Source organism: Streptococcus ovis DSM 16829 (assembly GCF_000380125.1).
In the GTDB taxonomy this organism is placed as follows: Bacteria; Bacillota; Bacilli; order Lactobacillales; family Streptococcaceae; genus Streptococcus; species Streptococcus ovis.
This window is the reverse complement of sequence record NZ_KB904567.1, coordinates 1-41,559: the sequence shown is the minus strand read 5'-3', so window position 1 is coordinate 41,559 and position 41,559 is coordinate 1. Positions and strand designations below refer to the sequence as shown.

The window sequence follows — 41,559 nt, the reverse complement described above, 5'->3', positions numbered from 1 at the left end:
GTTACCTACGCGTTACTCACCCGTTCGCGACTCAGTCAATTCGGTGGAGCAAGCTCCGGTGAATTAACTGCGTTCCACTTGCATGTATTAGGCACGCCGCCAGCGTTCGTCCTGAGCCAGGATCAAACTCTCATTTAAAATAATTGTTTGTCCGGCTAAGCACTCTGGCTTATCCGTTTATTGTTTTTTTTGTTCATTGACGATTTATATTCCTATAAATCACCCTGCACGTTTGGTTCGTCTTCTTTAATTTTCAAAGGTCTTGTTCGGATTATTATTTTATCAGATTTCATCGACGTCGTCAACTACTTTTTTGATTTTTTTGTAACCCGTTGTCTCATTCGACAACTTTTACAGTTTAACATCTTTCTGTTTTGTTGTCAACAGTTTTTTTGAATTTTTTTTAAAAATTCTTTTCGATGTTTTTGTGTTGTCTATGTTTCTCACCAGACAACTGTAATAGTTTATCAAACTTATTTTGAGTTGTCAACAACTTTTTCTTATTTTTTTCATTATTTTTTCACCACAAACAAATAAGACCCCAATTTCTTCCAGGGTCTTATTTGTTTCATACTGTTTTATCCTTTATTGACGAACTTCTAATAGACCTAAATCGCCTTCTTCACGTTTGTAAAGAACATTTGTTGTTCCATCTTTTGCATCGGTATAAATAAAGAAATCATGACCGAGTAATTCTAATTGTAAGACTGCTTCTTCAAGATCCATTGGTTTCAAATCTACTTGTTTTGTGCGAACTACTTTTACTTCTTCTTCTGTTTCTTCAACTAGTTCTTCAGTAAAGATTTGGCTAGTTGGAACTTTTTGGCGATTTTTCTTTTCAATCTTTGTCTTGTTGCGACGGATTTGACGCTCAATCTTATCTACCACTAAGTCAATTGATCCGTACATATCTTGCGAAACATCTTCTGCACGTAGCGTAATGGAACCGAGTGGAATAGTTACTTCCACTTTTGCAGTTTTTTCGCGATAAACCTTGAGATTTACTTTGGCATTTAACTCTTGATCTGCATTAAAATATTTTTCAATTTTTGCTACTTTTTCTTCAACATATGAACGGAGAGCATCTGTTACTTCGAGATTTTCTCCACGAATACTAAATTTAATCATATAAGTACCTCTTTCTTGGCTTTCGCCTTTGTTCACTCTTATTATATCATTTCAAGAATATTTTGCAAGCGTTTTCTCACCTTGCTAGTGAAAAAGTTTTGACAATTTTCTCGTCGTTTTTCACAAATAGTTCTCTAGCAAGCTTCAATGTTGCCCCTGTTGTATAAATATCATCAACTAATAAAATTTTGTCTCGAATTTTCTCCCCTTCATCAATATAAAATGATTGTTTTGTTGCAAGACGTTCTTGCCTTGTTTTTTCTGATTGTTTTTCCGAATGTTCTTTTTTCAATATACTTTTATAAGGAACTCCAGCTCCTTCCAATAGTCCAATTACCTGATTAAATCCTCGGTCTTTATACCGTTTATCACTGAGTGGAATAGGAACGATGGTGTAATCTGGCCATTTTTTTAAAGCTTTGCGTAGTTCTGTTGCAAATACCATTCTCAAGTAATAGTCTCCATGAAATTTATAGCGGCTAATATACTCCATCATCTGTTGATTGTAGCTATATAAGGAATGATGGTCTACGATATACCCCTCTTTTTCCCATCTCAAGCAGTCCTTACAGATTTTTTCTGTTCCTCTTTTGCAGCATCTTTGGCAGCTTTTCTCACTGTTGCTTACCTTTTCAAATTTTGTCATGCATTCTGTACAGATTGTATTGGTTTTATTCTTCAAAAAAATCAAGTCTGTGAAACTTCTTCGTTTGTTTACATTTTCTTGACAAAGCATGCATTTATCCAAATCCTGCCTCCTGATTCATTCTTTTAATTTCTTTAATGGCTTTTTCAATCGATCGTGTCGTACCCTCAGAATAAAATATCAATTCGCCTGTTGGCCGCTTCATGCTTCTACCAACTCTTCCAGCAATCTGCACCAGTGAGGAAGAAGTGAATAGAAAGTGATGCGCTTCAACTACCATTACGTCCACACACGGAAAAGTGACTCCTCGTTCTAAAATAGTAGTGGATATTAAAATTGTGATTTCCCCTTCTCTAAAACCACAAATCAGTTCGTGACGGTCTCTTGTCTGGCTGGAAACAAAGGCAATTTTTTCTTCTGAAAAGATTTTTTGCATCACATTAGCCAATTGTTCTCCCATCTCGATTTCTGGAGCAAAAAGCAGCAAAGGATACTGGGTCTTGCGTTGCTTGGCAATTTGGTTTTTTAGCTTGCTCGGAAGCTTCTGTTGCTTTAGTTTACTGGCCAATTTACTGAGCCAAACCTTTTTCGGTACAACCAAGGGATTTCCATGAAACCGACGAGGCAGACTTAGACGTTGCAATTCTCTACGTTTGACTTTTTTATCTAGTGCATCTGTAGAGGTAGCCGTCAGAAACAGAGTTAGCCCATCTGATTTGACAGACTGTGCAACTGCACGATAAAGCATTGGATTATCTACATATGGAAAGGCATCCACTTCATCAATAATCAAAAGGTCGAACGCTTGATAAAACTTTAGGAGTTGGTGAGTCGTTGCCACTACAAGAGGTGTACGAAAATACGGCTCTGATTCACCGTGCAAAAGTGCAACCGCGCATGTAAAATCACTAGACAAACGTTTCTGTAGTTCGATACAGACATCCACTCGCGGGCTGGCAATACAGACAGCACCGCCCTTGTCAATAACTTTCGCGACAGCTCTATACATCATTTCTGTTTTACCTGCTCCTGTCACCGCATGCACGAGGCTGCTTGTCTTATTGTCAACAGCTTGACACAGTCCGTCAGAAATCTGCGCCTGCCACTCTGTCAGTTTCCCCTCCCATCTTAACGAACATTGAGAAGGAAAACTTTTCTGAGGGAAATAATAGAGGGATTCGTCTGATCGGACTCGTCCCAGCAACAGACACTCTCTGCAATAATAGGCACCATTGGGTAGGCGATTTTCTTCTAAAAATGGGGTTGCACAACGTGGGCAGGTATTATCAGATGTTGAAGGGAATTCTTTTGCCTGTTTTCGCTCTTCTTTGGACAATTGGTATTTAGTAAATAATCTTCCGTAATAGTCTTGTAAATCTTTCATCACTTATTTAATTCGCAGAAAACTTGCTATCTGAGTTGAAAATTAGTAAAATCATGCTATGAAAGAATTTAAGACGATTAAAAAAGATGGCCTTGTAGAAGAAGAAATTAAAAAATCGCGTTTTATTTGCCACGTAAAGCGAGTTAAAACTGAAGAAGAAGCACGTGAGTTTATCACCAGGATTAAAAAAGAGCATTATAAAGCAAATCACAACTGCTCTTGCTTTATTATAGGAGAAAACTCAGACATTAAACGTTCCTCTGATGATGGGGAACCGTCTGGTACAGCTGGCGTTCCTATGTTGACAGTGTTGGAAAATAATGAATTGACCAATGTTGTTGCGGTCGTCACTCGCTATTTCGGTGGTGTCAAATTAGGAGCTGGAGGTTTGATACGTGCTTATACAGAAGCCGTTGCTAAGGCCATCCGTGAAATTGGGCAAGTTATTGTCAAAGAACAAGTGGGGATTACAGTCACTATGTCCTATGCCCAATACCAAGAATTTGCAAACTGGCGTGGAAACCATCAATTAGAAGAATTTGAACCACAATTTTTAACAGAAGTAGAAGCAACAGTCTATTCTGACAGAGATAAAGTCAACGAGTTACTGGCAGACCTAGAAGAATTTTACAGAGGCAAAGTCTCAACCAGAAAAACAGAATCTAGGATTGTTGAATTGGATTTGCATTAAAAAAGCCTATCACACCGATAGGTTTTTTATATTTTACAAAGGAGGGGCTATCAGAGTATACTGGTACCATTAGAAAATGGAGGTGCCAAATGGCTATTTATAAGAATATTACTGAATTAGTAGGAAAAACACCCATTGTTAAATTAAATAATATTGTCCCTGAAGGAGCTGCGGACGTCTATGTAAAACTAGAAGCTTTCAATCCAGGTTCATCTGTAAAGGACCGGATTGCTCTTGCAATGATTGAAGCTGCAGAAGCTGCTGGAACAATAAAACCTGGCGATACAATTGTTGAACCAACCAGTGGAAATACCGGGATTGGTTTAGCTTGGGTTGGAAGCGCAAAAGGATACAAGGTCATTATTGTAATGCCTGAGACAATGTCTATTGAACGTCGCAAAATCATTCAAGCATACGGTGCTGAATTAGTATTGACTCCTGGCTCTGAAGGGATGAAGGGAGCGATTGCTAAGGCTCAAGAAATTGCAGAAGAAAAAGGAGGGTGGGTGCCACTTCAATTTAACAACCCCGCCAACCCTGCCATCCACGAGGCGACTACTGGTGTTGAAATCATAGAAGCCTTCGGGGAAACTGGTCTGGATGCCTTTGTATCTGGTGTTGGGACAGGAGGTACTATTTCAGGTGTGTCTCATGCCCTAAAAAAAGCCAATCCAAATGTAAAAATTTACGCTGTAGAAGCGGATGAATCTGCCATTCTTTCTGGTGAAAAACCTGGTCCACATAAAATCCAAGGAATCTCAGCAGGATTTATCCCTGAAACATTGGATACAGAAGCTTACGATGGAATCGTTCGTGTAACCAGTGACAGCGCTATTTTAACAGGACGTAGTGTTGGTGCTAAAGAAGGATTCCTTGTAGGTATTTCATCTGGTGCAGCAATTCATGCAGCTATTGAAGTTGCTAAAGAATTAGGCACCGGAAAAAAAGTATTGGCTATTTTACCTGATAACGGAGAACGTTACCTTTCAACAGCCTTGTATGATTTTGAATAAGAATAAGAAGAAGAAAAGAGAGCTATTGCAAATTAGCTCTCTTTTTGACGTTCTTGTAGAAATTCTTTGGATTCTTTTATCCAAACTGGTAATTGTTTCCCTAGGGGAGCAAATCCAAATTTATGACGGTCACTAGTAAAGCGATGGCGTCTTGGCAAAGTTTGTTTTTCCTCTTCAAGCGTCCGAAGTGACAGACTGATTTTTCCTGTATACTCATCCAAATCTACAATCTGAACCGCTACCTGTTCTCCAATTTTTAGCGTATCATGGATGTTTTCAACATAGCCCGTTTTAATTTCTGAAATATGAATGAGCCCTGTTGTTCCATTTTCCAAGTCGATAAAGGCGCCATAAGGTTGAATCCCTGTAATCGTTCCTTGTAACTTATCTCCAATTTTCATTCTAATCCTCAATTGTAATAGTTTCAATGATAACATCTTCTACTGGCTTATCTTGAAAACCTGTTTCAACAGTTGCAATAGCATCCAAAACATCATAGGAAGAATCGTCCATTAATTGACCAAAGACTGTATGGCGTTGATCCAAATGAGGGGTCCCACCATTTTCTGAATAGTAGGCTGCAATCGGTGCTGGCCAGCCACCACGTTCCAATTCTTTGGCTGCATAAGGCAGGTTAGTATTTTGCACGATAAAGAATTGGCTACCGTTTGTATTTGGACCAGCGTTTGCCATTGATAGCGCGCCACGAATATTGAACACTTCCATTGAAAACTCATCTTCAAAACGGTCTCCATAAATAGAGCTTCCACCCATACCAGTACCTGTTGGGTCGCCACCTTGAATCATAAAATCTTTGATAATTCGATGGAAAATAACGCCATCGTAGTAGCCATCTTTTGAAAGAGCTACAAAATTAGCAACTGTTTTAGGCGCTTGCTCTGGAAAGAGTTTGATTTTCAAAGCTCCATGATTTGTCTGAATAGTAGCCACTGGCCCTTCTGTTGCTTCCACATCCAATTGTGGAAAATGTAATTGTTTTTCTACCAAACCTAATTCCTCCAAGGCATATAAGATGCCGTCTTCTTCTACTGTTTTTGTGACAAAGTCTGCTTTTTTCTGTAATTCTGGATCTGAAACTCCCATCGCTACAGCCAATCCTGCATAATCAAACAGTTCCATATCATTTGGACCATCTCCAAACACTAGGATATTTTCAGGTTTTAGACCGAGAGAATCCACCACTTGTGCGACACCAGCTGCTTTTGATGTATCATTTAAAATAATATCTACTGCTTGTTTTTCCCAACGAACTGCTCGTAAATGGCGTTGTAACTCGTCTGATAAGACGAGTTCGGTCCCCTGCGGTTCAAAGCCCCACAATTGATAAATATCATTTTCTTTGAAAAAATCTGGGAGAACTTCCAAACCAGGATAAATAATATCAATCGCATCATTGACATAATCTACTCGTTCAGACAAGGCTGCCTTGCTTGTGCCCATCATACCATATGGATAGCCTTTTGCACGACTCCATTGTACATATTCTGCGACCAATTCTTTAGGAATTGGACGACTATAAATCACATTGCCTTTCTTATCTTCAACATGGCTACCATTGATTGTAGCAAAATAATCTGGCTCAAGAGCCATGATTTCAGGAACAACTCCATAAGTTGCTCGGCCGGACGCAATTCCTGTCTTTATCCCTTTCGCACGCAAGGACTCAAATACATAGCATAAGCTATCTGGCACATAACCCGTATCTTTTGTCCGTAAGGTATCATCGATATCAAAAAAAACTATCTTAATTTTCTTGGCTTTATACTTCGTTTTAGCGTCCATTTTACTCCCCTATTCCTTTTTCAATAGCCCCATTATACCACTATTCATCATCCTGCGCTACCAGACCGTGCTGGAAGGCATAGACGACCGCCTGTGTTCGGTCACTGACTTGTAATTTTGCTAAAATATTCGAAACATGTGTTTTGACAGTTTTGAGTGAGATAAAGGACTCATCAGCAATGCGTTGATTATCATACCCCTTCGCCAACAAGGCTAAGATGTCGCGTTCACGTGCTGTCAAATCTTCATGTAAGGCCGGATGATTCCTGTGGTCAGCGACTTTCTTTTCCACCTCAGTTTCAATTGCCAACTCGCCCTTAGCTACCTTACGAATTGCAGCAACAATTTCATCGGCACTAGAGGTTTTTAGCATATACCCTCTAGCACCCGCTTCTAATACTGGATAAATTTTTTCATTATCTAAATATGAGGTTAAGATAACAATTTTCGCATCTGGCCACTCTTTCAGCAATGCCAGTGTTGCTTCTACTCCTGTCATCTTTGGCATCACCAAATCCATCACAATCACATCTGGTCGAACTTGTAGGGCAAGTTTCAAACCTTCTTCGCCATCGTGGGCTTCCGAGACCACTTCAATATCTTCTTGTAAATTTAAAAAACTCTTTAATCCCAATCTGACCATTTCATGGTCATCAACTAACATTACTCGTAATTTCGTCATCTTCTTGTCCTTTCAATAAGGGGATTCGAATGTCAATAGCCACTCCTTTGTCTGGAGCTGTTCGGATTTTTAACGTTCCTGCCATGTCTTCAACCCGTTCTTGGATATTTTGCAAGCCATAACTGATTTCTTGCTCTTCATTCTGAATAAATCCAACCCCATCATCTGTCATTTTCAATTGTAATTCAGTCTCTGTCTGAATTAAATAGACATCTAAATGTTTCGCGTTTGCATGCCGAAGTGTATTACTGATAATCTCTTGAGCAATGCGAAAGAGGTGCTCTTCCACCAATTTCGGCAATATTGTTACCTCATGCTTAAAATGAACTTGTATAGCACTCTTATCGCTGACTTCCTTCAGAATCACCTCAAAACCTTCCACCAAGCTCTTCCCATCCAACTCACTAGGGCGCAAATGTAACAGTAAAATCCGCAAATCCTTTTGTGCAGACTCAATCATCTCTTTGACTGTTAATAATTGACGTTGCAAATTGTCCTGGGAAATCGTCGCTAAACTCCCTGTCAATCCGGATAAAATCATGCTTGTCGCAAATAATTCCTGGCTCACCGTGTCATGTAAATCTCGTGCAATACGCCGCCGTTCACTTTCAACAATTTCTTCTTTTTTCACTAAATCTTGATTATCAATCAATTGTACTTGTCTTGTAAGACTGGTCACCTTATCAGATAACTCCAACAGCAAGGGGTCTTGCTCTGCCGTCCCTCGAATACTTTTATTTTTTAAAATCGTCCGTAGTTGTTGCCTCATACTCTGTGTCGCAACTAAGTTAGTCGTCTGTACCAACACCACTAGGAAAAACGTTAAAATAACAACGAGTAGAATCAGTGTAAAAATGAGTTGCTCTGAAGATGTCCATAACGAAAGATCCAACACTGAATAGTGAAGCAACGGTAAGACTGCAGAGAGCACAACAAAAACAAGTACCAAGGCATACCAAGCTAGAAGAAAAATAGTTCCTTTTTTCATCATACGCGTACCACCTCCACGTCACCAAACAGGCAGTTTACAACTACTTTTACACGTTTATGTGACTCTCTATAACCAGGGCTCGTAATGGATAAATTTTCATTACGTAAATCCCAATAAGATAAACCTAAGAAGTGAACACGTCCGTATAAGCTCGCAGCAGATAGAGATACTTCTACATCAATTGGAACTACAATTTTTGTGCGACCGAATGTTTTTCGAATGACAAGTATGTTGTCACGCCCCACTAAGGCAGCTTCATCCAAATCAATAATATCATTGCCAAAGAGACGGATTAGATTGAGGTCCTCGTATCCATAATGATCAAAAGACTGTTCCTGGTTCCCAAACCACTGGCTTTTTTCCCGTTTTGCTTCCAAAGGCTGTTCATCCAGCAGAACACGCGTGTATTGGCTTTGCTTCTCGTATCGGGCAAAGAAATTTACGAGCATGTACACAGCCGTCAACAACATCCCTAAGATAAAATAAGGATTCAACATAAAAACTAGAAAAATGAGGCTGACTGCACTGACTAGAAAAAAGTCCATCCCCTTTCCGCCTGTAAAGTGACGTGCTAATAATAGTAATACAGCAAATAATAGAATAGCACGCGCCCCCTCATTCGAGAGCACGTCAAAAAAAGCTAAAACCATTAATAACGTTTCTATTAAAATAAAAAACTGTATTTTTCTCATACTTGTATCCTTTCCTACCTATTGTACCAAAATTCAAGACAATTGCCTCCTTCTAAGGTAGGAAAAAGAAGCCCTTAAGGACTCCTTTTCGTTGTATTTATGGATTTGATCCAACAGTTGTTGTGGAACTAGTTGTTGCAGGTACACTGCTTGACGGCGAACTCTTCGAAGCAACAGTGACATAAAGTGTAACCGTTCCTTCAATTTTCTGTCCAGCTGCGGGGTACTGACTAACCACTAAATCTGCGGTAGGTGCAGGAGAATTCGTATCCTCTACTTTTTCAATCTTAGATACAGATACCCCTAGTGCTTGGAGCTGTCTTCTAGCTTCTGCATAACTAAGTTGCATGCTTCCAAAGTCAGGCATCACAATTGCAGCTCCCTTAGAAACCACTACATTGATCGTTGCACCTTTCGCTACTTCTACATTGGTAGCAGGATCTGTTGAAATGACTAAGCCTGCTGCTACGTCTTCACTATATTCTTCTGATGTGGTACCAACCTTAAATCCTGCAGATTCTAAGGCTGATTTTGCTGCATCAGCTTTCATACCGACTACATTTGGAACTTTTACAGTTTCAATACCTTTAGACACTACAAGATTAATCTTACTTCCTTTTACCTTAGAAGCATTTGCAGCAGGGTCTGTCGAAATCACGAAACCTGCCTCTATCTCTTCACTACTTTCTTCGGTCACTGCTCCAACTACAAAGCCTGCAGATTCTATAAGTGACTTCGCCTCATCTAATTCTTTTTTCGTCACATCGGGTACAAGAGCCACTTCCTTCATTGCCAAAACAATATTTACCTTACTGCCCTCACGCTTTGAAGTATTAGCTGCTGGGTCCGTACGTAGCACCGTTCCTTCTTTGACATCTGACGATGCTTCTTCAGTCACTGTTCCAACTACCAACCCTGCTGTTTCGATTTGTTCAGATGCAACTTCCAGTGTTTTTCCTTGCACATCAGGTACGATTACTGTATCTGGAGTATTGAGGAACATAGCTATAACCGCCGCAATCACTAGAAAAATTGCACCGATTAGAACCTTGTAGCGCGTTCTCATTTTGCGTTTCACCTTTGGTACCTTTGTAGGCGTTGGTGCTGGCTCAGATTTCGGCTCATCTTTTACAAGTGGTCGTTTGACTTCTACCGTTGCCTGTGACAGTTTCGGCAAGGTTTTTGTATCCACCTTGTTGTCTGCCAATTGCACGCGTTTTTCATTCCGACGATTTACAGACAAGGAAGAAGACAAATCTGCATACATTTCAGCTACTGTCTTGTAGCGTTCTGTTAACTTCTTAGCTGTTGCTTTTAAGACAATATTTTCAAGTGCTTGAGGGACCTGCGGATTGGATTCGCGGACTGATGGCAGTGGTTTTTGAAAATGCTGTAAAGCAATCGTCACAGCACTATCTCCATCGTAAGGAATTCGTCCCGTCAGCATCTCAAACAGAATAATCCCCATTGCATAGATATCACTCTGAACCGTAGCTTTTGATCCACGTGCTTGCTCTGGTGATAAATAATGAACGGAACCCAACATCGAATTTGTCTGAGTCAGACTCGTTTCCGCAAAGGCTACCGCAATCCCGAAGTCTGTTACCTTGGCTGTGCCATCTTTTGTCAGCAGCACATTCTGGGGTTTTAAATCACGATGGACAATCCCACGGGTATGTGCCATGCGCATAGCAAGAAGTATCTGACCCATAATACGGACAGCTTCCTGATTCGATAGCGGAGCATTTTCTTTGATATAGCGTTTTAAGTCAAGACCGTCCACAAACTCCATTGCTAGATATTGTTGACCATCTTCTTCGCCGATATCAGAAATACGGACAATATTGGGATGATCCAGCTCTGCCATCGCCCGCGCTTCCCGTTGGAAACGTTGGACTGCAATTTGATCCGTCTGGTAATTGGTTCGCAGTACCTTGACCGCTACTTCCTCACCATCCAAAATCAAATCTCGAGCCAGATAGACATCCGCCATTCCGCCACGGCCAATCTGACGAACGACCCGATAGCGCCCTGCAAATATCTTTCCGATTTGAATCATGGATTAGCCCTCCTCTGGCACATGAAGAAGAGCTACCGTAATATTATCTGTTCCACCAGCATTATTTGCAAAACGAATCAAGGTCTCGGCCTTGCTTGCCAGAGGGACGTCGCTCATCATAATATCACGGATATCTTCTTTCGAAACCATGTTGGTCAAACCATCACTATTGATAACGATGTAATCTCCAATTTCTAAAGTTTTCAAAGCAATATCTGCTTCAACCGGATCATGTTGCCCGATAGACTGCGTGATGATATTTTTCTGAGGATGCCGACGTGCTTCCTCCTCTGTGATTTGACCAGCTCGTACCAATGCACCAACCAGTGAATGATCACTCGTCAATTGGCTGTATTCACCATTTCGAACCAAACCAATCCTTGAGTCTCCAATGTGAGCATAGATCATTTGCTGCTCAATGACAACTACTGCTTCAAGAGTAGTTCCCATCCCATTGTATTCCTCGGTCTGACCTAGTTCGTAAATTTTTTGGTTTTCTGCCTCAATCACGTCTACAAACCAACCACGCACATCATTTAATGTATCTAACTGAGTATCCACCCAACTAGTTCCCAAGTCAGTCGCTGTCATTTCACTAGCGATATGACCTGCACGATGTCCCCCCATACCGTCAGCAAGCACAATCAAATCAATACCTGCTCTATTTGTATAGCGGTTCACATAATCTTGGTTGTTAGAACGTTTTTGTCCAACATCAGTTAATAGTGCAATTTCCATATATTCTTATCGCTGACGAATCAGCTTCCTCCTCTAATTTAGGATTTTCTTCTCACTTGACCGATGAAAAATCCATCTGTCATGTATTGCTCTGGTGTAATCAATAGATACCCATCATGAACAATGTCTGTGCATTCATGTGTCAATTCGACCTGCTCAAAATTTGGATGACTTTCCAAGAAACGTTGCAGTACTTCTTGATTTTCCTTGGCCACAATCGTACACGTACTATAGGTTATTATACCACCTTTTTTAACGGTTTGGCAAACGCTGTCCAGTATTGACAATTGAACGTGCTGAAGACTTGTAAAATCTCCAGCTTCCTTGTTGTACTTGATATCCGGTTTCCGCCGTATAAGGCCAATTCCAGAGCAGGGGGCATCCACTAAAATTTTGTCGAAAGAATCTGGTGCAAATGCTTCTGCTACCTGCGTTGCATCTAACTTCCGAGTAATTATTTTTTGGGAAACTCCCAGTCGTTTAGCATTATCTTCAATCAAGGCTAACTTATGGTCGTACAAATCAAGGGCAGTGATATGGCCACTCGTCAGGTAGGAAGCCATATGAGTCGTTTTTCCGCCAGGAGCCGCACAGGCATCTAGTATTTCTTCCCAGCCCTCAATTTTTAATGTAGGGGCAACCAGTTGACTTGTTTCATCTTGAATCGTTACCAATCCTTCTTGAAAGGCAGTGGTCCCAGCAAAATACCCGCTTGATTTCACTAATCCCACAGAAGACAAATGCGACGGCTCCGCTTGAAATGCCTCTGCCAATTTATCTTTTTGTTGAACATCTGTCACACGAACACTGGCCTTATTTCGAGTAAAGAGACTTTGTAAAATCGCTTCTGCACGTTCGTCGCCATATTCTTCAATAAGAGTTTTCACTAGCCAGACAGGAGCAGAATACTGAACAGATAATCGCTTGTTCTTGCGCTTTATAGTTGCTATATCTGGCAAAGGTTTCGCCAATAACGAACGCAAGACTGCATTGACAAATTTATCCGTACCACGACCACGTTTTGCTATTTGTACCGCTTCATGGACAACTGCATGGGCAGGTATTTTATCTAGATAAATTATCTGATAAAGGCTCAGCATCAACAAGAGATAAACCCAACTATCCAATTTATCTCGGTCCTTAATTTCGTGTGCCAAATACCATTCTAACGTAATTTTTCGCGCAACTGTCCCATAGACCAATTCTGTTACTAGATGCTTGTCCGTTTCTGATAAATCTGCAATTTGCAATTCCTTATTGAGAGCAATATTCGAATACGCCCCCTTTTCAAAAACTTCTTGTAAGACTTTCAAGGCAACACTACGTGCCGTATTTTCTTTCTTACTCACCAAATTGATCTCCTACTGCTACATCGCGTCCTGCTCCATTTAGAAAATCAGCGATAGACATTTTGGGTTTGCCAGCTGGTTGAACGGTTTTAAGGGATAGTGCCCCTTGGCTCGTTGCGACAACCAACTCTTTCTTCGTGCGAGCAATGACTTGGCCTACTTGACCAGTTCCTGCCACTTCTACTGCCTCATATATCTTAAACCGCTCCCCTTTCCAAAGAGTGTGAGCAACTGGCCATGGATACATGCCCCGTACTTGATTAAAGAGTTGACGAGCTGATTTGTGCCAATCAAGTCGTTCTTCTTCTGGCTGAATATTGGGAGAGAAAGTAACTTGACTTGTGTCTTGAGCAATTGGCTGTAACTCTCCTGTCAAATAAAGAGGCAGACTTCGTAACAGCAAATCTCGTCCGACTACTGCTAATTTTTCAAAAAGAGTGCCGACATTATCCGATTCTTCGATAACAATACTGTCGCTAGCAATCATGTCACCCGCATCCATTTCCTTTACCATTTCCATGATGGTAACGCCTGCGCGTTCGTCTCCGTTGATGAGAGCATAATGAATGGGCGCTCCACCACGATATTTTGGCAAAAGAGAAGCATGAACATTGACTGCAAAATCCACCGAATCAAGCAACTTGGTTGGTAAAAATTGGCCAAAAGCTGCTGTAACGATCCCATCTGCTCCCAAGGTCAAGAGTTCTGCTAGTTCTTGACTCCCTGTTAATTTTTCTGGCTGATAAATGGGGAACTGATACCTTAAAGCGATCTCTTTGACAGGTGTCATCTGAATGTTTCGTTTCCGTCCTACAGCGCGATCTGGCTGAGTGACGACTGCTAACACCTCATATTTCCCATCTGCTACAATTCCCTCTAAAACAGTCGCTGCAAAAGCTGGGGTTCCCATAAAAATAATTTTCGTCATCATTTCTTCATCCTTATAGCGGTCTAGACAAGAAATAGGGGACAAATACACTATATCAAGCCCAACCACATAGTATTCTATTTATTATACCATGTTTGTTTATAATTACCTTATCATAGCCTCTTTTCAGCAAAAAAGCCGTTAAAAACGACTTTAACTGATATTTTGTGGTTCATTATCAATGATTAAGCGTAAATCTTTTTGTTCTTTAGCCTGTGACCAATCCAAAATAGTATTCAAGGTTGCTTCTAAGCGCTCTTCCTGACGGTATTTGAGCAAAATCTGATAATGATATAAATTATGCGTTCTTGCAATCGGTTTTGGAGTGGGTCCTAAAATCTGAATCTTGTTGGATAATTCCTGTCTTAGAAAAGCCATTATCTCATAAGATTTTTGAATGACAAAATTCTCATTCCCATGTGAGAAAGTCAAGCCTACCGTAAAAGCATAGGGGGGATAAGCTAGCTTACGACGAATGCCCATTTCATATTGATAGAACCCATCATAATCCTGATTTTGTGCGAATTGAATCGCATAATGATTAGGATTATAGGTCTGAATCATTACCTCACCAGGTTTGTCTGCTCGTCCCGCTCGTCCTGCCACCTGCGTCAACAACTGAAAAGTTCGTTCTGAGGAGCGAAAATCTGGCAAATGCAAAGCGGTATCCGCATTAAGAACCCCTACTAAAGTGACATTTGGAAAATCCAAGCCTTTCGCAATCATCTGTGTTCCTAGTAAAATGTCAGCCTCTCCTCGTTCAAATTGTTGCAACAGCGCTTCATGGGCTCCTTTTTTCCGAGTTGTATCGACATCCATCCGCAAAATTCGAGCTTCTGGAATCAGTTGTTGCAACTCTTCTACAGCCTTTTGTGTCCCTGATCCATAATACCGAATAGAAGAACTCGAACAAGTTGGACACACGCGTGGAATCGCTTTTTGAAAGCCACAATAATGACACTGCATCGAGTGAGTATCCATATGCAGGGTTAAAGAAATATCACAATTTGGACACTGATCAACCGTCCCACAATCACGACACATGACAAAAGAAGAATAGCCTCTGCGATTAAGCAAGAGAACCACCTGTTCTTGCTTAGCTAACTTTTCTCTGATTTTTTCTACTAATCTTGGGGTATAATTGCCATTTTCCTGCTGACCAATATAATCTCGAAAATCAACGACCTCAACTCTAGGCAAGAAGGCTGTCGGATTAGCCCTCTGGGTTAATTGCAAGAGAGCATATAAGCCACGACTAGCCCTGGCTCTACTTTCTAAACTCGGTGTCGCAGAACCTAAGACCAAGGCAGCCTGGTGGTATTGCGCGCGCAGTTTTGCGACTTCCCGTGCATGATAGCGGGGATTGCTTTCTTGCTTGTAACTTGCCTCATGTTCCTCATCGATGATAATAGCGCCAATATTCTCTAAAGGTGCAAAGATAGCTGAACGAGCTCCGACGACAACACGCGCCTCTCCCCGTTCAATTTTGCGCCATTCATCGTATTTTTCTCCATCAGAAAGTCCTGAATGCAAAATAGCTACCTTTTGTCCAAAGCGGGAAATAAAACGTCGTGTCACCTGTGGTGTTAAGGAAATTTCTGGCACTAGCATAATGGCTGTTTTGCCCATCTTTAAAACACCATCAATCACTTGAAGATAAACTTCTGTCTTCCCACTTCCTGTTACTCCCTGAAGTAGATAAGTTTGAGACTCGCGACCAACTTGAGATAGAATCTCTCTTTTTGCAATCTCCTGCTCAGGGTTTAAGCATAAAGGTTGGCTTGGCTCAACCCCGTCAAAGAAAGTCTGCAAGCGACTCACTTCACGTTCCCAGATTTCTATTGCACCAGCAGCCTCAAAGAAACGAATGATATCCGTAGAGTAGTCAGCACGCAATACTGCAAGAGGTTCTTCCTCGATTTTAGTACCTAATGCTTCTCGCAAAGCTAGCCGTTTTTTGGCCCGATTGTTGATCTCCATTTTAGCCAATTTTTCATGACAGACACGGTACCATTTTTCTGTCTTTATCTGCTTTTTGTCCTTAGCTAAATATTCTACAGTAATAGTTCCTTTTTGGATCAAGGCAATAGCTTGTTTCTTTTGCTCTTCATTCAAGGTAGAATAAAGAATGCTTTCACCTTGTCCAAATAAGAGATGCCCTTCTGCCGGCAGAGACGCCTCTTTTTTCAAAACTTTATCATACGAAGACTGCAGAAGATTCGGTAACATAGCCTTTAGAATTGAAATTTTATAGGAAAACACTGTCTTACGTATCTGGTCAGCGAGCCACAATTGCTCAACCGTTAGTACAGGAGCAAAATCTAAGACTTCAACTATTGGTTTTAAATCTTCATCTGTCGCCTGATTCTCAGTAGCAACCACTAAACCTTGAATCAAGCGGTTACTCTTACCAAATGGCACATGAACACGCATCCCAACCTGTATCACAGACTCCAAGTCTTTAGGAACGACATAGCTGAAGGGCTTATCCGTCTGAAATAATGGCAGGTCTACAATTACCTGAGCAATCATCCTATCTCCTTTTTTCATATTCATTATTTTTTCATTATACCACGTTCCCATCAGCATATGCTAATAAGAACAATAAAAGAGGGAAACCCTCCCCTCTTCTTTTAGATTTTTTCGCCTTCTTCTTTTTCCTTAGCGATTTGTTCTTTAATCTTGCGTTCTTCTTCTTCACGGCGAAGGCGCTCTTCTTCTGCACGACGGCGAACAGCCTCACGTTTTGCTTCCGGATCTGGATGGATAATAACATTGCCAGACTCGATTTCTTCTAGGGCTCGTAAAGTAGATTTTACAGAAGTAAATTCCTGAGTTGGGGTGGCTCCTGATTCTAGTTCGTGTGCCCGTTTTGCTTCTAAAATAACCAATGAATATTTGGATGGTACTTTGTCCAACAAGGTATCAATGGAAGGTTTCAACATCATATTTGTTTCTCTTTTCTATATTTACTTAACGAGCAGTGACCTGCTCTCGGATCATCTCATCATATCGGCCAATCACACGATCCACTCGGAAATGCTCAGCTTCAATGATGCGCTTGACACGCTCTGCAGCCAAGGAGACCTGATCATTGACTACTGCATAATCGTACTCACGCATAAGGGCGATTTCTTCCTTGGCACGTTCAATCCGCTGAGCAATCACCTCAGAGCTATCTGTTCCACGGCCAACCAACCGCTCTTGTAATTCTTCTAAATCAGGTGGCGTCAAGAAAATAAAAACACCATCTGGCACTTTCTGCTTCACTTGCAGAGCACCCTGGACTTCAATTTCTAAAAAGACATCCACTCCGCGATCTAAAGTCTCATTGACATAGGTCAAAGGAGTTCCGTAGTAGTTGCCAACATATTCAGCGTATTCCAACATCTGACCCTGACGAATCAAATCTTCAAACTCTTCCCGAGACCGGAAAAAGTAATCTACTCCATCCACCTCACCAGGACGCTGAGGGCGAGTCGTCATAGACACAGAATATTCAAATTTATTATCAGAGCTTTCAAAAATTTCTTTCCGAACGGTTCCTTTTCCAACACCCGATGGTCCGGAAAAGACGATCAATAATCCACGTTCCGTCATGACATCTCCTTCTCAATCTTTCTATTTAGTGTATCAGAAATGACCTAATATTTCAAGCTTAAAATCGAATGTTTTCCAGCTATCAATCTCAGCTTTTACAAACGAGTAACGTACTCCCGCTATCTACTCTATTATTTGGCACAATCTATCTTCAGAATACAAAAAAAAGCTATGATATCATAGCTCCTCTTCATTCCTTACGCAAGTTTCGTAATGTTTGTTGCTTGTGATCCACGCTGGCCTTCTTCCACATCAAACGATACTTTTTGACCTTCTTCTAATGATTTAAAACCATTTGATTGGATGGCAGAAAAATGTGCAAATACATCTGGTCCATTTTCTTGTGAAATGAAACCAAATCCTTTTTCTGCGTTAAACCATTTTACTGTACCTTGTGCCATTTTGAGTTACCTCTTTTTTCTTTATTTGTAAAAACTATTTAAGAGGGAAAACAAAAGACATCTAATACTTTAACTCAAAAAACCTCTTTACAGTTTCCACTTTTACAGTATCTAGCAGATAAGTCAAAAAGAAACCTTTATTTTCAAAAAAAGTATCCCAAATAAAATTCAGGATACTCTTCATTTACTTTATTTTGCAACATCTGTTGCACGAGTCTCACGAATGACTGTAATTTTGATATTCCCTGGGTAATCCAAGTTATTCTCAATTTTCTCACGAATATCATGTGCTAAAATGGTCACTTTATCATCATTGACGATGTTTGGATGAACAATAATCCGGACTTCACGACCTGCTTGAATTGCATAAGCCTGCTTGATTCCTTCAAAGCTATTAGCAATTTCTTCTAAGTCTTGGAGACGTTTGATATAAGCTTCCATCGACTCGCGGCGTGAACCTGGACGAGCCGCACTCAAAGCATCTGCAGCCGCAACAATCACTGCAATTGTACTTTGCGCTTCTACATCTCCATGGTGACTAGCAATCGTATTGACAACCACAGGATTTTCCTTGTACTTACGAGCCAATTCAGTCCCAATTTCAACGTGGCTTCCATCGACTTCACGGTCAATGGCTTTTCCGATATCATGCAAAAAACCAGCACGGCGAGCCAAGTTGACATTTTCGCCCAATTCAGCAGCCAATACTCCTGAGAGTTTCGCTACCTCAATCGAATGACGAAGAACATTTTGTCCATAAGAAGTGCGGAAATGTAGGCGTCCCATTGTCTTAATCAAATCAGGATGCAGGTTTGGAGCCCCAATTTCATAAGCTGCTGCTTCACCATACTCGCGGATACGATTGTCCATTTCAAGACGGTATTTTTCCACCAACTCTTCAATACGGGCTGGATGAATTCGGCCATCTTGGAGGAGGGCTTCCATGGTCATGCGGGCGATTTCTCGACGAATCGGATCAAATCCAGACAAGACAACCACTTCTGGTGTATCATCAATGATAACGTCAATCCCTGTCAAACTCTCAAAGGTGCGAATGTTACGACCCTCACGGCCAATAATCCGTCCCTTCATGGCATCATCTGGCAGATGCACAGAGGTAATGGTCTGTTCTGCAACATATTCTCCAGAAATCCGTTGCATGGCTTGTGCTAACAAATCTTTTGCAATCTTATCCGAACGTTCCTTAACATCTCGCTCTGCCTCTTTAATACGCGTTGCAACCTCATGGGATAATTTGTCACGCGTATCCGCTAAAATTAATGCCTTAGCTTCTTCTTGACTCAAAGAAGCTACTTTTTCTAATTCAAGAGCCTTTTGCTCTTCTAATTGCGCAACCTGTTTCTCACGCTCGTCAATGTGTTTAGACTTATCTGTCAGACTTTGTTCTTTTTGCTCCAAAGTCTTTTCCTTGCTCGTCAAGTTGTCATCCTTGCGATCCAAACTGCTAGCTCGCTCCGTCAACCGCAATTCCGCTTGACGAAGTTCTTGTCTTTCAGACTTGAATTCCTCTGCAATTTCTTCTCGATACTTACGAGCCTCTTCCTTGGCTTCCAAAAGCAATTCTTTTTTCAAGGATTGGCGGTCGCGTTCAGCAGTCTTCACAATTGATTCTGCCTCTTGCTCAGCCTTTCCACGGATATTACTTGCTTCTTGTTCAGCATTCAAAAGTGTCAATTCTGCTGTTTCCTTAGCAGATTTCATCTTTACAGAAATGGCTAGATAACCTATTACTAAACCAATGAGCGCGGAAACTAGGGCAATTACGACAAACATAATATCCATTTTCCACCTCGTTTTTTTAATTAGATTTTGTAAAAAATCCTTTATCATTTTAACATATTTCAAACGATTTCACAAATCAAATTTTAAATATGATATAATCAATTAAAGAATAAAAGGAGACCATTATGACTAAAAAAGTAATTGTTGAAAGTTTTGAATTAGATCACACTGCTGTCAAGGCCCCCTATGTCCGATTAATATCGGAAGAGGCAGGGCCGAAAGGGGATATCATTACCAATTTTGACATCCGTTTCGTCCAGCCAAATAAAGATTCTATCCCGACGGCCGGATTGCACACTATTGAGCATTTACTGGCAGGGCTCATTCGCCAACGAATCGATGGGATGATTGATTGTTCCCCATTTGGTTGTCGAACTGGTTTTCATATGATTATGTGGGGACAACATTCTTCAACTGAAATCGCACTGATTATTAAGGATTGTCTGAAAGAAATCGCCCATGTCACGACTTGGGAAGATGTTCCTGGTACAACGATTGAATCTTGTGGAAACTACAAGGACCACAGCCTCTTTTCTGCAAAGGAATGGGCAAAACTGATCCTAGAACAGGGCATTTCCGATGATCCGTTTGAACGCCGATTAGTGTGACAATAATACTGACATGTATCTCCAATAAAAGACAACAAGGCTAGGACAATGTCCTAGCCTTGTTGTGTTTCAACTGCGCAATCCGAATGGCTGTTTTTGTTTATTAAAAATCGACATCATCTGCATAACCAGCACCATTCCCAACGAAATAACCTGTCTTACAGTTAATCGAAAAGAGGTATGTTCCATCTGGGCGGAATAGATTGTAATAGCCTCTTCCATTGATGATATTGACTTTTTCCAAAATATATTGATTGCCCACAATATAGCCACGTTGTTGAGAAATGGCAATAATTTTCTCCAAAACACCAGGATTAAAAATCCAAGCCTCGTTATTGACATCATCAATTTTTGATTGGTCATATGGCACACGACTTAAATTTCGTTGTAGAGTCACTCCAGCAGGCACTGGAATACCATACAATCCACCTGTACTAGCGTTGCCTGCTGGCGCTGGATTCTGTACATTTCCTGCTGGTTCTACAGACGGGGCTGGCGCCGGAGATGGTGCTGGAGTTGCAGCTGCTACACTATTGTTGCCCGAATCTGTTCCCGCTGTTTGGGCTGGCGCCTCGGAAGACTTAGGTACATCCTGTGTGCGACCAAAATTTATAGCAGATGTCAATAAGGCATCGACTGCTGATAAACCAGTTGTGGTAGCTGTAAAAGTTGCATTGGCTTTTACAGTCGCTGTTGTGTCCAACTCACCATTTACAATTGCCGATTTATCAAATTGCCCATTAATTGTTTGAATCGCTTTGATGGCTTTTTCAAGTGCCTCATATTTTGCCTTTGCTGAGCCATACCCTTTTGCTGTACTTCCGATTTTCTCCAACGCCGTCTTCAATTCAGGAAGCTTGCCAAACATATCATTTTTAATCTTAGTTTGACTACTATCTGTAAAGAAGGTCTTATACAAGGTTTCAAAAGCTGTCACATTGGCATCTTTCTCACTTGAGCTGGACGTTGTAGTTTGTTTACTCGCAGTTGTTGATGAGGTACGACTAGTTGGTGATGATGAATTGAACCAAATATAAGCACCTGCTAGCGAACCAAGCAAAATAGTACCCAGTCCTCCCCAGACAAAAGCCTTCTTTTTACCTGAATTGTTTGTTTCAGTCACAACATCTTCTGTTTCCTCTAATGGTTCGATTGGAGTTTTTAGAGAATCTGCAACTATCACCTGTTCTGGCTCAACTGACTGAGGTTGCAATTCTGGTTCCACTATATCAGCTGCCTTTTCTTGCGCCTCTATTTCGGTGGTTTCGTCAGGAGTCTCCATTGGAACTTCTTCTGGAACTAGCGGTGCCGAACTGATAATTGTTTCAAATTTCTCTGCTTCTATATCTTCTCTGTGTTGCTTGATATAGCGATCTAAGATATTGTCATTTTCTTCAACACCATCTTGTAATTCCTTTTGCCTGCGAGCAATTTGACCCACGGTCATTTCTTTTGCAGCATCAAACTCCAAGTTTTTTTCTTCTGAAGACGCCACTTTGGGATGGTACTGCTTCCGCTTTTTTTTCGCCATTATCTTGTCCTCCTACTTAGCTAGAACGTTTGACTCGTTGACCAAAGAATTGATACAAGTCAACTTTTAGCGTTCCGTTGTAAAGTTTTCTCTTTTTATCAGCTACACTGCCATAACGAGCTTCGAATTTTTCATCACTGGTTAGGATAAATTTTGACCAGGTTGTTAATGGCGCGAAGGTTTGCCCCATTTCTTTATACAATTGGGCAATTGCGTCGTCGTCCAACAAACGCTCACCATATGGTGGGTTTGACAGAATCACACCATTAATCTTTTCGGTTTTTAAATCTTGAAGACGCATTTGTTTGAAGGTAATGTCTTGGTCAACACCAGCTGCAAAGGCATTTTTCTTGGCAATCTCGATCATTCGTGCATCAATATCTGTCCCCAAAATATCCAACTCAATATCTGTCCGAATCATTTCCTGGGCTTTTTGACGATGTTGCTGCACCAACTGCTGGTCGACCCAATTCCATTCTTCAAAGGCAAATCGTCTTTTCAAACCAGGAGCCATTCGACGTGCCATCATCGCCGCCTCAATACAAAAAGTTCCTGAACCACAAGTTGGATCGATCAGTGGTTTATCGGGATACCAATTCGAAAGTTGTAAAATGGCCGCCGCCATATTTTCTTTGATAGGTGCTCCACCTTTCTCCACACGATAGCCACGCTTAAATAAACTAGAGCCTGTCGTATCAATCATGACAGTGGCAACATCTTTCAAAATAGAGACTTCAATCTTAAATTCAGCTCCAACTTCCTGAAGTGGAACCCCTTCTGGACGATGGAAGTGCTTCTGCAATTTCTTGACAACCGCTTTTTTAGAAATTGCTTGAACACTTGGCTCATTGTGTAACTTTGATTTGACACATTTTGCCTTTGAAATTGGAAATTTGCAGCCCAAGGGCAGGTAGTTTTCCCAATCTAAGGCAAATACTCCTTGAAACAATTCTTCAAAAGTCCGTGCTGGAAATTGACCAACGATCAGTTTAATCCGATCCGCAGCTCTCAACCAAAGATTGGTTTCGATAATGGCATCGATTCCACCTGAAAATCGAACTCGTCCGTTTTCAACTTGGCACTCATAGCCCAATTCTCGTAATTCTCGACCAACTACCGCCTCTAAACCAGCCGCAGCTGTTGCAATAACATTAAATGTTTTTTTCATTCTTCTCACTTTTATCTATCTGTTACAGTTGACTTTTTTGAAGTTTTTACACTACCATAACAAGAAAGTCTAGGTACATTCGTCCTAGACTCAACCTATGTATGCAATTTTCTGTAAGCCATGTTTTGTTCCGAAGGCAACTAGGTATTGCCTTCATCGATAATCATCTGTCTACTGTATGGGTATACAGTCAGGAAAGACCGTTCGTTTCCAGCTTTCCCATGCCCCGACCAAAATTTGGGTTGCTAGCTTGAGGGGTTTACCGCGTTCCACTTTTTATGTTTCCATAAAAACTACGTCACTGTGGCACTTTCAGAGCTATTCAGGCATATCAGAAAGACGTAGCCCTTTTACTCGCCGTAACATATTACTATGTCCCTAGGCTTATGCATTCGCCTAGCACAAACACTACCGGCATCACAGCCAGTGCTAGCATGGACTTTCCTCATGGTAGCAAACTACCACGCGATTATCCAAAAATTGCACCTCTCATTTTACACTACTTATTCTTGTTCTTGCGCAATTTGCTTGCCGAAGACTTCCTTTTCTAGACGGTTTAAACGGCGTAAAATATCAAAGTTTGTTGCAGAAGAAGCACGTTCTGTACGTAATGTATCTGATTCTTCTGCTACAGGAGCTGGCGCAGCTTTAGGTGCATTTGCCACCTGCGCTTTCAATCGAGCAATTTCTCCTTTGAGCTCTTTGATGATTGCTTCATAGGCATCGTAGTCTTTCATAATGTTATCTAGGAAATCGTTCACCTCATCCTGATCATACCCACGAAATCCAATTTTAAAATCTTGCTCATAAATATCTTTTGTCGTAAATTTAATGGTTGCCATTGCTCTCTCCCTAATCTAAAATGTCGCTACTTCTAGTATATTATAAAATATAGGCAAAAAGCAAGCCAAATCATCTATTTCTTGTAAAATTTTCTGCTAGGTCATTTAAATCATCAAAGTGAAGGACTTGAACTGGGTATTCCTCTTTTTGTGAGATCATTTGGTACAAATATTTCAAATTCGTCTCATTTTCTGTATCGTAAAAAAGATAGGCACCGTCTGTATTTTCTAGCAAAAACTGATTAAAGTCTCGAAACTGACTAGGATTTTCATAACGGGGATAAGCACTCTTTACAAAATCCGCCTGTTGGAAAAGAGCCAATTTTTGTTGATTTCCCTCGTTCCAGTTTTCACCATGAGTCGCAAACGGAAAAATCGTTGCCGTCTGAATAGCAAATCCTTTAGTCCGGAGCTCTTCTACCACCTCTAAAGTCCAATACTCGAAACCCAGATTTCCAGTAAAAATAAACCATTCAACACCATTTTCTAACATTCGAGTACAATCTCTTCGAATAGCCTCTTTGATAATTTGAATTTTGGGGTCTTTGTCCGAAAAAATCCCCAAATCATGTTGCTTATATCCCGCTACTAATACACTTTTCATACTCAATCCTTGTACTCTTTTCTTATAATATGGTATAATATGCTGATATTATTCTATCAAGAAGGAGTTCTATGGTCAATTATCCTCATCAGGTGAAGAAAAACATCATAGGCCTGCACCCATCTCCTCGCAAAAAGCAAATAGACTTTGCAAATCGTGGAATGAGTTTTGAATCTGCTATTAATGACAGTAATCAATACTACTTGGCTCATGGTACAGCTGTTATTCATAAAAAACCAACACCTGTGCAAATTGTCAAAGTAGATTACCCTAAACGTAGTCGAGCTAAAATTGTAGAGGCCTATTTCAGACAAGCTTCTACCACAGATTACTCTGGTGTTTACAAGGGCTATTATATCGATTTTGAGGCTAAGGAAACAAGGCAAAAAACGGCGATGCCCATGAAAAACTTTCATAGCCATCAGATTCAACACATGGCGCAGGTATTACAACAAAAAGGAATTTGTTTTGTTCTCCTTCACTTCTCAACCCTGAAAAAAACCTATCTCTTACCAGCACAAAAGTTGATTGACTTCTATCAGATTGACAACGGTGGAAAATCTATGCCGATTGATTACATTCGGAAAAACGGTTTTGAGATACAAATGGGAGGCTATCCCAGCCTTCCCTATCTAAAGATTGTAGAAGAAAAATTATTAGGTGGTGACCATTTTGAAAAATGAGACCTTAAAAAGAATACTTGTCATAATAGCCAATATCCTTCTAGCTGGCTTTATCATTGTGACACTCGCGGGAGCTACGCTTGTAGCACACTATGTTCGAACAGCTCCAAAACTGACTGAAGAGGCTTTGACAGCCACAACTTCTAGTAAGATTTACGATAAAAATGGACAGCTCATTACTGACTTAGGTTCTGAAAAGCGTTCAAATGCAAAGACAGCAGAAATCCCAAGTGACTTAGTCAACGCCATTGTAGCCATTGAGGATCAACGGTTCTTCAATCATCGAGGAGTCGATGTTATCCGAATTGCTGGTGCATTCTTAAACAATTTAACGAGTGGCAATCTTCAAGGTGGTTCTACTTTAGATCAGCAATTTATCAAACTGTCTTATTTCTCTACCTCGACTGAAGATCAAAATATCAAACGAAAAATCCAAGAAGCTTGGCTTGCTATGCAATTGGAAAGACGGAATACCAAACAAGAAATTTTGACTTACTATATCAATAAGGTCTATATGTCAAATGGAAATTACGGTATGAAAACTGCTGCGAATGCTTATTACGGCAAAGAGTTAAAAGATTTGAATTTATCTCAAATTGCTCTTTTAGCTGGGATGCCACAAGCTCCCAACCAGTACGATCCTTATACACAACCAGAGGCCGCAAAACACAGACGCGATATTGTCCTTGGCGAAATGCTAGAAGAAAAGTATGTCACCAAAGAGCAATACGACATTGCTGTCGCTACACCTGTGACAGATGGTCTTCAACCACTGACCAACACTTCTTCCTATCCAACCTATATGGACAACTACTTAAAAGAAGTCATCGAAGAAGTGGAAACAAAAACAGGCTACAATCTACTGACAACCGGAATGGATGTCTATACGAATGTGGATCCAAAGGCTCAAGAGCAACTCTGGAATATCTATAATACTCCTGACTATGTCAATTACCCCGATGATACTATCCAAGTAGCCTCTACCGTAGTCGATGTGACAAACGGTAAAGTAGTGGCTCAACTTGGTTCACGTCACCAGGCTAGCAATGTTTCTTTCGGGACGAACCAGGCCGTTGAAACCAATCGTGATTTCGGGTCAACCATGAAACCAATCACAGATTATGCCCCAGCATTAAAAAACGGTGTCTATACATCAACAGCAGATAGCATCATCGACAATCCATATTACTATCCAGGAACAACGACTCCTGTTTACAACTGGGACAAGTCCTATTATGGCGCCATGACCTTCCGGTCCGCTTTACAGTACTCTAGAAATGTGCCAGCTGTTAAAGTTCTAGAAGCTACAGGTCTGGATAAAGCTAAAGAATTTTTGAGCAGTGTCGGTATTGAATATCCTGAGATCCACTACTCAAATGCGATTTCTAGTAACACTGCCGACTCTAGCAGTAAATACGGAGCCAGCACTGAAAAGATGGCTGCAGCCTATGCGGTCTTCTCAAACGGTGGTACTTACTACAAGCCTCAATACGTCAATAAAGTGGTTTTCACCGATAATACCACCAAAGAATTCGCTCCAGAAGGCAAACAAGTATTAACACCGGAAATTGCCTATATGATGACTGACGTTCTAAAAAGTGTTATGACTTATGGAAATGGTCTCAACGGAGCCGTTAGCGGTGTCCCACAAGCCGGAAAAACTGGAACATCTAACTACTCTGATACAGAGTTAGAGACTATTTTAACTTCGAACGAAGCTGCTCATTATAGTTCCATGATTGCTCCAGATGAGAATTTTGTCGGCTTCTCCACAAAATACTCTATGGCAGTTTGGACAGGCTATTCGAATCGGTCAACACCAATCCTAGATAACGGTATCTTGGTTGCAACGGATGTTTTCCGAAGCATGATGACCTACCTTAATCCGGTAGAAACAGCTACTGATTGGGAAATGCCAGATGGCCTCTACCGCTCAGGCTCCTATCTCTATCTTGCAGGAGCTCAGCCGCGTTACAATACATATGTTAGTGATACCAATTACACGACGACTAGCGCCGCTCCAGTAGAAAGCACTACCGCAGCCACTGTTACTTCTACTCCAAGTGTAGGAACCCCAGCAAGTAATGATCCTACAGCTACTTCAACTGAGCCTGCACCAGCACCAAACGCTACTGCAGGACAATAACTGGATAAAAAACTCAGATAAGATGAACTTATTTGAGTTTTTCTTTTCATCAGATTATGGTAAGATAGAACTATGAAATCAGAAGTCTTTTATGATGAGCTTGCAAAACAAGGTTTCGAGCTCTCTGAACAACAAAAATCACAATTTAAACGCTATTTCGAATTATTGGTTGAATGGAACAAGCATATCAATTTGACAGCTATCACTGAAGAAGATGAGGTTTACCTCAAACACTTTTATGATTCGCTTGCTCCTGTCCTTCAAGGTTATCTAACCAATCAACCGATAAAACTACTGGATATTGGAGCTGGTGCTGGCTTTCCAAGTCTTCCAATGAAAATCCTCTGTCCGCAATTAGAAGTGACCATCATTGATTCTCTCAATAAGCGCATTAACTTTTTAACAGTCTTAGCTGAAGAATTAGAACTTGAAGGTGTTCGTTTTTACCATGGTCGTGCAGAAGATTTCGCTCATGATAAGTCCTTCCGTGCTCAGTTTGACTTGGTCACCGCTCGCGCTGTTGCCCGGATGCAAGTCCTTTCAGAGCTAACCATTCCTTATTTAAAAACAAATGGGAAGTTGATTGCTCTCAAAGCTTCTAATGCAGAAGATGAATTGAGCCAAGCCAAAAATGCCCTCACTTTGCTCTTTGCAAAAGTAGTAGAAAATCTGGACTACCAACTGCCTAATGGCGATCCTCGTACGCTCACCATTGTGGAAAAAAAGAAAGAAACGCCAAATAAATATCCACGAAAAGCTGGATTGCCAAATAAACGACCACTATAAAAAGCTACCTCTCAGGTAGCTTTTTGTCTTAGATACAAAAGATATTGCCAAAAAACATAGCAAACGAGGAGAGTAGCTACCCCAGTTTCACCCCCTACCCCAAAAAGATAAGGAGAAGGCAACTTAAGCGTTGTGACAGAAAGCTTCAGTGACGTTGCAGAAATCACAAACGGAAAGGTAAAGGCAGAGAATCCGGGATTAAAAGGCCGACGGAGTAAATTTGGAACTTGGCATAGAACAAAAACATAGAGCATTTGTGAAACAAGTAATAGTATCCAAACTACCCTAAAATCTATCTGTTGAGGAAAGGTATTGATATAACTGGCTAACAGGAGAGAGACTGGGGCACAGAAAGTTGATATATTGGGTTTTATTGCCTCAGGCAAGCCAATGCGATAAGCACGAATAGCCATGAAGGGTAACACAACTATTGTCGCAACGAGACCATACCAAAAAATGAATTGTCCAATTTCATAAGTGTCACTAACAGAGGCTGTCAATCCAGATACAGCAATTCCAACATACAAGACTGACCAAGATGGAAAGACAAATTCCCAGCGAAAGTGCCATGTAAAATTCCAAAAGAAGAATAGGATGAGGCCAGCATTTCCCAAAAAGGATAGCCACCATAGGGCTCTCGCTAGAAAATCAAGCCCCAACAGTTGTTGTAGATAAGTCGCAAATAACATCCCTGACATGAAAAAAGTTGGAAATACTGATGCTACTAATGGTTGATACAATTGTTTTTTCACCTCTTTAGGGTGACGAATCATACCAAATATCAATATAAGATAGAGAAGCAAGGCTATACTCCCAAGAACTAACCGAAAGGGGAGCCAATAAGCCCCTAACAGATTTCCAAGTGCAGCTAAACCTAACACAAGGCCGGACATGACTAAGGGGGGATTTTCCCAATTTTCCATTTTGATAACCTATCTTTCTTTCTCAATCTGACATTTTTCTATTTTAAACTGATTGCTAGACTGGTTCACAATCACATCGAAGTCCTTCTTATATTTTTCCATATAGAGCTGGTATTGGCGACGGCGATGAGATTGGGTTTGTCTCACAAATGCCGCATCACGACCACGTTCTGTCGTGTCACGCGCCAATCGTCTTGCAAGTTCTGTCTCAGCATCTGTATAAAAGAAAATCGATACATCAAAGAGGTCTTTCTCTAAAAAAGTAGGTGTCATGCCTTCTACTATCGTAACAGGACAGTCAGCTTTCAATACATATTCTGGTGACCATGGTGTATCAATTGTCAGAACATCCATCCCACGCGCGAGCATCGTCAAATCACGTCTCAGACTATCGAAGTCATGCCGACTAGGATGACAGGCCGTTAGAGTGCCAATCTCCTCGACTCCATCGACTTCATCTCGTAACAACAGGGTTTGAGGCGTCCTATTAGAGACGATATAAGCATCGGTTTCAAGGATCTGCGCTATCCCTGCTGGAAAAGCTGCCTGTAACCTTTGGGCAAAAGTGGATTTGCCAGATGCACCGTGTCCACAAATTCGGATAATGGTACGATGACGTCCCTTAGTAAAATCTACTATTTTTTTGATGATATTTTCCATATACTAATTATAACAAAAAACAGTAAAGGCAACATCCTCTACTGTTTTTATTTTTACGCAAGGGTAACTTCTGGCAAGGTTTCACCAATCGCATCTAAGCGAGCAGCCCATTCTTTGCGGGTCAATCCATTTTCAGCTACATAGCGATTACGCTCATGAGCACGGCATTCTGCTGAACAACCGCGTACGTATTTGTGTTCTGTCTCTTCTGACATGAAAATTTGCTTGTTACAAAATGGGTTAGCACAATTCACATAGCGCTCACATTCTTCACCAGTGATGTAATCACGACCAATAACAGTTGGGTTCACACGGTTGACAGGTACTGAAATACGCTCATCAAAGACATACATTGCACCTTCCCAAAGCTCACCCCTCACCTCAGGATCCTTACCGTAGGTGACAATACCACCGTGAAGCTGGCCAACATCCTTGAAGCCTTCACGAACCATCCAGCCTGAGAATTTCTCACAGCGGACACCACCTGTACAGTAGACCACTACACGTTTTTCCATGAATTTTTCTTTGTTATCACGAACCCATTGTGGTAACTCACGGAAATTGCGGATATCTGGACGAATCGCTCCGCGGAAGTGACCCAAATCATATTCATAGTCATTACGCGTATCAAGAACGACTGTGTTTTCATCCAGAAGAGCTTCCTTGAACTGTTGTGGATTGAGATATTCACCTGTTATTTCAAGAGGGTTGATATCACTGTCAAAATCATTGTCTTCTAATCCAAGGTGAACAATTTCTTTCTTATAGCGAACAAACATTTTTTTGAACGCATCTTGTGGTTCTTCATCGATTTTAAACCACAAATCCGCAAAACGTTCATCTGCATGAACCCAGTCCATGTATTTTTGAGTCGTTTCGTAGTCCCCTGAAACAGTACCGTTGATCCCTTCATCAGCAATCAAGATACGGCCTTTGAGACCAATTGATTTACAAAAAGCAAGGTGTTCTGCAGCATATTCCCTGGCATTTTCAATCGGAACATATTTATAATAAAGTAATACACGAATATCGTTTGACATAAAACTCTCATTCTTTCCAAAATATTAGATAATTTTAATCTTCTATCATTGTATCGTTTTCACGGGAATATAGGAAATGATTTGTTTGATAAAAACATCACAATTTGAAAGTAGCATCGAGTGACAATGAAATGCAAACTTCCTGTCTTATTCATACCAATAACATTAAAATGGCATTAAGAAACTAAATAAAATACAAAGAATATTGTCAAATTATTTATTTTTTATAAGGTTTTTATTTGATTTTACAAAACCTATTGAAAAATAGATTTCGTTGCCATAAAATAAAGGTGCAAAAGTTTTCGTTACATTGAAAATGAACGAGGAGGAACGAGCAAATGAAACAGTACCGTTTACAATTTTATAAAAACGGCTTTTTCTACCTGTTTCTGTTTAACTCTTATGTTTTTTATAAAATAGGACTATTCCAGCAGATGGGATGGTAGGCCCTACTCGCTATTTTTTTATTAGGTCTCCAACTGTATGTGGTCTTTACAACAACACCACAAACAAACCGCGTCAAACTGGCTTGAAGCCATAATAAGAAAAAACATCAGGCTGGATTTTTGTCCAACCTGATGTTTTTTATGCTACGATGGCTTTTGCGACTTCTTCTACAGTCATACGTGAAAAGTAATGGGTCGTGTCAATGGTTTGCAATTTGGCTAAAACATCTGTGTATTCGTAGCGGGTACCGACAAGGAGTTCTTCGATATCAGATACATCCCCAATTCCAAAGAAATCCCCATAAATCTTAATGGCTTCAATGACGGATTTTTCTGTCTTGATATAAGAAGTAATCTTACCTGCTGGGTAGCGGACACTGCGTTCTACTGTGTATTCAGGTGTTGCACCAAAATTCCATTCCCAAGTGCCAAATTGAGTGTCACGAAGTTCTTGGATAGCCGCTAAATCTTCTTCTGTCAAGACGTATTCATCCATATCAGGATATTCTTTTTTCATCTGCTCAAGAATCGCATCTTTAAACTCTAAGACTGTCATTTTCTTAGGTAATTCATTATTGATGTTGGTCACACGAGCGCGAACAGATTTGACACCTTTAGATTCAATCTTGTCTTTAGAAACTTTGAGCGCATCTCCTAAAACTGACATATCCACATCAAATAACAAACAGCCATGGTGCATCATACGACCTTTGGCATAGGCTTGCGCATTGCCACAAATTTTCTTGCCATCAATTTCTAGGTCATTACGTCCTGTGAAATTCGCTTCTACTCCTAGTGTTGCTAAGGTATCAATCACAGGCTTTGAGAAGGTCTTGAAATCAAATGCCCCTTCTTCAGATTTATTGGAAATGATGGTATAGTTGAGGTTATTGAGGTCATGATAGACTGCGCCGCCACCTGAAAGACGACGATTAACATGGATGCCGTGGGCGTCTGTATATTCCTTATTGATTTCTTGAATCGCATTTTGATGCTTCCCGATGATAATGGCAGGTTCGTTAATCCAGAGGATAAAAATCTCATCAATAGCGGTCAACTCCTTGAAAGCATAGGCTTCAAGAGCAATATTATAAGATGGGTCATTACTATTGTTTACAATATATTTCATAGGAACTCCTTAAAAGATGAAAGTGTTTTCTATCCTTTTCATTATATCAAAAATAGGCAAATCTATAAAAGATTTTGCCTATTTTTACTATCTATTCAGCGATTGCCGTCATAATAACCGTCTCGCCTTTTTCATCACGGTCAAATGCGGAAGAAGAATCACTACGTAACTCTCCCTTCGCTAATCCCAGACCAAGGCTGACTGTTGTATAGTCTATCTTAGATGAATGAATACGATTTTTCCATACATTATAATAAAAGTTCATTGCCAGATATTTTTCATAGGTCACTCCATTTTTTCTATATACTCTTCATTTATGTTATCATACACCAATAGAATTGACAATATCCTCTCATGATAGTCTATTCACATTGGATCTATTCAAGAAATTTTACACTTTCTGTAACAAGAAAAAACTCCCAATGGGAGCTTTTTGCTTTTTGTTACCTAGCTTATTTACGTTTTGGTGGGTTATGGATAGCCTCTCCAAGAACATCCATGAAGGCTTCATACATGTTTTCTGAGAAGGTTGGGTGTCCGTGGATTGATTGAGCGACATCATCCACTGTCAATTCAGCTTCCATGATTGTTGATGCTTCATTCGCAAGTTCTGCCGCAGCTGGTCCAATGATATGAACACCTAAGATTTCATGGTATTTTGGTTCTGCAATCACTTTAACAAAACCGTGTGCTTCGTTAGAAGCAATCGCACGACCATTTCCAGCAAAGCTAGAACGTCCAACCAACACATCTCCATATTGTTCACGCGCTTGTTCTTCTGTTAAGCCAACCATTGCCACTTCTGGGTGTGTGTATACAGCAGCTGGTGTGTAGTCAAGTTTCGCTTTACGAACATTACCGTGCATTGCATTTTCTGCCGCCACTTCACCCATCCGGTAAGCAGCGTGAGCAAGCATTTTCGTACCATTCACATCTCCTGGAGCATAGATACCTGGGATAGATGTTTCTTGGTAGGCATTCACTTTGATACGGTTACGATCCATTTCAAGGTTAAGATTTTCAAGGCCAGCCAATTGTGGTACACGTCCGATAGAAAGCAGAGCTTTTTCAGCGACAACTTCTTCACCATTGTTAAGTTTCAATGTTAATTGGTTATTAGCTTCAACAATTTCTGACACACCAACGTTTGTCTTGATGGTCATGCCTTTTTTAGAAAGGATTTTTTGAAGTTCAAGTGAGACTTCCTTATCCATACCTGGGATGATGCGGTCAGCCATTTCAATAACGGTAACTGGGACACCGTATGACGCCCAAACAAGTCCAAGCTCGATACCAACGACACCACCACCCATAACAGCAAGTGATTTTGGCATTTCTTTCAGGTCAAGGATGTCATCTGAAGTCAATACAAGTGGTGATTCAATACCTGGGATATTGATACGTGATACTTTTGAACCAGTCGCAAGGATGATGGAACGTCCTTTGATAGTTTCTGAACCAATCGTAACTGTCTTATCTGGGTTAACTTGACCAAGTCCGTTGAACATAGTTACTTTGTTAGCCTTCAAAAGACCTTTAACGCCACCAGTCAAGGTACGAACAACTGAGTTCTTAAAGTCAACTGTTTTATCCATGTCAATCGCATAGTTCGTAGAAGCAAGGTTGATACCACGTCCAGCTGCAATTTTAAGACCATCAAGAATTTCAGCATTCTTAAGGTATGTTTTCGTTGGAATACATCCAACATTCAAGCAAGTACCACCAAATTCTGATTTTTCAACGATAGCAACTTTACCACCAAGCTGAGCACCGCGAATCGCTGCGTAGTAACCTGCAGGACCACCACCGACAACAATCATGTCGTATTCATTTGCTGCAAGATCTGCTTTTGGTGCTTGTGCTGCAACGGATGGTGCGGCAGGCACTTCAAGACCAGCTGCTTTGAGATCAGCTGTGGCTTGTGCTACTTCAGCAGGAGCTGCTGTTTCACCAACCACTTCCCCTTCTGCACCGAGATAAGCAATGACTTCCGTAACAGGTACGACTGCACCATTGCCATGAACGATTTTCAATAGGACACCAGAGTCTTCTGCTTCCAATTCCATACTTGTCTTATCAGACATCATCTCCAAGATAACATCACCTTCATTGACAACATCACCTTCCTGTTTTTTCCATTCGATGATTTCGCCTTCTTGCATGTCCACGCCAAGTTTTGGCATAATAATTTCAATTGCCATGTTTAAGATACCAAGAGCGAAAAGAAAGCGACTGAAAAATAGGAAATCGTGGAAAATCCTGATTTTCCAAACGATTTATCTTTTTTCCGAGCTTTCCGCTCGGGTTCAGTTCTCACTTTCTCTCGTTCTACATCCTTTCTTTCTTTTGTTTAAAAGCTTCTATTATTTCTAGCCTAGGTCTCTATATTGTCATCAGATCAATAATTCCAATGGATTTTCCAGTAAGTTCTTGAGGTCCACCATGAATTTCGCACCGTTCATACCGTCGATAATACGGTGGTCAATGGTCAAATTCAAGCCCATAATTGGACGAATCTTGATTTCACCATCGATGACAACTGGTGTTTGAACTGTTGCAGAAACCCCCAAGATTGCTGAGTTTGGTTGGTTAATGATAGGGTTAAATGATTTTGTTCCGAACATTCCCAAGTTGGTAATAGAGAAGGTTGAGCCCGACATTTCAGCTGACTTCAACTTACCAGTTTGAGCTTTTTTGATAACATCTTTTGAAGCCACAACGAATTCGGACAAACTCATCTTATCTGCACCATGGACAACTGGTACAACCAAGCCGTCATCCAAACCAACTGCGATACCGATATTGACAAATTTGTGCAACTCAATTTCTTGCGCATCATTGATAAGAGAAGCATTCATATAGCGATGTTCTTCCTTCATCAAGGTACGAGTAACCGCTAGACCAATCAAATCAGTGAAGGTCACTTTAAGACCCGTCTTGTTCATGATTGGTTCAAGGACTTGCTTGCGAAGTGCCATGAGGTTAGTCATGTCAATGTCATAATTGAGCGTAAAGGTTGGTGCCGTTAGATATGAATGCGTCATACCCTTCGAAATTGCCTTACGCATTGCGGACATCTTGATGATTTCAACGCCTTCTGGCAATTCTTTAGCAGGTTTTTCTTCTTTCACTGGTGCCACTTGTGCTGCAGGAGCTTGTGCGGCAAGAACTGCCAAGACATCTTCCTTGGTAATTTTACCACGAGCACCCGTTCCAACAACCGTTGTAAGATCAATTCCTTTATCAACAGCCATTTTCGCAGCAAGTGGAGTGGCTTTTGGTTGTGCACCTTTAAAGTTTTCAACATCTTCTTTATGCACACGACCGTTGGCACCTGTACCTGGTACAAGTCCGAGGTCAATGCCTAAGTCACGAGCTGATTTACGAGCCGCAGGTGTTGCACGAACTTTGCCACCACCTTGTGGTTTGGCTGGTGCTGCAGCTGGTGTTTCTACAGGTGCTACCACTTGTACTGTTTCCTTCTCCACTACTGGAGTTGTTGGAGCAGGAGCGCTTCCGACTTCTACTGTTTCGCCCTCAGCACCGATGTAGGCAATCACCTCGGTAACTGGAACAACTGCGCCATTTCCGTGAACGATTTTTAAAAGGACACCTGACTCTTCTGCTTCCAATTCCATACTGGTTTTGTCAGACATCATTTCCAAAATAACGTCACCCTCATTGATGACATCGCCTTCTTGTTTTTTCCACTCGATGATTTCGCCTTCCTGCATATCTACACCGAGTTTTGGCATGATAATTTCGATTGCCATTGTATCTCCCTTCTTGAATGCTTGACCTTGTTCTCAATGTAAGGGTAACAAAGTCATGCTGGTCTAGGTAACATACCCGACCAGCAACATGAACTGTATGCTATGATTAGCCTTTTTTAACCGCCTTATACACGGCAGCTTTGATTTTTTCAACATTTGGCAAGATAGCATTTTCAAGAACAGCTGCATATGGTACAGGTACATCATCACTCGCCACACGCACGATAGGTGCATCTAAGTAGTCGAATGCTTCGCTCTCTGCTACCATCGCCGCAATTTCTCCAATGTAGCCCCCTGTCTTGTAAGCATCGTTTACAAGAACAAGACGGCCTGTTTTCTTGACAGAATTGATAATCATCTCTTTATCAAGTGGGATCAAGGTACGTGGGTCTACTACTTCTACGCTAATTCCTTCAGCTGCCAATTCATCGGCTGCTTGGATGGCACGCTCTAACATACGACCGTAAGATACGATAGTCACATCTGTACCTTCACGTTTGAGGTCACCCTTACCAAGTGGAATATAGAAATCTGGATCCAAGTTCACTTCTTCTTTTTTACCATATTGCGCTTTTGGTTCGATGAAAAGAACGATGTTATCATCTTGAATAGATGATTTCAACAAAGCTTTTGCTTCATTGACTGTTCCAGGAGCTACTACCTTAATTCCTGGGATGTGTGTCATCCACGCTTCAAGCGCCTGTGAGTGTTGCGCTGCAGAACCGATACCTGAACCTGACGCTACACGGAAGGTAACAGGGGTTTTAAGACCACCACCAAACATGTAGTTGTTTTTCGCACCGTTGTTGACAATGGCATCCATCGCAATCGTGATGAAGTCCATGAAGGTCAAGTCAACAATTGGACGAAGACCTGTAATCGCAGCACCAACAGCTGCACCTGCAATCGCAGCTTCAGAAATTGGTGTATCTTTGACACGTTTTTCACCAAATTCAGCCAGCATACCAACAGATGTACCAAAGTCACCACCGTAGATTCCAACATCTTCCCCCATCAAGAAAATCTTGTCGTCTTTACGCATTTCTTCTGACATGGCCAAGTTAATCGCTTCACGCAAGGCCATTACTTTTGTTTCAGTCATTTCTTTGTCTATTCCTTTCAAGTATTCTATCTAACTTAAACCCAAATGTCTTCGTAGGCAACAGAAATATCTGGATCTGGACTTTCTTGAGCAAATTTCACAGCCGCTTCAACTTGGTCTGCCACTTGCACCTCAATTGCATCTAATTCTTCAATTGTTGCAATCTTGTTTGCTGTTAAATATTCACGGTATTTCTTAAGTGGATCTTTTTTCTTCCACTCATCCACTTCTTCCTTCGTACGGTACACACCAGCATCCGCTGTTGAGTGACCAAACCAACGGTATGACTTCACTTCGACGATAGCTGGACCATTACCACCACGTACATACTCAAGTACTTCTTGCATCTTTTCGTAGACTGCAACAACATCATTTCCATCTTCTACATAGTGACCTGGAATTCCGTAAGCTTCCGCACGTGTGTATAAAAATGGTGTGTTTGTAGCTTTTTGAATATCCATTGAAATACCATAACCATTGTTGATGATAAAGAAGATAACTGGCAGTTTCCAAGTGGCAGCCATATTCACAGATTCATGGAAAGAACCTTCATTGGTAGCACCATCACCAGAGAATGCAATCACAACGTTATTGGTCCCTGTGTATTGTTGTGTCAAAGCTGCTCCAGTTGCCAAAGCAAACCCGCCACCAACGATACCATTTGTTCCATAGTTTCCTTTTTCAATGTTGGCCAAGTGCATCGATCCACCACGACCTTTTGATGAACCTGTTGCTTTACCGGCAAGCTCTGCCATCATCGCATTGATATCAATTCCTTTAGCAATTGTTTGACCGTGACCACGGTGATTTGAGAAGATAATGTCTTGGTCTGTTAAGCCAGCAATTGCACCAACCGATGCTGCTTCTTCACCAACAGAGAAGTGTGTCATCCCTTGCACAAAACCACGGCGTACCAATTTATTCAACTTCATATCCACATCGCGGATTTGTTGCATTTTCAAGAACATCTCTAAATGTTGCTCTTTTGTGATAGTAACCATAAGTCCTCCAAATAATAATTCTGATTCTCTACTATAATAGACCAAAAATTCACAAATGGCAAATATTTGAACTGTTTCTTACATGGAAAAGAAAGCCGTTACATCATTGATTTCGTGCGTTTTTTCACAATCATGTTTCGGATTTTATTCTGTATTTGTTTATTTTTTCACAAACTTCCACGTCGTTGATTCTCAGTGCTTTTTATGCTAAGATAAATGAAAGGAGATTGATATGGATTTTGATTTATTCTTACTGATTTGTAACTATATCGGAACAATTGCATTTTCTGTTTCCGGAGTTGTCAAAGGCTTTAAAAAGAATCTAGATATTTTCGGTATTACTCTTTTAGGCGTTATTACAGCAGTTGGTGGCGGTATTGTACGTGATACAATGATAGGGCATATACCAGCTGCTTTGACAGATCCATCCTCCATTTATTTATCCATTATTGTCGGAATCATCATGTACCTGATTGTCATCAATAAAAAACAGGAAACCACTTTGACTAGCCAGATGTATCGTTTTTTGACCATCACTAATCTTATTTTTGATTCGATTGGTCTAGCTATCTTCTCCCTAATTGGCGCTAGCGCAGGAGTGGGACTGAACTTGAATTTCATGACCACTGGCATTCTTGCCACCTTGACAGGCGTTGGAGGTGGAATCCTTCGAGATTTACTAGTCAATGAAACTCCTATTGTCTTAAAAGAAGACGTTTATGCACTTCTTGCACTAGGCGCAGGAATTTCTTACCATATTCTGGTACTTGATTTGAAATTTCCCCGTATCCCTGTCTACATTGGACTCTTTACTATTTTCCTCCTCATTCGACTTCTCATTATTAAATACAAGATTAATCTACCAAATATGCAAGTCAAAGAAGCCAAAAAAACCAACGTTCATTAAATTTTGAACATTGGTTTTTACTTGCGTTTTGAACTATCTAAACCATAAAAATTATCTAGATTTTATTCTGTTATTTCTGCTCGCGATAAGAAAAGTTAACACCATAATCAAAAGCATAATCTACTTTATTATTCAAGTGATTTGGAAGTTCAATATTCGTAATAAGATTTTCACCAAATGCCCCTCTATCAATTGACTGGACTCCATCTGGAATGTAAACATTACTTAATTTGTTTGAGTAAAAAGCATAGCCTTGGATATTTTTCAGAGTAGAAGGTAGTTCTATTGATGATAATTGATTCCCAGAAAATGCAGCTATTCCTATTGTTTCAACTCCTTCTGGAATCGTTACTTTTGTGAGATAGTTCACAGAAAATGCACGACTGCCAATTGTCTGTAATTTACCTTGTATTGGGAATTGAACACTAGTCAAATTATTAGTATAAAAAGCAGCTTCACCAATTGACTCTACTCCCTCTGGAATAATAACACTAGTTAATTTGTTTGAGTAAAAAGCAAAACGCTGAATATCTCTCAGAGTAGAAGGTAGTTCTATTAATGACAAATGATTCTCAGCAAAAGCCGATACTCCTATTGTTTCAACTCCTTCTGGAATCGTTACTTTTGTGAGATGGTTCACAGAAAATGCACGACTGCCAATTGTCTGTAATTTACCTTGTATTGGGAATTGAACACTAGTCAAATTATTAGTATCAAAAGCACCTTCAGCAATTGACTCTACTCCTTCTGGAATAATAACACTAGTTAATTTGTTTGAGCGAAAAGCAAAACGCTGAATATCTCTCAGAGTAGNAGGCAATTCTATTGATGATAATTGGTTATTGGAAAAGACACCAGAGCCAATATACTCTAATTTATTAGGGAGGCGGAGTGCTGTTAAACCACGATAGCTAAAGAATTTTTCATATACTCCACCTGTTTGGTCAATTCCTACAACTGTTTTNCCGCCTATTGTATCAGGAATATGCACATTTTTTCGGCTCCCAGTATAGCCTGTAATAATCACTTTGTCTGCTTGATCATTAGAAGGTCGAGTTATAAAGTCGCTTTCAGCATTTGGATTATCAATTGTATCAATGCTTGGATCTTTTTGTGACTTAGTTGTCATTTGAGTAGTTGTGGTAGGAGCCTGAGTTGTTGGTCTAGTTGTCGTAGTAGCCCGTGTAGTTGTTGTTGGTGCTTGGGTTGTTGTGACAATTGGTTTTTCAGTAGTGACCTTCGTTGTAGTTGTTGGCTTAGCCGTAGTTACTTTTGTAGTAGTTGTTGGTTTGGCTGTAGTCGTCTTAGTCGTAGTTTTCGGCTTAGCTGTCGTTACTTTGGTTGTAGTCGTTGGTTTGGCTGTAGTCGTCTTAGTCGTAGTTTTCGGCTTAGCTGTCGTTACTTTGGTTGTAGTCGTTGGTTTAGCCGTAGTTACTTTTGTAGTAGTTGTTGGCTTAGCCGTAGTCGCTTTTGTAGTAGTCTTTGGCTTAGCCGTTGTTGCCTTCGTCGTAGTTGTTGGCTTAACAGTAGTTGCCTTAGTTGTAGTTGTTGGCTTAGCCGTTGTTGCTTTTGTAGTTGTTTTTGGCTTAGCTGTAGTTGCTTTTGTAGTAGTTGTTGGCTTAGCCGTAGTCGCTTTAGTTGTAGTCTTTGGCTTAGCTGTAGTCGCCTTAGTTGTAGTTGTTGGCTTAACTGTAGTAGCCTTTGTCGTAGTCTTTGGTTTTGGTGCAGGAGTTGGTGGAACGGCTTTGCTTGGCTCTTTCAAACCATAAAAGGCAATGCCTTCCTGTCTCCAACCGCGTGATGCCAATACCTTGTATTCATTGGTATCTTTGGTATAGAGGTGTTTTCTGATACCTGTGTGGTAGAGGCGGTAGATAGGCAGGTCTCCATGTGAACGGTAGGCAGGTCCTTCCTGTCTCCAGCCGCGAGTACCAAGCACCTTGTATTCATTGGTGTCGCGAGTGTAGAGATGGACCTTGAGACCTGGATGGTAGAGACGGTAGACGATTTCGCCCTTGTCATCTGCGGTCAACCAAGCGACACCTTCCTGTCTCCAGCCACGAGTGGCCAATACCTTATATTCGTTGGTGTCTTTGGTGTAGAGGTGGACNTTGAGNCCTGGATTGTACAAGCGGAAGAGGCTTGTATCTGCGAATGCCCTACCTCCAAGGAGGCTAGCAAGGACGATAACGGTGCTCAATAGGCACATGGTTAAGCTTTTCTTTTTCACCTTAAACCTTCTTTCTAGTTACTTACTCATAACTCACTTCGCGATCCTTAAAAGTAATTATGTAGCAAATGA

Annotated in this window: 38 protein-coding genes, 1 rRNA gene and 1 other RNA gene; 7 read left to right on the top strand and 33 right to left on the bottom strand. The window is 40.8% G+C overall.

Annotated elements, in window-relative coordinates; all coding sequences use genetic code 11:
- The 4 genes from A3I9_RS0104265 to A3I9_RS0104250 form a co-directional block, all read right to left on the bottom strand.
- Nucleotides 1-138 (bottom strand): 16S ribosomal RNA (locus A3I9_RS0104265); the annotation flags it as partial.
- 447 nt (nucleotides 139-585) lie between these two features.
- Nucleotides 586-1,128: a ribosome hibernation-promoting factor, HPF/YfiA family gene (hpf, locus tag A3I9_RS0104260; protein WP_018377820.1), complete on the bottom strand. Its 543-nt coding sequence runs from the start codon at nucleotides 1,126-1,128 to the stop codon at nucleotides 586-588.
- A 76-nt stretch (nucleotides 1,129-1,204) separates the two neighbouring features.
- Entirely contained in the window at nucleotides 1,205-1,876 is a 672-nt protein-coding gene (locus A3I9_RS0104255; RefSeq protein WP_026217323.1) for a ComF family protein, read from the bottom strand.
- Nucleotides 1,869-3,158: an ATP-dependent helicase ComFA gene (locus A3I9_RS0104250; RefSeq protein ID WP_018377818.1), complete on the bottom strand. Its 1,290-nt coding sequence runs from the start codon at nucleotides 3,156-3,158 to the stop codon at nucleotides 1,869-1,871. The genes A3I9_RS0104255 and A3I9_RS0104250 overlap by 8 nt, the downstream gene beginning before the upstream one ends.
- Nucleotides 3,159-3,216: 58 nt before the next feature.
- On the opposite strand from A3I9_RS0104250, the gene A3I9_RS0104245 reads away from it, so the two are divergent.
- Nucleotides 3,217-3,849 carry a YigZ family protein gene (locus A3I9_RS0104245; protein WP_018377817.1) on the top strand — a complete coding sequence of 211 codons (633 nt, stop codon included), beginning with the start codon at nucleotides 3,217-3,219 and terminating at the stop codon, nucleotides 3,847-3,849.
- An 89-nt stretch (nucleotides 3,850-3,938) separates the two neighbouring features.
- Nucleotides 3,939-4,862: a cysteine synthase A gene (gene cysK / locus A3I9_RS0104240; RefSeq protein ID WP_018377816.1), complete on the top strand. Its 924-nt coding sequence runs from the start codon at nucleotides 3,939-3,941 to the stop codon at nucleotides 4,860-4,862.
- Nucleotides 4,863-4,894: 32 nt separating this feature from the next.
- Here cysK and A3I9_RS0104235 read toward each other — a convergent pair whose 3' ends face one another.
- From A3I9_RS0104235 to A3I9_RS0104170, 14 genes are all read right to left on the bottom strand, one after another.
- Nucleotides 4,895-5,263 (bottom strand): S1 RNA-binding domain-containing protein, encoded by a 369-nt coding sequence (locus A3I9_RS0104235; protein WP_018377815.1) that lies wholly within the window; start codon nucleotides 5,261-5,263, stop codon nucleotides 4,895-4,897.
- Nucleotide 5,264: 1 nt separating this feature from the next.
- A complete protein-coding gene (locus tag A3I9_RS13800; protein WP_018377814.1) occupies nucleotides 5,265-6,665 on the bottom strand; it encodes a Cof-type HAD-IIB family hydrolase in 1,401 nt (466 codons plus the stop codon).
- Nucleotides 6,666-6,705: 40 nt separating this feature from the next.
- Complete coding sequence (locus A3I9_RS0104225) at nucleotides 6,706-7,347, bottom strand: response regulator transcription factor (protein WP_026217322.1); 642 nt, start codon at nucleotides 7,345-7,347, stop codon at nucleotides 6,706-6,708.
- Entirely contained in the window at nucleotides 7,319-8,335 is a 1,017-nt protein-coding gene (locus tag A3I9_RS0104220; protein WP_026217321.1) for an envelope stress sensor histidine kinase LiaS, read from the bottom strand. Before A3I9_RS0104220 ends, A3I9_RS0104225 begins: the two co-directional genes overlap by 29 nt.
- Nucleotides 8,335-9,030 (bottom strand): cell wall-active antibiotics response protein LiaF, encoded by a 696-nt coding sequence (liaF, locus tag A3I9_RS0104215; protein WP_018377811.1) that lies wholly within the window; start codon nucleotides 9,028-9,030, stop codon nucleotides 8,335-8,337. The genes A3I9_RS0104220 and liaF overlap by 1 nt, the downstream gene beginning before the upstream one ends.
- Nucleotides 9,031-9,127: 97 nt before the next feature.
- Nucleotides 9,128-11,089, bottom strand: coding sequence for a Stk1 family PASTA domain-containing Ser/Thr kinase (pknB, locus tag A3I9_RS0104210; protein ID WP_018377810.1), 1,962 nt, complete (start codon nucleotides 11,087-11,089; stop codon nucleotides 9,128-9,130).
- A 3-nt stretch (nucleotides 11,090-11,092) separates the two neighbouring features.
- Entirely contained in the window at nucleotides 11,093-11,827 is a 735-nt protein-coding gene (locus A3I9_RS0104205; protein ID WP_018377809.1) for a Stp1/IreP family PP2C-type Ser/Thr phosphatase, read from the bottom strand.
- A gap of 38 nt (nucleotides 11,828-11,865) precedes the next feature.
- Nucleotides 11,866-13,179: a 16S rRNA (cytosine(967)-C(5))-methyltransferase RsmB gene (gene rsmB, locus A3I9_RS0104200; RefSeq protein ID WP_018377808.1), complete on the bottom strand. Its 1,314-nt coding sequence runs from the start codon at nucleotides 13,177-13,179 to the stop codon at nucleotides 11,866-11,868.
- On the bottom strand, nucleotides 13,169-14,104 hold the full coding sequence (gene fmt / locus A3I9_RS0104195) for a methionyl-tRNA formyltransferase (protein ID WP_026217320.1): 936 nt from the start codon (nucleotides 14,102-14,104) through the stop codon (nucleotides 13,169-13,171). Before fmt ends, rsmB begins: the two co-directional genes overlap by 11 nt.
- A gap of 153 nt (nucleotides 14,105-14,257) precedes the next feature.
- On the bottom strand, nucleotides 14,258-16,636 hold the full coding sequence (locus A3I9_RS0104190; RefSeq protein ID WP_018377806.1) for a primosomal protein N': 2,379 nt from the start codon (nucleotides 16,634-16,636) through the stop codon (nucleotides 14,258-14,260).
- A gap of 101 nt (nucleotides 16,637-16,737) precedes the next feature.
- Nucleotides 16,738-17,052, bottom strand: coding sequence for a DNA-directed RNA polymerase subunit omega (gene rpoZ, locus A3I9_RS0104185; RefSeq protein WP_018377805.1), 315 nt, complete (start codon nucleotides 17,050-17,052; stop codon nucleotides 16,738-16,740).
- 25 nt (nucleotides 17,053-17,077) lie between these two features.
- Nucleotides 17,078-17,704 carry a guanylate kinase gene (gene gmk / locus A3I9_RS0104180; RefSeq protein ID WP_018377804.1) on the bottom strand — a complete coding sequence of 209 codons (627 nt, stop codon included), beginning with the start codon at nucleotides 17,702-17,704 and terminating at the stop codon, nucleotides 17,078-17,080.
- 197 nt (nucleotides 17,705-17,901) lie between these two features.
- Nucleotides 17,902-18,105 carry a cold-shock protein gene (locus A3I9_RS0104175; protein ID WP_018377803.1) on the bottom strand — a complete coding sequence of 68 codons (204 nt, stop codon included), beginning with the start codon at nucleotides 18,103-18,105 and terminating at the stop codon, nucleotides 17,902-17,904.
- 189 nt (nucleotides 18,106-18,294) lie between these two features.
- Nucleotides 18,295-19,908 (bottom strand): ribonuclease Y, encoded by a 1,614-nt coding sequence (locus A3I9_RS0104170; RefSeq protein ID WP_018377802.1) that lies wholly within the window; start codon nucleotides 19,906-19,908, stop codon nucleotides 18,295-18,297.
- A gap of 125 nt (nucleotides 19,909-20,033) precedes the next feature.
- Here A3I9_RS0104170 and A3I9_RS0104165 point away from each other — a divergent pair, with 125 nt between their 5' ends.
- On the top strand, nucleotides 20,034-20,516 hold the full coding sequence (locus tag A3I9_RS0104165) for an S-ribosylhomocysteine lyase (RefSeq protein ID WP_018377801.1): 483 nt from the start codon (nucleotides 20,034-20,036) through the stop codon (nucleotides 20,514-20,516).
- A 103-nt stretch (nucleotides 20,517-20,619) separates the two neighbouring features.
- On the opposite strand, the gene A3I9_RS0104160 is transcribed toward A3I9_RS0104165, so the two are convergent.
- The 5 genes from A3I9_RS0104160 to A3I9_RS0104145 all read right to left on the bottom strand — a co-directional run bounded on the left by A3I9_RS0104160 (nucleotide 20,620) and on the right by A3I9_RS0104145 (nucleotide 24,661).
- Nucleotides 20,620-22,047 carry a cell division site-positioning protein MapZ family protein gene (locus A3I9_RS0104160; RefSeq protein WP_018377800.1) on the bottom strand — a complete coding sequence of 476 codons (1,428 nt, stop codon included), beginning with the start codon at nucleotides 22,045-22,047 and terminating at the stop codon, nucleotides 20,620-20,622.
- A 16-nt stretch (nucleotides 22,048-22,063) separates the two neighbouring features.
- Nucleotides 22,064-23,215, bottom strand: a complete 1,152-nt coding sequence (locus A3I9_RS0104155; protein ID WP_018377799.1) for a THUMP domain-containing class I SAM-dependent RNA methyltransferase — start codon at nucleotides 23,213-23,215, stop codon at nucleotides 22,064-22,066.
- A gap of 109 nt (nucleotides 23,216-23,324) precedes the next feature.
- An RNA gene (rnpB, locus tag A3I9_RS13165) (RNase P RNA component class B) lies at nucleotides 23,325-23,696 on the bottom strand.
- Between the two features lie 22 nt (nucleotides 23,697-23,718).
- Nucleotides 23,719-24,057 carry a cell division regulator GpsB gene (gpsB, locus tag A3I9_RS0104150; protein WP_018377798.1) on the bottom strand — a complete coding sequence of 113 codons (339 nt, stop codon included), beginning with the start codon at nucleotides 24,055-24,057 and terminating at the stop codon, nucleotides 23,719-23,721.
- Nucleotides 24,058-24,127: 70 nt separating this feature from the next.
- On the bottom strand, nucleotides 24,128-24,661 hold the full coding sequence (locus tag A3I9_RS0104145) for an SLOG family protein (RefSeq protein ID WP_018377797.1): 534 nt from the start codon (nucleotides 24,659-24,661) through the stop codon (nucleotides 24,128-24,130).
- A 71-nt stretch (nucleotides 24,662-24,732) separates the two neighbouring features.
- Here A3I9_RS0104145 and recU point away from each other — a divergent pair, with 71 nt between their 5' ends.
- The 3 genes from recU (at nucleotide 24,733) to rsmG (ending at nucleotide 28,276) form a co-directional block, all read left to right on the top strand.
- Nucleotides 24,733-25,344 (top strand): Holliday junction resolvase RecU, encoded by a 612-nt coding sequence (gene recU / locus A3I9_RS0104140; protein ID WP_018377796.1) that lies wholly within the window; start codon nucleotides 24,733-24,735, stop codon nucleotides 25,342-25,344.
- The gene (gene pbp1a, locus A3I9_RS0104135; RefSeq protein ID WP_026217318.1) at nucleotides 25,334-27,490 is read left to right on the top strand and encodes a penicillin-binding protein PBP1A; all 2,157 of its coding nucleotides are present in this window, start codon (nucleotides 25,334-25,336) and stop codon (nucleotides 27,488-27,490) included. Before recU ends, pbp1a begins: the two co-directional genes overlap by 11 nt.
- A 72-nt stretch (nucleotides 27,491-27,562) precedes the next feature.
- A complete protein-coding gene (rsmG, locus tag A3I9_RS0104130; protein WP_018377794.1) occupies nucleotides 27,563-28,276 on the top strand; it encodes a 16S rRNA (guanine(527)-N(7))-methyltransferase RsmG in 714 nt (237 codons plus the stop codon).
- An 11-nt stretch (nucleotides 28,277-28,287) separates the two neighbouring features.
- Here rsmG and A3I9_RS0104125 read toward each other — a convergent pair whose 3' ends face one another.
- The 9 genes from A3I9_RS0104125 to A3I9_RS0104080 form a co-directional block, all read right to left on the bottom strand.
- Complete coding sequence (locus tag A3I9_RS0104125) at nucleotides 28,288-29,199, bottom strand: TDT family transporter (protein WP_018377793.1); 912 nt, start codon at nucleotides 29,197-29,199, stop codon at nucleotides 28,288-28,290.
- 9 nt (nucleotides 29,200-29,208) lie between these two features.
- A complete protein-coding gene (locus A3I9_RS0104120; RefSeq protein WP_018377792.1) occupies nucleotides 29,209-29,859 on the bottom strand; it encodes a uridine kinase family protein in 651 nt (216 codons plus the stop codon).
- 53 nt (nucleotides 29,860-29,912) lie between these two features.
- The gene (gene trhO, locus A3I9_RS0104115) at nucleotides 29,913-30,899 is read right to left on the bottom strand and encodes an oxygen-dependent tRNA uridine(34) hydroxylase TrhO (RefSeq protein WP_018377791.1); all 987 of its coding nucleotides are present in this window, start codon (nucleotides 30,897-30,899) and stop codon (nucleotides 29,913-29,915) included.
- A 585-nt stretch (nucleotides 30,900-31,484) separates the two neighbouring features.
- Nucleotides 31,485-32,474: a lipoate--protein ligase gene (gene lplA / locus A3I9_RS0104105; protein WP_018377789.1), complete on the bottom strand. Its 990-nt coding sequence runs from the start codon at nucleotides 32,472-32,474 to the stop codon at nucleotides 31,485-31,487.
- A 91-nt stretch (nucleotides 32,475-32,565) separates the two neighbouring features.
- The gene (locus A3I9_RS0104100; protein ID WP_156809166.1) at nucleotides 32,566-32,739 is read right to left on the bottom strand and encodes a hypothetical protein; all 174 of its coding nucleotides are present in this window, start codon (nucleotides 32,737-32,739) and stop codon (nucleotides 32,566-32,568) included.
- A 187-nt stretch (nucleotides 32,740-32,926) separates the two neighbouring features.
- Nucleotides 32,927-34,675, bottom strand: coding sequence for a dihydrolipoyl dehydrogenase (lpdA, locus tag A3I9_RS0104095; RefSeq protein ID WP_018377787.1), 1,749 nt, complete (start codon nucleotides 34,673-34,675; stop codon nucleotides 32,927-32,929).
- A 192-nt stretch (nucleotides 34,676-34,867) separates the two neighbouring features.
- Nucleotides 34,868-36,247 carry a dihydrolipoamide acetyltransferase gene (locus A3I9_RS0104090; RefSeq protein ID WP_018377786.1) on the bottom strand — a complete coding sequence of 460 codons (1,380 nt, stop codon included), beginning with the start codon at nucleotides 36,245-36,247 and terminating at the stop codon, nucleotides 34,868-34,870.
- A gap of 106 nt (nucleotides 36,248-36,353) precedes the next feature.
- Nucleotides 36,354-37,349: an alpha-ketoacid dehydrogenase subunit beta gene (locus tag A3I9_RS0104085; protein WP_018377785.1), complete on the bottom strand. Its 996-nt coding sequence runs from the start codon at nucleotides 37,347-37,349 to the stop codon at nucleotides 36,354-36,356.
- A 35-nt stretch (nucleotides 37,350-37,384) separates the two neighbouring features.
- Nucleotides 37,385-38,350 carry a thiamine pyrophosphate-dependent dehydrogenase E1 component subunit alpha gene (locus A3I9_RS0104080; RefSeq protein ID WP_018377784.1) on the bottom strand — a complete coding sequence of 322 codons (966 nt, stop codon included), beginning with the start codon at nucleotides 38,348-38,350 and terminating at the stop codon, nucleotides 37,385-37,387.
- Nucleotides 38,351-38,582: 232 nt separating this feature from the next.
- Here A3I9_RS0104080 and A3I9_RS0104075 point away from each other — a divergent pair, with 232 nt between their 5' ends.
- The gene (locus A3I9_RS0104075) at nucleotides 38,583-39,257 is read left to right on the top strand and encodes a trimeric intracellular cation channel family protein (protein ID WP_018377783.1); all 675 of its coding nucleotides are present in this window, start codon (nucleotides 38,583-38,585) and stop codon (nucleotides 39,255-39,257) included.
- A 70-nt stretch (nucleotides 39,258-39,327) separates the two neighbouring features.
- Here the strand turns inward: A3I9_RS0104075 and A3I9_RS13360 are convergent, their stop codons facing one another.
- Entirely contained in the window at nucleotides 39,328-41,466 is a 2,139-nt protein-coding gene (locus tag A3I9_RS13360) for a leucine-rich repeat protein (protein WP_018377782.1), read from the bottom strand.
- Nucleotides 41,467-41,559: the final 93 nt, after the last annotated feature.

Coding starts and splice junctions, on each gene's coding strand:
- liaF (WP_018377811.1), bottom strand. CDS start 9,030: ATGAGAAAAATACAGTTTTTTATTTTAATAGAAACGTTATTAATGGTT.
- lplA (WP_018377789.1), bottom strand. CDS start 32,474: ATGAAATATATTGTAAACAATAGTAATGACCCATCTTATAATATTGCT.
- A3I9_RS0104120 (WP_018377792.1), bottom strand. CDS start 29,859: ATGGAAAATATCATCAAAAAAATAGTAGATTTTACTAAGGGACGTCAT.
- rpoZ (WP_018377805.1), bottom strand. CDS start 17,052: ATGATGTTGAAACCTTCCATTGATACCTTGTTGGACAAAGTACCATCC.
- A3I9_RS0104175 (WP_018377803.1), bottom strand. CDS start 18,105: ATGGCACAAGGTACAGTAAAATGGTTTAACGCAGAAAAAGGATTTGGT.
- gmk (WP_018377804.1), bottom strand. CDS start 17,704: ATGACGGAACGTGGATTATTGATCGTCTTTTCCGGACCATCGGGTGTT.
- A3I9_RS0104190 (WP_018377806.1), bottom strand. CDS start 16,636: ATGATTGCTCAGGTAATTGTAGACCTGCCATTATTTCAGACGGATAAG.
- A3I9_RS0104170 (WP_018377802.1), bottom strand. CDS start 19,908: ATGGATATTATGTTTGTCGTAATTGCCCTAGTTTCCGCGCTCATTGGT.
- A3I9_RS0104085 (WP_018377785.1), bottom strand. CDS start 37,349: ATGACTGAAACAAAAGTAATGGCCTTGCGTGAAGCGATTAACTTGGCC.
- A3I9_RS0104250 (WP_018377818.1), bottom strand. CDS start 3,158: ATGAAAGATTTACAAGACTATTACGGAAGATTATTTACTAAATACCAA.
- A3I9_RS0104080 (WP_018377784.1), bottom strand. CDS start 38,350: ATGGTTACTATCACAAAAGAGCAACATTTAGAGATGTTCTTGAAAATG.
- A3I9_RS0104090 (WP_018377786.1), bottom strand. CDS start 36,247: ATGGCAATCGAAATTATCATGCCAAAACTCGGTGTAGATATGCAGGAA.
- fmt (WP_026217320.1), bottom strand. CDS start 14,104: ATGACGAAAATTATTTTTATGGGAACCCCAGCTTTTGCAGCGACTGTT.
- gpsB (WP_018377798.1), bottom strand. CDS start 24,057: ATGGCAACCATTAAATTTACGACAAAAGATATTTATGAGCAAGATTTT.
- hpf (WP_018377820.1), bottom strand. CDS start 1,128: ATGATTAAATTTAGTATTCGTGGAGAAAATCTCGAAGTAACAGATGCT.
- A3I9_RS0104125 (WP_018377793.1), bottom strand. CDS start 29,199: ATGGAAAATTGGGAAAATCCCCCCTTAGTCATGTCCGGCCTTGTGTTA.
- rsmG (WP_018377794.1), top strand. CDS start 27,563: ATGAAATCAGAAGTCTTTTATGATGAGCTTGCAAAACAAGGTTTCGAG.
- A3I9_RS0104205 (WP_018377809.1), bottom strand. CDS start 11,827: ATGGAAATTGCACTATTAACTGATGTTGGACAAAAACGTTCTAACAAC.
- A3I9_RS0104100 (WP_156809166.1), bottom strand. CDS start 32,739: ATGAACTTTTATTATAATGTATGGAAAAATCGTATTCATTCATCTAAG.
- A3I9_RS0104245 (WP_018377817.1), top strand. CDS start 3,217: ATGAAAGAATTTAAGACGATTAAAAAAGATGGCCTTGTAGAAGAAGAA.
- A3I9_RS0104235 (WP_018377815.1), bottom strand. CDS start 5,263: ATGAAAATTGGAGATAAGTTACAAGGAACGATTACAGGGATTCAACCT.
- pknB (WP_018377810.1), bottom strand. CDS start 11,089: ATGATTCAAATCGGAAAGATATTTGCAGGGCGCTATCGGGTCGTTCGT.
- lpdA (WP_018377787.1), bottom strand. CDS start 34,675: ATGGCAATTGAAATTATTATGCCAAAACTTGGCGTGGACATGCAAGAA.
- trhO (WP_018377791.1), bottom strand. CDS start 30,899: ATGTCAAACGATATTCGTGTATTACTTTATTATAAATATGTTCCGATT.
- A3I9_RS0104145 (WP_018377797.1), bottom strand. CDS start 24,661: ATGAAAAGTGTATTAGTAGCGGGATATAAGCAACATGATTTGGGGATT.
- cysK (WP_018377816.1), top strand. CDS start 3,939: ATGGCTATTTATAAGAATATTACTGAATTAGTAGGAAAAACACCCATT.
- A3I9_RS13800 (WP_018377814.1), bottom strand. CDS start 6,665: ATGGACGCTAAAACGAAGTATAAAGCCAAGAAAATTAAGATAGTTTTT.
- A3I9_RS0104225 (WP_026217322.1), bottom strand. CDS start 7,347: ATGACGAAATTACGAGTAATGTTAGTTGATGACCATGAAATGGTCAGA.
- A3I9_RS0104155 (WP_018377799.1), bottom strand. CDS start 23,215: ATGAAAAAAACATTTAATGTTATTGCAACAGCTGCGGCTGGTTTAGAG.
- A3I9_RS0104165 (WP_018377801.1), top strand. CDS start 20,034: ATGACTAAAAAAGTAATTGTTGAAAGTTTTGAATTAGATCACACTGCT.
- A3I9_RS0104075 (WP_018377783.1), top strand. CDS start 38,583: ATGGATTTTGATTTATTCTTACTGATTTGTAACTATATCGGAACAATT.
- A3I9_RS0104160 (WP_018377800.1), bottom strand. CDS start 22,047: ATGGCGAAAAAAAAGCGGAAGCAGTACCATCCCAAAGTGGCGTCTTCA.
- A3I9_RS0104220 (WP_026217321.1), bottom strand. CDS start 8,335: ATGAAAAAAGGAACTATTTTTCTTCTAGCTTGGTATGCCTTGGTACTT.
- recU (WP_018377796.1), top strand. CDS start 24,733: ATGGTCAATTATCCTCATCAGGTGAAGAAAAACATCATAGGCCTGCAC.